General features: G+C 63.1%; 54 protein-coding genes (1 of these 54 only partly in view). 34 read left to right on the top strand and 20 right to left on the bottom strand.

The features are described from left to right. Nucleotides 1-114 precede the first annotated feature (114 nt). Entirely contained in the window at nucleotides 115-975 is an 861-nt protein-coding gene (locus DMO26_RS26870; protein WP_117195408.1) for an AraC family transcriptional regulator, read from the top strand. 100 nt (nucleotides 976-1,075) lie between these two features. Here the strand turns inward: DMO26_RS26870 and DMO26_RS26875 are convergent, their stop codons facing one another. Further along, nucleotides 1,076-2,128, bottom strand: coding sequence for a DUF2336 domain-containing protein (locus tag DMO26_RS26875; protein ID WP_117195500.1), 1,053 nt, complete (start codon nucleotides 2,126-2,128; stop codon nucleotides 1,076-1,078). A 686-nt stretch (nucleotides 2,129-2,814) separates the two neighbouring features. Here DMO26_RS26875 and DMO26_RS26880 point away from each other — a divergent pair. Next, on the top strand, nucleotides 2,815-2,994 hold the full coding sequence (locus DMO26_RS26880) for a hypothetical protein (RefSeq protein WP_117195409.1): 180 nt from the start codon (nucleotides 2,815-2,817) through the stop codon (nucleotides 2,992-2,994). A 12-nt stretch (nucleotides 2,995-3,006) separates the two neighbouring features. On the opposite strand, the gene DMO26_RS26885 is transcribed toward DMO26_RS26880, so the two are convergent. Next, on the bottom strand, nucleotides 3,007-3,585 hold the full coding sequence (locus DMO26_RS26885) for a DUF1254 domain-containing protein (RefSeq protein ID WP_117195410.1): 579 nt from the start codon (nucleotides 3,583-3,585) through the stop codon (nucleotides 3,007-3,009). Then, complete coding sequence (locus tag DMO26_RS26890) at nucleotides 3,578-4,165, bottom strand: DUF1214 domain-containing protein (protein WP_117195411.1); 588 nt, start codon at nucleotides 4,163-4,165, stop codon at nucleotides 3,578-3,580. The genes DMO26_RS26885 and DMO26_RS26890 overlap by 8 nt, the downstream gene beginning before the upstream one ends. 125 nt (nucleotides 4,166-4,290) lie before the next feature. Here DMO26_RS26890 and DMO26_RS26895 point away from each other — a divergent pair, with 125 nt between their 5' ends. Both DMO26_RS26895 and DMO26_RS26900 read left to right on the top strand, forming a co-directional pair. Further along, complete coding sequence (locus DMO26_RS26895; RefSeq protein WP_117195412.1) at nucleotides 4,291-4,575, top strand: type II toxin-antitoxin system RelE/ParE family toxin; 285 nt, start codon at nucleotides 4,291-4,293, stop codon at nucleotides 4,573-4,575. Continuing rightward, nucleotides 4,547-4,867: a HigA family addiction module antitoxin gene (locus DMO26_RS26900; RefSeq protein ID WP_117195413.1), complete on the top strand. Its 321-nt coding sequence runs from the start codon at nucleotides 4,547-4,549 to the stop codon at nucleotides 4,865-4,867. Before DMO26_RS26895 ends, DMO26_RS26900 begins: the two co-directional genes overlap by 29 nt. A gap of 5 nt (nucleotides 4,868-4,872) precedes the next feature. Here DMO26_RS26900 and DMO26_RS26905 read toward each other — a convergent pair whose 3' ends face one another. Then, on the bottom strand, nucleotides 4,873-7,116 hold the full coding sequence (locus tag DMO26_RS26905) for a transglycosylase domain-containing protein (protein WP_226951435.1): 2,244 nt from the start codon (nucleotides 7,114-7,116) through the stop codon (nucleotides 4,873-4,875). 190 nt (nucleotides 7,117-7,306) lie between these two features. Between DMO26_RS26905 and DMO26_RS26910 the strand changes: the two genes are divergently transcribed. From DMO26_RS26910 to DMO26_RS26950, 9 genes are all read left to right on the top strand, one after another. Further along, on the top strand, nucleotides 7,307-7,801 hold the full coding sequence (locus tag DMO26_RS26910; protein ID WP_117195501.1) for a YcgN family cysteine cluster protein: 495 nt from the start codon (nucleotides 7,307-7,309) through the stop codon (nucleotides 7,799-7,801). A gap of 109 nt (nucleotides 7,802-7,910) precedes the next feature. Further along, a complete protein-coding gene (locus tag DMO26_RS26915) occupies nucleotides 7,911-9,017 on the top strand; it encodes a helix-turn-helix transcriptional regulator (RefSeq protein ID WP_162895067.1) in 1,107 nt (368 codons plus the stop codon). 35 nt (nucleotides 9,018-9,052) lie between these two features. After that, the gene (gene relB, locus DMO26_RS26920; RefSeq protein ID WP_117195415.1) at nucleotides 9,053-9,277 is read left to right on the top strand and encodes a type II toxin-antitoxin system RelB family antitoxin; all 225 of its coding nucleotides are present in this window, start codon (nucleotides 9,053-9,055) and stop codon (nucleotides 9,275-9,277) included. Further along, nucleotides 9,261-9,533, top strand: coding sequence for a type II toxin-antitoxin system RelE family toxin (locus DMO26_RS26925; RefSeq protein WP_117195416.1), 273 nt, complete (start codon nucleotides 9,261-9,263; stop codon nucleotides 9,531-9,533). Before relB ends, DMO26_RS26925 begins: the two co-directional genes overlap by 17 nt. A 70-nt stretch (nucleotides 9,534-9,603) precedes the next feature. After that, nucleotides 9,604-12,117, top strand: a complete 2,514-nt coding sequence (locus DMO26_RS26930; protein WP_117195417.1) for a heavy metal translocating P-type ATPase — start codon at nucleotides 9,604-9,606, stop codon at nucleotides 12,115-12,117. After that, a complete protein-coding gene (gene cueR / locus DMO26_RS26935) occupies nucleotides 12,114-12,584 on the top strand; it encodes a Cu(I)-responsive transcriptional regulator (RefSeq protein WP_205421265.1) in 471 nt (156 codons plus the stop codon). The genes DMO26_RS26930 and cueR overlap by 4 nt, the downstream gene beginning before the upstream one ends. Before the next feature lie 115 nt (nucleotides 12,585-12,699). Next, nucleotides 12,700-12,900 carry a heavy-metal-associated domain-containing protein gene (locus DMO26_RS26940; RefSeq protein ID WP_117195418.1) on the top strand — a complete coding sequence of 67 codons (201 nt, stop codon included), beginning with the start codon at nucleotides 12,700-12,702 and terminating at the stop codon, nucleotides 12,898-12,900. A 596-nt stretch (nucleotides 12,901-13,496) separates the two neighbouring features. Beyond that, nucleotides 13,497-14,681 (top strand): DNA/RNA non-specific endonuclease, encoded by a 1,185-nt coding sequence (locus tag DMO26_RS26945; RefSeq protein ID WP_117195419.1) that lies wholly within the window; start codon nucleotides 13,497-13,499, stop codon nucleotides 14,679-14,681. After that, on the top strand, nucleotides 14,678-15,670 hold the full coding sequence (locus DMO26_RS26950; protein ID WP_117195420.1) for a hypothetical protein: 993 nt from the start codon (nucleotides 14,678-14,680) through the stop codon (nucleotides 15,668-15,670). The genes DMO26_RS26945 and DMO26_RS26950 overlap by 4 nt, the downstream gene beginning before the upstream one ends. A gap of 228 nt (nucleotides 15,671-15,898) precedes the next feature. On the opposite strand, the gene DMO26_RS26955 is transcribed toward DMO26_RS26950, so the two are convergent. Next, nucleotides 15,899-16,534, bottom strand: coding sequence for an outer membrane protein (locus DMO26_RS26955; protein WP_117195421.1), 636 nt, complete (start codon nucleotides 16,532-16,534; stop codon nucleotides 15,899-15,901). 261 nt (nucleotides 16,535-16,795) lie between these two features. Here DMO26_RS26955 and DMO26_RS26960 point away from each other — a divergent pair, with 261 nt between their 5' ends. The 3 genes from DMO26_RS26960 to DMO26_RS34550 all read left to right on the top strand — a co-directional run bounded on the left by DMO26_RS26960 (nucleotide 16,796) and on the right by DMO26_RS34550 (nucleotide 20,339). Then, nucleotides 16,796-18,133: an MFS transporter gene (locus DMO26_RS26960; protein ID WP_162895068.1), complete on the top strand. Its 1,338-nt coding sequence runs from the start codon at nucleotides 16,796-16,798 to the stop codon at nucleotides 18,131-18,133. A gap of 147 nt (nucleotides 18,134-18,280) precedes the next feature. Further along, on the top strand, nucleotides 18,281-19,741 hold the full coding sequence (locus DMO26_RS26965; protein WP_117195423.1) for a protein adenylyltransferase SelO: 1,461 nt from the start codon (nucleotides 18,281-18,283) through the stop codon (nucleotides 19,739-19,741). Between the two features lie 469 nt (nucleotides 19,742-20,210). Beyond that, nucleotides 20,211-20,339, top strand: a complete 129-nt coding sequence (locus DMO26_RS34550; RefSeq protein ID WP_404947090.1) for a hypothetical protein — start codon at nucleotides 20,211-20,213, stop codon at nucleotides 20,337-20,339. A 31-nt stretch (nucleotides 20,340-20,370) separates the two neighbouring features. On the opposite strand, the gene DMO26_RS26975 is transcribed toward DMO26_RS34550, so the two are convergent. Beyond that, nucleotides 20,371-21,255, bottom strand: a complete 885-nt coding sequence (locus tag DMO26_RS26975; protein WP_117195424.1) for a hypothetical protein — start codon at nucleotides 21,253-21,255, stop codon at nucleotides 20,371-20,373. 440 nt (nucleotides 21,256-21,695) lie between these two features. After that, the gene (locus DMO26_RS34835) at nucleotides 21,696-21,824 is read right to left on the bottom strand and encodes a hypothetical protein (protein WP_264319376.1); all 129 of its coding nucleotides are present in this window, start codon (nucleotides 21,822-21,824) and stop codon (nucleotides 21,696-21,698) included. A 242-nt stretch (nucleotides 21,825-22,066) separates the two neighbouring features. Between DMO26_RS34835 and DMO26_RS33880 the strand changes: the two genes are divergently transcribed. The 3 genes from DMO26_RS33880 (at nucleotide 22,067) to DMO26_RS26995 (ending at nucleotide 23,615) form a co-directional block, all read left to right on the top strand. Next, nucleotides 22,067-22,219: a hypothetical protein gene (locus tag DMO26_RS33880; protein WP_162895069.1), complete on the top strand. Its 153-nt coding sequence runs from the start codon at nucleotides 22,067-22,069 to the stop codon at nucleotides 22,217-22,219. Nucleotides 22,220-22,269: 50 nt separating this feature from the next. After that, nucleotides 22,270-22,587: a Dabb family protein gene (locus DMO26_RS26985; protein ID WP_117195425.1), complete on the top strand. Its 318-nt coding sequence runs from the start codon at nucleotides 22,270-22,272 to the stop codon at nucleotides 22,585-22,587. Between the two features lie 698 nt (nucleotides 22,588-23,285). Beyond that, nucleotides 23,286-23,615: a DUF6107 family protein gene (locus DMO26_RS26995; RefSeq protein ID WP_117195427.1), complete on the top strand. Its 330-nt coding sequence runs from the start codon at nucleotides 23,286-23,288 to the stop codon at nucleotides 23,613-23,615. 332 nt (nucleotides 23,616-23,947) lie between these two features. Here the strand turns inward: DMO26_RS26995 and DMO26_RS27005 are convergent, their stop codons facing one another. Then, nucleotides 23,948-24,286 carry a hypothetical protein gene (locus DMO26_RS27005; protein WP_117195429.1) on the bottom strand — a complete coding sequence of 113 codons (339 nt, stop codon included), beginning with the start codon at nucleotides 24,284-24,286 and terminating at the stop codon, nucleotides 23,948-23,950. Between the two features lie 162 nt (nucleotides 24,287-24,448). Then, nucleotides 24,449-25,696 (bottom strand): MFS transporter, encoded by a 1,248-nt coding sequence (locus tag DMO26_RS27010; RefSeq protein ID WP_117195430.1) that lies wholly within the window; start codon nucleotides 25,694-25,696, stop codon nucleotides 24,449-24,451. Between the two features lie 498 nt (nucleotides 25,697-26,194). On the opposite strand from DMO26_RS27010, the gene DMO26_RS27020 reads away from it, so the two are divergent. From DMO26_RS27020 to DMO26_RS27075, 12 genes are all read left to right on the top strand, one after another. Next, the gene (locus DMO26_RS27020) at nucleotides 26,195-26,461 is read left to right on the top strand and encodes a hypothetical protein (RefSeq protein WP_117195431.1); all 267 of its coding nucleotides are present in this window, start codon (nucleotides 26,195-26,197) and stop codon (nucleotides 26,459-26,461) included. Nucleotides 26,462-26,512: 51 nt separating this feature from the next. Continuing rightward, entirely contained in the window at nucleotides 26,513-27,184 is a 672-nt protein-coding gene (locus DMO26_RS27025; RefSeq protein ID WP_117195432.1) for a response regulator transcription factor, read from the top strand. A gap of 4 nt (nucleotides 27,185-27,188) precedes the next feature. Continuing rightward, nucleotides 27,189-28,604: an ATP-binding protein gene (locus tag DMO26_RS27030; protein WP_117195433.1), complete on the top strand. Its 1,416-nt coding sequence runs from the start codon at nucleotides 27,189-27,191 to the stop codon at nucleotides 28,602-28,604. A gap of 370 nt (nucleotides 28,605-28,974) precedes the next feature. After that, on the top strand, nucleotides 28,975-29,403 hold the full coding sequence (locus DMO26_RS27035; RefSeq protein ID WP_117195502.1) for a hypothetical protein: 429 nt from the start codon (nucleotides 28,975-28,977) through the stop codon (nucleotides 29,401-29,403). Nucleotides 29,404-29,551: 148 nt separating this feature from the next. Beyond that, entirely contained in the window at nucleotides 29,552-30,715 is a 1,164-nt protein-coding gene (gene ccmI / locus DMO26_RS27040; RefSeq protein WP_117195434.1) for a c-type cytochrome biogenesis protein CcmI, read from the top strand. Further along, nucleotides 30,712-31,191 carry a cytochrome c maturation protein CcmE gene (gene ccmE, locus DMO26_RS27045; protein WP_117195435.1) on the top strand — a complete coding sequence of 160 codons (480 nt, stop codon included), beginning with the start codon at nucleotides 30,712-30,714 and terminating at the stop codon, nucleotides 31,189-31,191. Before ccmI ends, ccmE begins: the two co-directional genes overlap by 4 nt. Continuing rightward, nucleotides 31,188-33,176, top strand: coding sequence for a heme lyase CcmF/NrfE family subunit (locus tag DMO26_RS27050; RefSeq protein ID WP_117195436.1), 1,989 nt, complete (start codon nucleotides 31,188-31,190; stop codon nucleotides 33,174-33,176). Before ccmE ends, DMO26_RS27050 begins: the two co-directional genes overlap by 4 nt. After that, on the top strand, nucleotides 33,176-33,661 hold the full coding sequence (locus tag DMO26_RS27055) for a cytochrome c-type biogenesis protein (RefSeq protein WP_117195437.1): 486 nt from the start codon (nucleotides 33,176-33,178) through the stop codon (nucleotides 33,659-33,661). The genes DMO26_RS27050 and DMO26_RS27055 overlap by 1 nt, the downstream gene beginning before the upstream one ends. 136 nt (nucleotides 33,662-33,797) lie before the next feature. Then, a complete protein-coding gene (locus DMO26_RS27060) occupies nucleotides 33,798-35,372 on the top strand; it encodes a Do family serine endopeptidase (protein WP_117195438.1) in 1,575 nt (524 codons plus the stop codon). Nucleotides 35,373-35,551: 179 nt separating this feature from the next. Further along, the gene (locus tag DMO26_RS27065) at nucleotides 35,552-36,229 is read left to right on the top strand and encodes a response regulator transcription factor (protein WP_162895075.1); all 678 of its coding nucleotides are present in this window, start codon (nucleotides 35,552-35,554) and stop codon (nucleotides 36,227-36,229) included. Nucleotides 36,230-36,256: 27 nt separating this feature from the next. After that, nucleotides 36,257-37,648 (top strand): sensor histidine kinase, encoded by a 1,392-nt coding sequence (locus tag DMO26_RS27070; RefSeq protein WP_162895076.1) that lies wholly within the window; start codon nucleotides 36,257-36,259, stop codon nucleotides 37,646-37,648. 33 nt (nucleotides 37,649-37,681) lie between these two features. Then, complete coding sequence (locus DMO26_RS27075; RefSeq protein WP_117195440.1) at nucleotides 37,682-40,633, top strand: bifunctional [glutamine synthetase] adenylyltransferase/[glutamine synthetase]-adenylyl-L-tyrosine phosphorylase; 2,952 nt, start codon at nucleotides 37,682-37,684, stop codon at nucleotides 40,631-40,633. Between the two features lie 4 nt (nucleotides 40,634-40,637). Here DMO26_RS27075 and DMO26_RS27080 read toward each other — a convergent pair whose 3' ends face one another. The 3 genes from DMO26_RS27080 to DMO26_RS27090 all read right to left on the bottom strand — a co-directional run bounded on the left by DMO26_RS27080 (nucleotide 40,638) and on the right by DMO26_RS27090 (nucleotide 45,170). Next, entirely contained in the window at nucleotides 40,638-41,069 is a 432-nt protein-coding gene (locus DMO26_RS27080) for an ester cyclase (RefSeq protein WP_117195441.1), read from the bottom strand. A gap of 89 nt (nucleotides 41,070-41,158) precedes the next feature. Then, the gene (locus tag DMO26_RS27085; protein WP_117195504.1) at nucleotides 41,159-43,501 is read right to left on the bottom strand and encodes a PAS domain-containing sensor histidine kinase; all 2,343 of its coding nucleotides are present in this window, start codon (nucleotides 43,499-43,501) and stop codon (nucleotides 41,159-41,161) included. 469 nt (nucleotides 43,502-43,970) lie between these two features. Beyond that, nucleotides 43,971-45,170, bottom strand: coding sequence for an MFS transporter (locus tag DMO26_RS27090; protein WP_117195442.1), 1,200 nt, complete (start codon nucleotides 45,168-45,170; stop codon nucleotides 43,971-43,973). Nucleotides 45,171-45,290: 120 nt separating this feature from the next. Between DMO26_RS27090 and DMO26_RS27095 the strand changes: the two genes are divergently transcribed. Then, nucleotides 45,291-45,842, top strand: coding sequence for a TetR/AcrR family transcriptional regulator (locus tag DMO26_RS27095; RefSeq protein ID WP_117195443.1), 552 nt, complete (start codon nucleotides 45,291-45,293; stop codon nucleotides 45,840-45,842). A gap of 14 nt (nucleotides 45,843-45,856) precedes the next feature. On the opposite strand, the gene DMO26_RS27100 is transcribed toward DMO26_RS27095, so the two are convergent. Next, nucleotides 45,857-46,321: a winged helix-turn-helix transcriptional regulator gene (locus tag DMO26_RS27100; RefSeq protein WP_117195444.1), complete on the bottom strand. Its 465-nt coding sequence runs from the start codon at nucleotides 46,319-46,321 to the stop codon at nucleotides 45,857-45,859. Between the two features lie 126 nt (nucleotides 46,322-46,447). Here DMO26_RS27100 and DMO26_RS27105 point away from each other — a divergent pair, with 126 nt between their 5' ends. Beyond that, entirely contained in the window at nucleotides 46,448-47,167 is a 720-nt protein-coding gene (locus tag DMO26_RS27105) for a hypothetical protein (RefSeq protein ID WP_117195445.1), read from the top strand. A 15-nt stretch (nucleotides 47,168-47,182) separates the two neighbouring features. Here the strand turns inward: DMO26_RS27105 and pepN are convergent, their stop codons facing one another. Next, nucleotides 47,183-49,831, bottom strand: a complete 2,649-nt coding sequence (gene pepN, locus DMO26_RS27110; RefSeq protein ID WP_117195446.1) for an aminopeptidase N — start codon at nucleotides 49,829-49,831, stop codon at nucleotides 47,183-47,185. A gap of 311 nt (nucleotides 49,832-50,142) precedes the next feature. Here pepN and DMO26_RS27115 point away from each other — a divergent pair, with 311 nt between their 5' ends. Further along, entirely contained in the window at nucleotides 50,143-51,081 is a 939-nt protein-coding gene (locus DMO26_RS27115; RefSeq protein ID WP_117195447.1) for a DMT family transporter, read from the top strand. A 70-nt stretch (nucleotides 51,082-51,151) separates the two neighbouring features. Here the strand turns inward: DMO26_RS27115 and DMO26_RS27120 are convergent, their stop codons facing one another. The 6 genes from DMO26_RS27120 to DMO26_RS27140 all read right to left on the bottom strand — a co-directional run. Then, nucleotides 51,152-51,787: a DUF2272 domain-containing protein gene (locus DMO26_RS27120; protein ID WP_117195448.1), complete on the bottom strand. Its 636-nt coding sequence runs from the start codon at nucleotides 51,785-51,787 to the stop codon at nucleotides 51,152-51,154. A 152-nt stretch (nucleotides 51,788-51,939) separates the two neighbouring features. Next, nucleotides 51,940-52,092, bottom strand: a complete 153-nt coding sequence (locus DMO26_RS33885) for a hypothetical protein (protein ID WP_162895070.1) — start codon at nucleotides 52,090-52,092, stop codon at nucleotides 51,940-51,942. A gap of 25 nt (nucleotides 52,093-52,117) precedes the next feature. Further along, nucleotides 52,118-52,309 carry a hypothetical protein gene (locus DMO26_RS27125; RefSeq protein WP_117195449.1) on the bottom strand — a complete coding sequence of 64 codons (192 nt, stop codon included), beginning with the start codon at nucleotides 52,307-52,309 and terminating at the stop codon, nucleotides 52,118-52,120. Between the two features lie 174 nt (nucleotides 52,310-52,483). Beyond that, nucleotides 52,484-53,383 (bottom strand): uracil-DNA glycosylase, encoded by a 900-nt coding sequence (locus DMO26_RS27130; protein WP_117195450.1) that lies wholly within the window; start codon nucleotides 53,381-53,383, stop codon nucleotides 52,484-52,486. A gap of 235 nt (nucleotides 53,384-53,618) precedes the next feature. After that, entirely contained in the window at nucleotides 53,619-54,911 is a 1,293-nt protein-coding gene (locus tag DMO26_RS27135; RefSeq protein WP_117195451.1) for an Hsp70 family protein, read from the bottom strand. Nucleotides 54,912-55,054: 143 nt separating this feature from the next. Further along, nucleotides 55,055-55,776 carry the 3' portion of a LysR family transcriptional regulator gene (locus DMO26_RS27140; RefSeq protein ID WP_117195452.1) on the bottom strand. 169 nt of this gene lie beyond the right edge of the window, so only the last 722 of its 891 coding nucleotides appear in the window; its start codon lies off the right edge, out of view; it ends in the stop codon at nucleotides 55,055-55,057.

Consider the following 55,776-nt stretch of genomic DNA (forward strand, 5'->3'; position numbering starts at 1 on the left):
CTCACCCTGCATCCCTCTCGACAATGCAGGATTCACCGAAATCTCAATCGTCATCTATTGCTCCTCTCAAAACAGAGGGGTCACTTCTTTATGCCGTCCGGGGGTCAATTGTGCATGTCGCCCGACATGCAGCGGGTGCTGGATCACATAGACCGGCATCTGGACGACGATCTGGACCTGGATGCGTTGAGCAGCGTCGCGGCCTATTCGAAATATCATTTCCACCGGCAGTTCACGGCGACCTTCGGGCTGTCCGTGCATCGTTATGTCCAGCTTGCGCGCATGAAGCGCGCTTCATACCGGCTGGCCTACGGGGATGCCCAAAGCATCACGGACATAGCGATGGATGCCGGTTACGATGCGCCGGACGCCTTCGCCCGCGCCTTTCGGCAACGGTTCGGGCGATCACCCTCGTCGTTTCGGAAATCTCCCGGCTGGGAGCCGTGGCTTGCCGCCCTCGGGCCTCTCGACAACGCAAGGAACAAGCTCATGCAGAAGACCTTTACGACTGACGACGTGACTATCCGCGACGTGCCCCCCACGCCGGTGGCGATCATCGAGCATCGGGGCGACCCGGCGACGCTCGGCGCCACCCTCCAGCGGTTCATCGCGTGGCGCAAGGCCGCCGGCCTGCACCCCAGGACAAGTCCGACCTTCAATGTCTGGCGTTCCGAGCGGCGTCCTGCGTCGCCTGCCGATTATAGCGTGGACCTTTGTGTCGGGACCGACCAACCGATCGAGGCGAACGGCGAAGAGATCAAAGCCGGCGAGGTCCCCGGCGGACGCTGCGCGGTGCTGCGCGTCGTCGGCAACACCGACAATCTGGAACCCGCCGCGCTCTACCTTTATCGCGACTGGCTTCCGGCCAGCGGTGAGGAAGCACGCGACTTCCCGCTCTATTGCCAGCGGCTGAGCTTCCTCCCGGAGGTGCCGGAGCATGAGACGGTGGCGGAACTGTTCTTGCCGCTGAAATAGCGCCCTCTGGCGGCCTGTCCCTTCCGGCTGCAGGAAGCGGACGGGCCGCGATCCACCCGATCTCAGTCTTCACGGTTCCCGGCCTGGATCGAAAAACGGCTCAGAGCGGCGCGCTCTGGCGCAGGCGATAGGGACCGGGCTGGCGCACACTCGCCGTGGTGCGGAGCGGCCGCAAGCCGTCTCGGGCATCTCCAGCCTGATTGTCCGCCTGCATCGGGTGCTGCTGCGGCTCGGCATAGGTATAGCTGTCGGCGCGGCGCCAGGCTTCGACCCGCTTGCCGCATTCGTCTTCGTCGAGCGCGTTCCAGAGGAGCTCGGCGCGGGTCATGCCGCCATGGGGAGTGCTCAGATGGTCGTAGAGCCGCTGCAGGATAAAGAGCGCGTCCTCCGCCGCCATCGCCAGTCCCTTCAGCGTGGTGGCGAGCTGCTGGCCGGAAATGTCGAGCATGATGCGCTCGGAAAGCCAGTGGCTGGCCGAAAGCGTATCGGCAAGCACGGTGGCGAACAGGCCGGTTTCGCGGTTGCGGGCGAAGCGCACCAGCAGCGCCTCCTGGATCGGCGACAGGTTGCGCAGGCCGAGCCGGTCTTCGGCCGGGCGGCTGACATGGCCGGCAAGCGCCTTGAGGCGCTGGCGCATCTGTTCCTCGCGGGCAAGGCGCTCGGCCTCGTCCACCATTTCCTGTGTCGGCCGCTCGCGGATCGGCTCGTCCGTCACCCGCGCCTCGCCGCGTCGGCCCGCGCGGTCGTGACGCAGGCCGACCAGCGCGTCGATGACGGTCGGTGACAGCGCTTCGCGCCGCACGATGGCGCGCGCATGCGCTTCTCCCTGCGTGCGGGCGATGGCGATCAGCGCGTCGTCGGTCAGGCAGGTCGAGGAGGTGAGGAAGGGGGCGGCGACCGTGATCGGCTGGCTGGCGATGAAATAGGCGACCGCCGGCGGCACGTTCTCGCATTGGGACAGGGCAGCGACGGCGTCCCGGCGGGCCGCTTCCGAGGAGGCGGAGAACAGCGGCGAGAAGAGTTCGGCAAACTGACGGAGTTCCGACCGCGACGGGTGCGGCAGGCTTTCGAAACTCGTCACGGTGGCCATCAGCACCACATCCTTCTTACGCATGGCCTGGGGCCTTTCAAGCTCTCGAAACTCGTTCGTCACAGGCAAACTCTTGATCCTACGCAATACAAATCCGAAAGGCGCTGCCCGCAGAGTGCCGCGAAGCGTTCAGGATCGCTGATCAGCTCACCCGGCGCGTCATCGTACCTTTCCTGGGAAACTCCCGGCGGCGTCGGCCCCATCACGCAGCTGTGAGAACAGCCGCCGGACGGGACGCCTTGGTTTAACCGGATGCTAACCCTTCGAGAGTTAACGGTCGGTGAAAACGGATCGTTTTGATACGCCTGTCATTTTTTGCAGTTCTATTGCGCCTGCCATTGACGGCCACGGCCGCCGGCGGTCCTGCCGGAGCCTGTGGAAACCGACGTGAACAAAATGACCGTGTCTGCGTTTTTGTTGCGGACAACAGAGAAGTACCAGTAGCAAGTGCTATATTAGCATTAGCACCTTGTTAATGCTGCTCTGGCTGAATTCATGCAGTAGCCGGCGAGTGTTGCCGGTTTTGAGTTCCGGATGGCCCATGCGTTCTCGGGGCCATCCATTTCCGGCCGGTTCAGGCGGAACCTGCCGTTCATGCCGAAATGTCCCTGCGCCTTCCCGACGAGGCGCACAGACGAGAAAGACGCGGATGCTCGGGTTATCCCGGGAAGCGTCGGCCCCTTCGAAAGTGGGCAGGGTGAGATCGGTCCGTCTTCATCCGTCTCGAATTCCTTAAAACGGAGACGAGCATGGCAGAGATCGTGGTATTGAACAGATGGCGCAGTGAACATGCGGCGCGCCGGCCGCAGATCAAGATCGGCGAGGTGAAGGAGGCAGGCCAGATTCTGCTGTTCACCGGCGTTCGTTACGAGCGTTTCGACGATCGGATGGACCGCAAGGCGGAAAACCACGCCGTCCGCGCCGAATAGCGGTCATCCCGCTCAGAACCGGCTTCTGGAGCGCCACTCGAAAGGCGCGCAGGTTGCCTGGGCCAGGAATTGCGACGCTACCTCGCTGTAACTCTGTTGCGGCGTCAGACTTCTCAAGACGACATATCCCTCCGCCTGTCTCGTCTCCACCAGGATCGATTGCGAAACCGCCCGCGGCAAGGCCTTGCGGAGCGCGGTGAGCTGCACCGGGGTCGCGATCACCACATCCAGGACGCCGCCGGCCGAGGTCCGGTCGTTGATGCTGAAGACCTCGTTGGAGGACGCATCGAAGACGGCCAGCGACCAGAAGGGGGCGCCGGGATTGGCGGCGGTCAGCCGCAGCGGTCCTTCGGAGACGTCGAAGGCGCAGACTGCCACGTCCATGAAGGGATCGTCCATTGCCAGCCCCGCCCGGTCCGGCGTCTCGCCGAGACGGTAGAAGCGGTGCATCTCGCCCTCGGCAAGCACCCGCGTATAGGCATCCTTCTCGCTGAATTCCGGCAGCAGCAGCACGATGACGAGATGCAGGAGCGCTGCGCCGATGACGCCGACGACGACGGCGAACAGGATCTGCAGCGCGAACCTAGGCATTGCCGCACCCGGTCTTTTCGATGCGCGGCATCGAGAGGTCGATTAGGCCGGAACTGCCGGCCGTCGGCGTGTCGAGCAGGGTGAGCGTCAGCCGGAACGGGCCGGCCGCCGGCGCCGCCAGCCAGTTGCCGGGCCTTGCCGTCGGGGAAATCGCGATATCGAAGGCACCCTCCTGATCGCGCAGCACGGTGCGGGAATTCAGTGCCGACGGCAGGTCGGCGCGGGACGAGGGCACGGCCGCCCCCGGTGTCGCGACGAACAGCGTCCAGAAACGGGCGGGCGGCGTGTGGCCCGTCAACCGATAGGAACAGTCGCCGGTGAGCCGCGCCCCGCTCTCGTCGACCGAGGCGGTGAAGACGAGGCCCTCGGCGCTCGCATAAAGCAGCTTTCCGGCATTCGCCCGATGGGATTTCGCGTAAGGATCGGCATCCGCGGTCTGGGCCCGCGGAAACGCCTCCCAGGCGCCGAGCTTGATCGCCCCGAACCCGATCGTCGCATCGAGCGCCACCAGCGTCGACCATATCCCGCCCCCAAAGGCGATCGTCAGAGCGATGGCGATGAGAAAGGGAACACGGAACAAGAGGGGCTCTTCGGGCTCTCGGGCAGATACATCAGAGGGTTAGCATTGATTGCGCCGAGGGGGAATGGGTGGAGATGAAACTCCCGGCATTGAATGCTATAACGTGATGCGTTATACTCCATTTCATGATCAGGGACTTTGCGGATCACGAAGTTGAGCGGATTTGGTCCGGCGTCCGGAGCCGCAAACTCCCATCGGACATTCAATCGGTTGCGTTGAGAAAACTGCGCCTGCTCAATCAGGCCCGTGTGCTGGCCGATCTCCGGGTTCCACCTGGTAACAGGCTGGAGAGTCTGAAGGGAGACCGCACAGGCCAGTTTTCGATCCGTATCAACGATCAGTGGCGCATTTGTTTCGTCTGGACTGAAGGAGGGCCTGCTCATGTCGAAATCGTCGACTACCATGAATGACAGCGACTGGTTGCCCAACCCGCACCCGGGGGAGATTCTCCTGGAAGAGTTTCTGAAGCCTATAGGCATCAGCCAGAATGGTCTTTCCCGTGCTATCGAGGTGCCGCCCCGGCGAATCAACGAGATCGTACTCGGCAAACGTTCGATCACGGCCGATACCGATCTACGGCTGGCGCGCTATTTCGGCATGTCTGAAGGATTTTTCCTGGGCCTGCAGGCCGATTACGACCTGATGCAGCGCCGCCGGGAAATCGGCGAAGAACTGAACCGCATCGCGCCGCGCGCGGCTTAGCCACTCTACCGCCGCAGTTCCGCGCTGGCCGGCTTCACCGTCGCGACCGGGTTGCGTGCCGGCGTTTCGCTCGTGGCGGCGGGAACGGTCGCTTCCGCCACCCTTGCCGGCGCCGAGGAGAGCGGGGCTGCGCTCTTCAGGCTGTCGGCGATCTGTTTGAGCAGGCGGGTGGATTCGGCCGAAAGCGAGCGGGGGCGGACGAGGGCCTGCAGCACCGTCGGTTCGCTGCCTTCCTTCTTCTTCGCGACTGGGCTTCCCTTGTGGTCGCCGGTCGGCAGCGGGTTCTGGATGCCGGGGATGGCTCTGAGCTCGATGCCCTGGTGGGCGTAGTCCATCACCGTCTTGAAGGCCATGGCCGGCAGCGAGCCGCCGGTCATGTTGTTCATCGACGTGAAGTCGTCGTTGCCGAACCACACGGCGGTCGTGTAATTGCCGGTGAAGCCGATGAACCAGGCGTCGCGATAGCTCTGCGACGTGCCGGTCTTGCCGCCGGTGACGATGCCGCCGTCCAGCGCCGCCTTGCGGGCCGTGCCGATGACGGGGATCTGCGTCAGGATGCGGTTCATCGACGACGTCGCCTTTTCCGACAGAACGCGCCTGGCCGGCGGTTCGTCCCGGTTGAAGTCGTAGAGCACGTCGCCGCCGTATCCGAGAACCTGTTCGATGCCGTGGCGGCGCGACTGCATTCCGCCCGCCGGCATGACGGCATAACCCGTCGCCTGGTCGAGTACGGTGACTTCCGAGGTGCCGAGCGGAATGGTCTTGTCCTTCCTGAGCGGCGTCTCGATGCCGAAGGCCTTGGCGGTCTGCACGATCACGTCGGTGCCGAGCACGTCCTTGGCAAGCCGCACCGGGACGGTGTTCAGCGACTGCGCCATGGCGGAAAGCAGCGTCACCTTGCCCTTGTAGGAGCGGCCGTAGTTCTGCGGCGACCAGCCGTTCCAGGTGATCGGCGCGTCCGAAATGGTCGATTCGGGCGTGTAGCCGTGCTCCATCGCGGCGGAATAGGTATAGAGCTTGAAGGACGAGCCCGGCTGGCGCAGTGCCTTGGTGGCGCGGTTGAACTGGCTTTCGCCGTAGTCGCGGCCGCCGACCATGGCGCGCACCGCCCCGCCGTTCTCGATCATCACCATGGCGCCCTGCTTGACCTTGTAGCTCTCGCCGTATTCGCGCAGGCTCGATTCCATCGCGGCTTCGGCGGCCTGCTGCAGGCCGGTGTCGATCGTGGTGCGCACGATGACGGAATGTTCCTTGATCTTGCCGGCGGCTGCGAGCCGCTGCACCTCGTCGAAGGCCCAGTCGAGGAAGAAGTCCGGCGCCTTGGCATCCGCCCGGTCGATGACGCTTGCGGGACTGCGCCTTGCGCCGATCACCTGGCCCTCGGTCATCAGGCCGCTCTGCACCAGGTTGGAGAGAACCTCGTTGGCGCGGGCGCGGGCGGCCGGCAGGTTGACATGCGGCGCGTATTTCGCCGGCGCCTTGAAGAGGCCGGCCAGCATGGCGCTCTCGGCGAGGTTTACCTCGGTGATGTTCTTGCCGAAATAGAACTGCGCCGCCGCCGCCGCCCCGAACGTGCCGGCGCCCATATAGGCGCGGTCGAGATAGAGCGACAGGATCTCCTTCTTGGAAAGGTTCGCCTCCAGCCACAGCGACAGGAAGGCCTCCTTGATCTTGCGCTCGATGGAGCGCTCGTTCGTCAGGAACAGGTTCTTGGCGAGTTGCTGGGTCAGCGTCGAACCGCCCTGCACGACGCCGCCGGCCTTGGCGTTCTCGCTCATGGCGCGGGCAAGGCCGAAGAAGTCGATGCCGAAATGATCGAAGAAGCGGCGGTCTTCGGTCGCCAGCACCGCCTTGATGAGATGATCCGGCAGCTGGTCGATCGGCACCGAGTCCTCGTGGATGATGCCGCGATGGCCGATCGTATTGCCGTAGCGGTCGAGGAAGGTGACGGCGAAATCGCCGCGATTGCGCCAGTCTTCGTGGGTTTCCTCGAAGGCCGGCTGGGCGAGCGCGAGCAGCAGCACGAAGCCGGCGGTGCCTAATGTCATCGCCTCGCCGGCGAGTTCGAAGCCGACGCGCTTCCAGCCGCGCACGCGAAAACGGCGGGAAAAGATGGTGATCTCCTCCCAGATTTCGCCGAGCCGGAAGCCGAGGTTCCAGACGGTGGAATCGATCCAGGAATCGATGCGCAGCAGAAGGTGGCGCCTGCTGCGCGGCCTTTCGTCAGGTGACTTTGGCTCGTCCTGCACCGGTAAAATCCCCGCCCTCTGGTGAGATGTGCTTGACGCCGTCCCGCGCAGGGATCAAGAGCATGAGCGTCTCAACCGTTATTCAGCAATAGCTGACAAATGGTGTATGCGCGATAGCGAAATCGCAACAGGGTAAAAGGGCGGCTGGAGCAATTTGTTCCATTTTGCCGCAAACGTGATTGCCGCAACCATGCCGATACCGAATGATCAGCCTTTCTGGAAGACCAAGCAGCTTGAAGAGCTGAACCAGGCGGAGTGGGAAAGCCTCTGTGACGGCTGCGGCCTGTGCTGTCTCAACAAGCTCGAGGACTGGGACACGGGCGAGGTGGCCTTCACCTCCGTCGCCTGTCGGCTGCTCGACGGCGAAAGCTGTCGGTGCAGGGATTACGACAACCGGCAGGCGACCGTGCCGGACTGCATCCAGCTGACGCCTGAGAGCGTGCGCGAGATCACCTGGCTGCCGCCCACCTGCGGCTACCGCCTCGTGCGCGACGGCGAGGACCTCTACTGGTGGCACCCGCTGGTCTCCGGCGATCCGGAGACCGTGCATCAGGCCGGCATTTCCGCCCGCGGCCGCACCGTCAGCGAAACCGAGGTCGAGGTGGAGGACTTCGAAGATTACCTGGTGGACTGGCCGCTCTCCGTGGGCACGCCTGTGGTAGACAAGAAGCAGTCCTCCACCTAAGTATTTAGCCGAATATACGCGGCCGCGATGAGCGATTATTCCTTGCATCGTGTCCGAGACTTTCGATGCAGGTATTCTCGATGGCAATGCGATGACGGCGGAAGGGACGTTGGCAGACCGCCTCTATGAGGCAGCTCTTGTTCCCGAATTGTGGACTGAGACCTGTGAGAGGCTGGCCCGGGAAGCCCGGTCCGATACCGCTACGATCTTCACGGTCGATACCCGTGGCAATCATCGTTATGTGACGACGCCGAACATTGCCGAAGGGTTCGCCCAGTTCGTGCAGAGCGAACACAGGCTGAACAATATCAGGCCGTTACGGGCCATGGAGCGCTTTCCCTTCTCCTTCGCCAGGGATATCGACCTTCTCAGCAGGGAGGAATTCGAAAAGGACGCCATCCGCCGCGATTTCATCATTCCCGGAGGAATGGAGTGGGAGGCCGGCTGGGCCTTCCAGGAGCCGACCGGGCATATCATCGTCATCACCCTGATGCGCGCCAACGGGCGGGACCATTTCAGCACCGATGAACTGGCCCGGCTCGATCTCCTGAAGCCCGACCTTGCGCGCGCCGCCTATATTTCGTCGAGGCTTGCTTTTAACGAAGCGCGGTCGATGACCGAGACCCTCTCGATCCTGGGGCTGCCGGCGGCGGTGATCGGCGACGACGGTCAGGCGATCGCCATGAACCGGGAGATGGAGGCCCTGTCGCCGCGCATCCGCACCGGCGCCGGCGACCGGCTGGTGTTGGAGGCCCCCGGCGCCAACGCCCTGCTGGACGAGGCGATCCTGCGCTATACGGCCGAGGCCGTCCCGGTCGTGCAATCGGTACCGCTGATGTCGCGCGACGCCGCGCCGGCGCTGATTCTGCATCTCCTGCCGGTGCGCCGCGCCGCCCGCGACATCTTTTCGAGATCCATGGCGATCCTCGCCGTCACGGCGGTCGGGCGGGTGGGGCCGCCGGACATGCGGGTGCTCTGCGGCCTTTTCGACCTGACGCCGGCCGAAGCGCGCGTGGCCCGCGGCATCGCCATGGCCCAGACACCGGAAACGACCGCCGCCGCCCTCGGCATCTCGCTCGAAACCGCCCGCTCGCACCTGAAGAGGATCATGCAGAAGACCGGCACCTCCCGCCAGGCGGAACTGGTGCTCCTCCTCTCCGGCCTCTCGGCGCCGACTTTCGGCGGCGGGGCTGGAGGTGGCGAAGAGCTTCCATGAGTGCTATATGTGTATAGCACTCATGGAGAATGATTATGCTTGCGCTTCGGCTGCCGCCCGACATAGAAGCCCGCCTCGATGACCTTGCACGGCTGACCGGCCGCAGCAAGAGTTACTATGCGCGCGAGGCTATCCTTGCTCATCTCGATGATCTTGAAGACATTTATCTTGCTCAGCAGCGGCTGGAAAGCCTGCGGCGGGGAGAGAGCGGTAGCGTGCCTTTGTCCGAGGTCATGAAACAGTATGGCATGGAGGATTGAATTCCAGCGCGATGCCGAACGCGATCTTTCCAAACTCGGTCACGAGAATGCGCAGAGGGTTTTGCGCTTTCTTCATGAACGCGTCGCGAGGCTCGAAAACCCTCGTTCGGTCGGTGAAGCCTTGAAAGGGCCGGATCTTAGCGAATTCTGGAAGTTCAGGGTCGGCGATGTCCGTATCATAGCCGACATTCAAGACGACATCGTGCAAATTCTTGTTGTCCGCATCGGCCATCGCCGTGAAATTTACCGTCGGTAAATCCGGAATTGACCTCTTGACCTTCCCATGATGGGAAGCTCCACATAGGGCGGGAAAGTGAGAAACCGCCATGAACCAGACCGTAAAACCGATCCGCAAGGCCGATCCGTTCACCATTCCCGTCGAGGGCATGACTTGCGCCTCCTGCGTGCGCCGCGTCGAAAACGCCGCCGCCAAGGTTGCCGGCGTCGACAGGAGCGCGGTGAATTTCGCGACCAGGAAGCTGACCGTCGAGTCGGCCGAGGGCTTTTCGCCGCAGGAACTCGAAAAGGCGATCCGCAAGGTGGGCTACGAAATCCCGCCCGGCGCCATGGATCATGCATTGCGCGAGGCGGGCATGCTGCCGCCGGCGATGCAGGCCGGGCATGAGCATCATCACGGCCAGGAAGCCGGTCATGCTCATGCGTCGCATGCCGATACGGCGGGACAGGGCGCAGGCCGTGTGCATGCGCCCCATGCCGGGCACCACACAGCCCACGACCACGCAGGCCAAGGCCATGCGGGCAATGATCCCGCAGGCCAGAACCATGCCGGCGGCCATGACCACATGCATATGCACAAGGGGGAGGAGGGGGCGCTGAAGCGCGATCTCGCCATCGCCTTCGTGCTGACCTTGCCGCTCTTCGCGCTGGAGATGGCGAGCCATATCTACGATCCGTTCCACCACTGGCTGATGGGCGTCGTCGACACGCAGAACCTTTATTACTTCTATTTCGTCCTGGCCACGGCGGTGATCTTCGGGCCGGGCTTCCGGTTCCTGCGGATCGGCCTGCCGGCGCTCCTGCGCGGGGTGCCGGAGATGAATTCGCTGGTCGCCATCGGCGTTCTGGCCGCCTATCTCTATTCGCTGGCGACGACCTTCGTCCCGGACCTGCTGCCGGAAAGCGCCCGCTTCGTCTATTACGAGGCGGCGACCGTCATCGTCACGCTGATCCTGTTCGGGCGGCTGCTCGAAGCCCGCGCCACCGGCCGCACCGGCGAGGCGATCGAAAAGCTCGCCAACCTGCAGGCGAAGACCGCGCGCGTCGAGCGGGACGGCAGGGTGGAGGATATTCCGGCCGGCGAAGTCGTGGTCGGCGATATCGTCGTCATCCGCCCCGGCGAGCGCATTCCTGTGGATGGCGCCGTTATCGACGGCTCCTCGAATGTCGACGAATCGATGATATCGGGCGAGCCGCTGCCGGTCGAAAAGGCCGTGGGCGCTACGGTCGTCGGCGGCACGATCAATCGGACGGGCTCCTTCCGCTTCCGTGCCGAGAAAGTCGGCCGCGACACTATGCTGGCCAGCATCATCCGCATGGTGGAGCAGGCGCAAGGCTCCAAGCTGCCGATCCAGACGCTGGTCGACCGGGTGACCGCCTGGTTTGTGCCGGCGGTGATCGTCCTTGCCGCGCTGACTTTTGCCGTCTGGTTCCTCGTCGGGCCGGACCCGGCCTTCACCCACGCGCTCGTCAACGCGGTTGCGGTGCTGATCATCGCCTGCCCCTGCGCCATGGGGCTTGCCGTTCCGACCTCGATCGTCGTCGGCGGCGGGCGGGCGGCGGAACTCGGCGTTCTCTTCCGCAAGGGCGAGGCGCTGCAGGAACTGCGCAACGTCTCGCTCGTCGTCCTCGACAAGACCGGAACGGTGACCAAGGGGCGGCCGGAACTGACGGATTTCGTGGCGGCCGAAGGTTTTGCCGGGGACGAGGTGCTGAAACTGGTGGCAAGCGTCGAGGCGCAGTCGGAACACCCGATCGCCGAAGCGATTGTCAAGGCGGCGGAAGCGAAGGACCTTGCGGTGCCGAAGGCGGAGAACTTCTCCTCTGTCACCGGCTACGGCATCGAGGCGGCCGTCGAGGGCCGCAGGATTGCCGTCGGGGCCGACCGGTTCTTGGAAAAACTCGGCCTTTCGGTGGAGGATTTCGCCGAAGCCGCCGCGCGCCTCGGCGACGAAGGGAAAACGCCGCTCTATGCCGCGGTCGACGGCAGGCTGGCTGCGGTGATCGCCGTCGCCGACCCGCTGAAACCCGGCAGCCGCGATGCAATCGAGGCATTGAAGGCGATGGGCATCGAAGTGGCCATGGTGACCGGCGACAATCGCCGCACCGCCGAAGCGATTGCCCGGGCTGCCGGCATCGGCAAGGTCGTCGCCGAGGTGCTGCCGGAAGGCAAGGTCAAGGCGATCCACGAGATGCGGACCGGCGGGCGGCAGAGCGGAAGGCTCGCCTTCGTCGGCGACGGCATCAACGACGCGCCGGCGCTTGCCGAGGCCGACATCGGCATCGCGATAGGCACCGGCACGGATGTGGCGATCGAAAGCGCCGACGTCGTCCTAGTCGGCGGAGAACTCGCGGGCGCGGTTTCCGCGATCGCCATGAGCCGGGCGACGATGACCAACATCCGGCAGAACCTGTTCTGGGCCTTCGGTTACAACGTGGCGCTGATCCCGGTCGCCGCCGGCGCGCTTTATCCCGCCTTCGGCTGGCTGCTGTCGCCGATGATCGCCGCCGGCGCCATGGCCTTGTCCAGCGTCTTCGTGCTCGGCAACGCGCTGAGGCTGAAGGCCGTCAGGATCGAAGCCCAGGGAGGACAGAGACGATGAACATAGGCCAGGCATCCGACGCATCCGGCGTTTCCGCCAAGATGATCCGCTATTACGAGGAGATCGGCCTGATCCGGCCGATGGGCCGCACCGGCAACAATTACCGGGTCTATGGCGAGGAGGAGGTGCATGTCCTGCGCTTCATCAAGCGGGCGCGCTCGCTCGGTTTTTCGCTCGAGGAGACCGAGACGCTCCTGAAACTCTGGCAGGACAAGAGCCGCGAGAGCGCCGCCGTGAAGGAGGTTGCGACCGCCCATATCGCCGATCTCGAACGGCGCATCGCCGAGATGCAGGGCATGGTGAAGACCTTGAAGCATCTGGCGCATTGCTGCGGCGGCGACCACCGCCCCAACTGCCCGATCCTCGATGATCTAGCCGGCGACAGCTCGGCACCCGGCGACAGCTCGGCATCCGGCGGCGATGCGCCATTGCCGGCGTCGCGCCGGAAGACAAAAAAGGTCGCCTGACCTGCCGTCGGCCGCCGAACGAGTAGGCCGACGATAATTTGCCTTTTGACCTTCCTCCTGCGGGAAGGATGAGAAACCATCCACCAACGTCAATATTCTCGTCGGAGATTCCTGAATGACAGCGACTTTCACCGTGCCGGACATGACCTGCGGCCATTGCGAAAAGACCCTGCGCGGCGCGCTTGCCGAAGCGTTGCCGGGTGCCGCCGTCTCGATCGATCTTGCCGTTCACAAGATCGTCGTCGAGGGCGATGCCGCCAAGGCCGAGGAGGCGATCCGCGAAGCCGGCTATTCGCCGGAGAGACTGGCGGGCTGAGGGGACCTGACCCTCGACCGGCCTGCGCGGCGATCGGGCGACCGGCCGCCGGATGCGTGATGGACGCGCGGAAAGCGCGGCGGCGGAACTGCCGTCCTCGGACGTCCGGCCATGAATGCCGTCCCCCGTTTGGAACTGGCGCCCCTTCCATCAACGCGGCCGTCCGCACCGGCCCGGCTCATGCCTGGGCGGGTGCGGATGCTTTTCGATCTTGTGATCGCGGCTGGTACCGCGCCTGCGACCCGGCGGATGGTGCGGACTTCCGATTCGAACCGTTCTTCGAAGGACCGGACGACCTCTTGTGGTTCCGGCGTTACTTGTTGCAGAAGAATTTGAGAGCAACCTATTGTAGAATTTCTTCGGTTATGCTTTATTTCTGTCGGGGTAATTTTCATAAAGCATTGCAGATCACGGAACATGTTGCGCGCCTGCGCTTCGGCTTGGGTGATGCGGTTCGCGGCTTGAATTTGCGACGGAGCAGGCATTCCGGTGCCTGAGTGGTATTGCGTATCGAATATCCGGGCCGCGGATATCGGGGGAGGCGATGTGCAAGGATATCGGGGCCGGCCGCACGGCCGCGCTGGGGACATAGACCCATGGATCGTACGGGCACTGCGCATCGGCTGACGGCATTGCGGAGCTTCCTCCTGGCGGCGGCGCCCGTCATGGTTGCGGTGGCGACGGCCGCAGCGGCGATTGCCAGCGCCCCCGGCAATACCCCGCCGCTGACTGGCGACCAGCTTGAGGGTCTCGCGGAGTGCACCGAAGCTCTGGAGACGAAGCATAATCCCGGCATTGTCGCGAGACAGGAAGGCCGCAAGCCCTATTGCTTCACCAAATATCTTAGCGATTTCGACACGCGCAAGGTGCTGGTGGCGCCGGATCGCCGGGTGTCCATGGGGGTGCCGCGCTGGGTGATCCAGCGCGTCGAACCGCTGCAGGGCGGCCAAGGGACGGCCGAGGCGTTCGCACGGCCAAGCTCGTGGTACACGATCCCGGCGCTCGCCGCCACGCAGCAGGCCCCTGAAGACGACAGCTACCGTTTTTCCAAGAAATTCCGCGAAGCGCACGGCAACTGGTACGAGCGGGGGCATCTCGCTCAGAAATATCTGTCCGAGCGGCCGCCGGAGGACGATCTCGTGGGGCGCAACCCCAAGCTTCCCGACGATGCCGGCTCCGGCTGGTTCACCCACAATCTCGCCAATGCCGTCCCGCAGCGGGCGCGGTTCAACAAGGGGCCGTGGCTGACGCTGGAATGTTATACCGGCGCCTGGGCCAATCGTTACGGTGGCGTCTGGATCGTCAGCGGACCGATCTTCCTGAACGGCCGCCCGACGGAATGGATGAAATCGGATCGCCACAAGGATGCGATACCGGTGGCCGTGCCCGACGCGCTGTTCAAGGTCGTGGTGCGGATCAAGCCGATGGAAGACGGGACGCCCGGCCCGGAGGACGGCGAGAAGCAAGCCCTGGCCTTCATCTATCCGCAGGATTCGCGCGAATACCGGGAAAAGAAGGCCTGGAACCCGGCCGGCTACCTCACTTCGCTGTCGCAGGTCAGGAGACTGACGGGCGTCGACATCCTGCAGGGACAGGGTGCGGCCTTCGCGGGCGGTCCGGAGGCTGTTCCCCTGAACGAGCGGCCGGCGGATGCCACACCCAGAGAGACGGGTGGCGCTTCTCCGGTCGATTCCCGCAACGCCATACCCCTTACAATCTGGCAGGTGGAGCGACGTGATTTCGATCCGTCCTGCCGCCGTTTTGCACCGGAGCAATCATGAACGAGGATGACGTCTTGCCCGAAAACGATGGGGTCCAGGAGCCCGGCGCGATCGCGGAGACACCGCCGAATCCGACCATTACGGTCAGCGAGAACCTGCGGCAGGAAGTGGCGGACGCGCTGGTCCTGCTCGATTTCGTGGTCTCGACCGGCTTCAAGTCGGTCGACGGAACGGCGCTTCCCACCGCAACGCTGACCGGTATCAAGATGTTCGCCGCGCTGATCACCCCTCGTGGCGACCAGAAGCCCGACAGCATGACCATCCCGTCCTCCGCCTGGGTGGAGTTCGAGCTGAACTACATGGCCCTGACGCTCTACACGGCGCCGGTCACCGTCGAAACCCTGCGCAATACCGCGCCCCGGCCGCTTGCCCGCCACTCCGATGCCCAGCGGTTCGCCCGCATCCTGTGGGGCTGGACGGGTGCCTTCGTGATCGGCATCATCATCATCGAATGGGCGCTTGACTGGTACGGTCCGGGCGTGGACGGCAATGCGGGTTATTTCAACACCGTGCTGCAGCTCGGTTCCATCGTCCAGCCCTATCTCTACGGGGGTCTCGGGGCCTGTGCCTATCTGCTGCGCTCGGCCCACACGTTCATCTATCAGCGGAGCTTCGATCTTCGTCGCGAGCCGGAATATTTCAACCGCATCCTGCTCGGATCGGTGTCCGGCGGCGCGATCATTCTCTTCATCGACACGATCACCACCGATTCGGAGGACACGGTCCAGCTCAGCTCGGCCGCTCTCGGCTTTATCGCCGGCTACAGCAACGACTTCCTCTTCAACACGATCGAGCGGGTGATGAACGCCATCCTGCCCAAGGTCGGCATAGCGACGGTTGCCCAACGCCAGCCGAGAGCCTCCCAGCCGATCGACATTGACGCAGGCGGGCTGACGCTCAAGGACCTGCTGGACCGTTACCAATCCGCCCAGGGCGCCGACCGCGATCTCTACAAGGGGCTGATCGACAAGCTCAGCAGCAAGCTTTGAGGACATCCGGCGCGGTGTCGTCCCTGAGAACCGGGTTCGGGTGGCGTGGCGGAAGCCGGTGGGTTCCTTGGGTCAGGATCGCATCCGCATGCCAAAACGTTCGGACGCCGTTGACCGGCTGCCGACGGAAAAAAACCGCCCGGAGCGGTGCTTCGGGCGGTCCTGCGAACGCGGCGGAGGAGATCGCCGCGCCGCAATCTCGGAGGGTGCCGCGATGCCCCGGATACGTCAGAATTTCACGGCGATGCCGACATTGATGACGTGCTGGTCGAAGTCGAAATCGGTGCCGCCAAGGCTTCCGTCGCCGAAATTGTTGTATCGATATTCGACGCGGCCGAAGACATTGTCCGTGAAGGCATAGTCGAGGCCGCCGCCGATCGTCCAGCCGTGCAGCGTGTCATCATCGTCGATTCCCGGACCGTCCACATTGGCGTTGGTGGCCGTCCAGCCGCCGGCCGCGAAGATCAGCGCCCGGTCGAAGGCGTAGCCGACCCGGCCGCGCACCGAACCGGAGAAGCCGGTATTGATGTCGATGCCGCCGGCATAGCTGTTCTCGTTCCAGTCATAGTTCACGTCACCCTCGACACCGGCGACGAAACCGTTCGAGAACTGCCAGTTGTAGCCGACGAAGCCGCCGAACCGGCCGCCGTCGAAATCGTCGGAGCCGCCGATAAAGGCCGCCGAATCGGCGTTGCCCCAGGCATAACCGCCGTGAAGACCGACATAGGGGCCGGCCCAGGTGAACACGGGCGCGGTTTCGACCGCCGCCGGCGCTGCGGGAACGGATTCCACCGCATCTGCGGCAAAAACGGCGGAAGAGGCGGTCATGGCGGCCGTCGCTGCAAGAATGAGAAGAGCCTTCATGGATATTCCCTCCGATATTGGTGAAAGGGAAATAGTGCAGTCGGCTTGCAAAGCTATGGCTAAAATACAACAGGATGCAAAAACTGGATGATTTTCATAATGCACTGAAATCAAAAGAATTTTATTAGGGTTCTTGCTCTTGACCTCAAGTGCGCTTGAGGTTGTAGCGTCCCGACATCGATAAAAGCGGGTAAGGGAAGCGGCGTGTACCAGGACAGGAACGGGGATTGGTCGAGCCTCATGAGAGGTCGGCAGGCGGGGATGCTGGGATTGATCTCGGCGGGTATCGGGCTGCATGCCTTCAACCAGTTCGCCATCGTCGCGGCCCTGCCGCCGGCGGCCGATGAAATCGGCGGCACGGGCTGGTTCAGCTGGGCCTATACGCTCTATTTCCTCGGCTCGATCGCCGGCGGGACGGGAGCTGCAGCACTCAGGGACCGGCTGGGAGCCCGCGTCGTGCTGCTGCTCTCGACACTCGTCTTTGCCGCGGGCGGGCTGCTCGCGTTTGCTGCGCCGGCTTTCGGCTGGATCGTCGCCGGTCGGCTTCTGCAGGGTATTGCCGACGGATTGATCGTGGCGATCTGCTACAGCCTCATTCCCGCCAATTTTTCGAGCGCGCTGATCGGCAAGGTGTTTGCCGTCGAGGCAATCGTCTGGGCGGTTGCCGCCCTTGCCGGGCCGCTTGCCGGCGGACTGCTGACGGAAGCCTTTTCCTGGCGGGCCGCCTTCCTCTCCGTCTCCCCTTTCGTGTTGCTGCTTGCGGTCTTTGCTGTGGCGGCGAAACCGAGGGTGACGGAAGCGGCGCCGGTGCCGCTGTCGCTGCCGACGATCGGGCTCTGCCTTGCCGCCTCCTTCGTCCTGTCGCTCTCTTCGGTCACGACCGAAGGCATTGTTCAGGCTGTGGCGATCGGAGCGGGCGCCGGGCTTTTCCTGCCGGCGCTGAAGCTCGACGGGCGGATCGGCCCGAAACTGTTTCCGGCCGGCGCCTTCGGATTGGGATCGGTGCTGGGGCGCGGCTTCTGGGTTCTGCTGCTGATGTCGGCGAGCCATTCCGTCGGCAGCGTCTATCTGGCGCTGATGATCCGCTCCGTCTTCGACTTCCGGCCGGCGGTGGTGGGCTATATCGTCGTCATCATGGCGCTGACCTGGAGCGTGGTCGCGGTCCTTGCGAGCCGGGTTTCGGCGGCGGTGAGGCGGGAGCGGTGGATGCAGGGGGGCCCGCTCTTCCAGTTCGTCGGCTTTCTCTGCCTCGGCGCGGCGTTTGCGACCGGATCGATGACCTTGCTGCTGGCGGGCCAGGTGGCGATCGGCACCGGCTTCGGGCTCGCCTGGGCGAATGTCAACCAAGCCGCGATGGAAGCGGCCGACCGTGCCGAACGGGACCTGACGAGCGCGCTTCTGCCGACGGTCTCAACCGCCGGATATGCGATCGGCGCCGGGATCTCCGGGATGATCGCCACCGCGACCGGGCTGGTAGAGGCGCTCGGGCGGGATGCCGGCGGCGGGCCGGCGCTGTGGCTCTACGGCACGGCGGCAGCCGGTGCGCTGGCGACCTTCCTGCTGGGGCTCGGCGTCCGGCTGCGGCAGCAGGAAGGCTGAAACGCCCGCAATGCCGAAACGCCCTATGCCGAAACGCCTGTCGCACTGAAACGCCCCCAAGGCTGAAACGAAAGCGTATTTTTCTTGTTCGGCAGGCGGGGTTCCCCATATTGGGGAAAAGCCCCGCCGAGGCGCAAGGAGACTTCCGTGTTCCAGTTCGACAATTCCTATGCCCGCCTGCCGGAGCGGTTTTTCGCCTCGGTCTATCCCGAGCCCGTCGAGGGGCCGAAGCTCCTGAAGTTCAACGAGGAACTGGCCCGCGAACTGGGCATCGAGGCGGATTTTTCGGACCCCGCGAGGCTGGCGGCGATCCTGGCCGGCAATGTCGTGCCGCCGGGCGCCATGCCGATCGCCATGGCCTATGCCGGCCACCAGTTCGGCAATTTCGTGCCGCAGCTCGGCGACGGCCGGGCGATCCTGCTCGGCGAGGTGGTGGACGGCCGCGGCACGCGCCGCGACATCCAGCTGAAGGGGGCGGGGCCGACGCCCTTTTCTCGGCGCGGCGACGGGCGGGCGGCGCTCGGGCCGGTGCTGCGTGAATATATCGTTTCCGAGGCGATGCATGCGCTCGGCGTACCCGCGACGCGGGCGCTGGCGGCGGTGGCGACCGGCGAGCCGGTCTATCGCGACCATGTGGAACAGGGGGCCGTCTTCGTGCGGGTGGCCGCAAGCCATGTGCGGGTCGGCACGTTCCAGTTCTTCGCCGCGCGGGGCGACAACGACGGGGTGAAGCTGCTCGCCGATTACGTGATCGGGCGGCACTATCCGGAACTCGCCGGGAGCGGAAACCCTTATCACCTGCTGCTGCGGGCGATGGCCCGGCGGCAGGCGGGGCTGATCGCGCAATGGATGGGCATCGGCTTCATCCACGGCGTGATGAACACCGACAACATGACGATCTCCGGCGAGACGATCGATTTCGGCCCCTGCGCCTTTCTCGATGAATATAATCCTATGAAAGTGTTTTCCTCGATCGACGAGATGGGGCGCTACGCCTATCGCAACCAGCCGGGCATCGGCCAATGGAACATCGCGCGGCTGGCGGAATGCCTGCTGCCGCTGCTCGACAGCGACGAGGACAAGGCGGTGGACATGGCGAACGCGGTGCTGAAGGAGTTCGGCGAACGGTTCCAGAAAGCCTGGCTCGGTGTGTTCCAGTCGAAGATCGGGCTTGCGCTCGAGGCGGACGGCGACGGCGAACTGGTGCAGGAATTGCTGGCGGCCATGCACGAGGGGGAGGCGGATTTCACGCTCGCCTTCCGGCGGCTGGCCGATGCCGCCGAAGGGCGCGACGACGGTTTTCTCGCCTGTTTCAAGGCGCCGGCCAGGCCCCGCGAATGGCTCGACCGGTGGCGCGAAAGGCTGGCGGAAGAGGCATTGTCCGCGGAGGCGAGGGCGGCCGCCATGCGGCGCTGCAACCCGGCCGTCATTCCCCGCAATCACCGCGTCGAAGAGGCGATCGCCTCGGCCAATTACGGAGATTTCAGCGTTTTCGAGCGGCTGCTGGAGGCACTGGAGAAACCCTTCGAGGAGCGGCCAGACTTTGCCGAGTTCATGACGCCGCCAACCCCCGAGGAACGCGTGATGCGGACGTTCTGCGGGACGTGACGGTTCGCAATTAGCAACTGCCACCAACTCGTAGCCGGGGCTCAACACTTCGGGCTGAAACCGCCCATATCATCATTCCTCGCGGCATCGGCTGTGCGTGTTGGCCGAGAAATGCTATAGTCATTCCGTTCATAGGTCGCGCGAAGTGTCTGAGCTGGCCGACTACCGTTCAAGAGTTTGTTGAGTTCAGCGGTACGGGATCTGGATAGCCCGACTTTTTCAGCAAACCGCGGCCATCGGTCCACGGCCATTCGCACTTGCTCTATAACATCCTTGGCATCTTGATCCGAGATCGAAGCTCCTCTGGCGACCGCCAAGAGGTGAGGCATTCCAGAAATCATACAAGGCCTTCTGCGTCATCCGCTGGCCGAGACGGAGGGACGGCCGACCTGCGCCCGCTGCTCGCGCGACCTGCTGGGAGATCCGGCGTCAGCGCTTCAAGTGCAAGGCCTGCCGCCGCGAATTCTCGATGACCACCGGGACGGTCTTCGCCTTCCGCAAGATGAGCTTCCAGGACATCCCGGCGGCCCTCTGGTTCTCGGTGAACGGCGTCAAGGGTAAGAGCGCCCTAGTGATCCAATGCGCTCAAGCCCCATAGAGTCTGGTGGCAGTTGCTACCGCGTGACGGTTCACCCGATCGCCGTCACCTCCGCGCCCTGCGAGCGGAGATCGTCGAAAATGCCGTAAGGGTCGGACATGAGGCCGACCGGCATGATGACGAAGGCGCTTGTCCCCTCCGGCAGTCTGGTTATGCGTTCGACGAAAAGCGCGTGCAGCCGGTCGATATCCATGAAATCGGTCGGGGTCAGGATGCCCTTCGCGGTGATTTCGGCGCCGAGACGGGCAAGCTCCCCGCTTTTCCGTTGCTTGTAGAGCGTGTCCATATGGGCGCCGATCGGGCCGATGCGCCGGCGCAGGTCGAGAAGATGGGTGATTGCGACAGCGCCGACAGAATTGACCGTTTCGGCATCCAGCGGCTTCTGCGCCGCCTTGATTTCCTCATCCGAGGCGAGCGTCTTGACGTCGCGGCCTGCGGCGACCGCGTAATTAGCGAGCGCATAACCGATGCTCGGCTCCTCGGGCGAATAGCCCTGCTGGCCTTCGCCGAGCAGCAGGATGCTTGCCGCAAAACCGGGGATCTTCTCGATGTCGTCCTTCGCCGGCGAAGTGGTGAGGATGGCCGCAAGATCCTCCCGATAGGGCGGCGGCAGGGTGGGAAGGACCGGTTTCAGCTCGCTATTCCGGAACGTGGTGTTCGCGAGGGTGAGGCTCGGGTTCATGTCGATCAGGACCCGTTTCGTCGCGTCGATCAGCTTTTTCCCTTCCGCGGTCATTTCGGGGAGGAAAGTGGCGCGGGTGCGGGCGTAACCGAAGAAAATCAGGTCCCGCGCCGGCAGGCGCGCGCGCCAGAAAACCGCATGTTCCAGATCCGCGGCGAAGGCGGGACGGAGAGTGGGCAGGCCGGCCAGGGACAGGAGGCTGAGGGTCGCGAACCGGCGTCGGGTGATCTGCATTACGGCCTCCCATATGCCGTCAGGCCCCTGCCGCGACAGCGCCAACATGATCGCCCTCTCAACTGCGGCGGGAGAGATTTGTTCCGGCGGCCGGAAGGCGGATGGATCGGGAAATGCATCCAAATAGGAAAATAATCCTTGACGGCGTGACGATGGTTTGGTAAGGTTCTGTCATCGTCGAAGCATTGCGCCGATGGGCGTGCCGCGCTCCACAAGCAGGGCTGGGTGGCGCATGCGGGGCGGCTTGCGGACGTGGGGGGTCAGATGTGCGATTTCGGCTCGGACGGACCGTCGTCAGGCCGTTCGCCCGACCGCCTGGGCGCTTGGTCTGGACGCTGACGGCACTGATGCTGGACGGGGAAGGCGAGCCGCGCGTGCGCGGGCGTCTACAGTGTTTCCTGGCGCCGGAGCCGGCGCGGCTCGCGAGGTTCAGGAAGATGTCAGCGCTGGTTTGCCGGCTGCGGCGGTGCGCTGTCGCGGATCTGTTTCCACTCGGATTCCAGACGTTCGGCGACATGCTGGGGGATCGGCTTGGAAGGGGTTACCTTGACCGGCTGCTGCATCATCATGATCTCCTTGTTTATTAGAAGGCCGACATGAACGTCGCGCGCTGCCGTTGGTTCCACATCGTTGCGGCAAAGTAAATCGGTCTCTAAGGGCTTAAAACGATTTAGTTTTTCTAAACCGATTGAAAGATCGGGATAAATTCCGGAACTGGTGAAGCGGTAACGTTACTGCGGCCGCGGATGGGCTTGGTCTCCTCATGCGGGGATGGGGCCCTGCCCATTCGGCCTGGCCGGGGAGGTTGCGGATGCAACCGCAAGCGTTGGGTCCGGATATGATCGAATTGCCGAACCTGCGGGCATTATGGCCATTAACCGCGACGTCTTCTTTGAAATTCTCGGATGCGGCTGACCATCGGCCGGCGGCCGGCGATTTTGTCGCGCCGCAGCATGAAGATTGAAGCGCGCTGTCGTGCGTGATAGCGAGGCCTGCTCATCGCGCGGAGGTCTCATGATACGCCATATCGTATTTTTCACGGCGAAGCCCGAGAACATTGACAGGGTGCGGGCCGGGCTTTCCCTGCTGACCGAAAACCCGCATGCAGCGGTGCTGGAGATCGGCACCAACATGAAGACCGACCTGTTCGGCAACGAGGTCGACTTTGTCGTCTACGGCGAATTCGAGGACGAGGCGGCGCTTGCCGCCTACAAGGCGCATCCGGTCTATCGGCAATCGATCAACATCGTCCGGCCAGTCCGAGAGATGCGGATCGCTGCCGACTACGATTGTACGACGGCAGCGAAAACTGTCTTCCCGCTCGTTCGGTGACCGGCGGCCTTAGCGGCCCGCACGGGCGAAGACGCTGCTGTCGGGCAGACCTATCGCCGCGAAAGGATATACAGACAATGAAATCTGTGTCCCACCTTCCGTAATTGCCGCGCGAGAGCGAAAGGCCGTGACCGCAGAAGCCCGTGGCCGAGAAGCGAAAAACCGTGCGGCGCGTGACATTGCGCTGGCGCCCGGTGTGCCAACCGATGCTGAGGCATTCTTGCGACAAGATTTATACCAATTACTGAGAAGCGCCTCCGTCTTCTATTGCCTCACAATACTGTCGTTGATCGCCCGTACCTCCGCGAGTTTTTCCGTTTGGCTCTCGAATGCACATGGGGAGGGGATCAACCGCGAGGCGGACTTTGACAGGATCGCGGGACTGGCTGCGTAGCGCGAGGAGCTTTCGGCGCGGGTCGGGAGGGCGACGTTCCCGAGCGCCGAGGAGAAACGCCAGAAGGTCGATTACTGAAAATTTCATGCGGTTGGGTGCTTGTCGGGCGGGCCAGCGAAGACTTGAAGTAACTTCGGAAGTCGCTTGTTCAACTTGCGAACGAAAGACCGCAAGCGATTCTGAAGCCTGGCGGAAATTGCCTTTGACGATCCCGGACGAGGCATAAGGAAAGGTATCAGCGGCCGGTTGGATCCGGCCGCGCCCCGTCGGATTATGCGTACATTCTAATCAAGGAAGATTAACAATGTTTGATCTTAGCAACGATCCGGGAGTGCTTTTCGGCGTTTGGGCGGCGAAGGTCGCCGGTGCCACAGCGGGGGCCGGTGTTTCGCTGATCTATTTCCTTCCGAAAAGCCGGCGCGAGGCTGCGAGCCGGTTCCTGACCGGCTTGAGCTGCGGACTGGTCTTCGGCGGCCCGACCGGCCTTTGGCTCGTTGAGCGGCTAGGCATCGGCGGCGAGCTTTCAGGGCCCGAAGTGATGCTGACAGGCTCCGCCGCGGCGAGCCTTTGCGCCTGGTCGGTGCTCGGCGTGTTGGCGCGGGTGGCGGAGAGATACGGAAGGCGGGGCGGGTAGGCTTGCTCCTCGTCCAGCCGCGTGCGCGCGCTGAACGACGGGGCGAGGCAAATGGCTCAACGCGGGCAGGAGTTGGGATGAAGGGCCTAAATCCAGGATATTGCTGGGGACAATACCAATCGAACGCCTACTGCCGGCCGTGACCAACGATGCGCCCCAATGGGCGCAAATTCACCACTTTGGAACTCACGGGCGTTACCGGCGACGGGACCATTTCCGGGTATGCCAGCATCTTCGGCAAGATTGATATCGACCAGAACAGGATCGGGGAACGTGGAGCAAAAAGGATGGCTCGGGCCGACAAAGCGCGACCCGACGCAGAATTCAACTCGTCATGATGGCGAGCTAAACCCACGCTTTCTTGAAAATGGTACCAGCTTGCCGCCCTGGCCCTCGTCAGTTCGCTTTTCTTTGCGCAGCAGTTGCGGTGAGACATTCCATTGCCGGGCGTTGTCGCCGTGCACTGTCACCGTTTTGCGGTTGCGACGAATGACAATTCCGGCCTGCGTTTGGCCGTTATTATCTTCGAACATCACACGCTCGCCGATCGCCAGTTCAAGCAAGGCATGCGTCGTCTTCAACTGATGCAGAAAGCGGAGACGATCGACGACCGCATCGTGCAATTCGATCAGCTCGGCTTCATTCAAGACGTCAAGGTCGATCCCGTGCATCTTAAGCCCTCCATTCCCGACGATCGTCGCCCCAAAATTCGATCAATGCAACGCGGACCAACAGCTACCCACAACATCATTGGCCCATTGAATCGCGGTGCCGCCACTCATTTTGCCCCACCTGCCGGTCAAGCACCGGCGGGACCGAAGGTCAGGTCTTTGCTAACCGAGATGCGGTTTCGGCGATGAAGGAATCGTCGTCCGGGCATGTGCCGTCCTGACCAGCGCAACCAGCATTAAGACCAACGCGAGCGAAATCGCCGACAGCACGGCACCGGTGGCAAGGGCTGCGGTGGCACCGAGGCGGTCGAGGATGGCCGTGAAGATAACCGGAGCGGCGGCATTCGCAAGATTCTGCGGCAGCGACAGGCGCGCCGACTGCAGACCGAATTCCCGTGCCGAGAAGAGCGACAACGGTAGGAGCGCGCGCGCCACCGCAAGCACGCCGGTGCCGAAACTGTAAAGCAGGATGAAGACCACCAGCAGCGAGGTGGATGATGTGACCAGGAGCACGACGAGGAAGCTGACCAGCGTCATGCTGGTGCCGACCACGGAGGTGACGAGCGCGTTGCCGCGCCGCCCGAGGACCATGTCAACGAAGCGGGCGGAAACGCCGATCGCGCCGCGCGCCGAACCGAGCTGTAGGGCAAGTGCCGGCGAGGCGCCCGCCGCCCGCAGCAGCGCCAGCAGTGATGGCGCCAGACCGAAACTGACGAAAGAACTGATCGCGGTTGCGGCTGCGACGAGGAAAAAGGCCTTACGCCGCTCAGGCTCAGTGAACGCCACAGGCGCGGTTTCGGCCGCCGCGGCATGTTCTTGGTTTTCCGCCGGTTTAGGCAGTCCGAAGAGATAGAGCGGCAGGCAGACGAAGATCTGCAGGGCGGCGCACAGGATGAAGGTTAGGCGCCAGCCGACGAGGTCGTTCACCGCGGCAAGGACCGGCCAAAAGACGGTAGCCGAAAGCCCGGTAAACAGCATGAGGATGGCGATGACGCGCTTGCCGCCAAGTCCTTCCCGCTCGACGACGGCGGTATAGGCCGGCGCCGACAGGCCAAGCGCCCCGCCGACGCCGATGACGACCCAGGCGAGCCCGTAGACGAAGAGTTCTTGCGCGGCAGAAAGCAGCAACAGCCCGGCTGCAAAGATGACCGAGGCGACCGCCATGACGTTTGCCGCGCCGTGGCGGGCCAGCAGGCGGCCTGTCGCCGGACCGGCAAGCGCGCTCACCAGCATCATGATCGACAGGCCGGAAAAGATCACCTCGTTGGCGAGGCCGAGATCGGGTGCGATGACGCGGCCCATGACGCCGAGCATGTCGAAGCTCGTGCCCCAGGAAATAATCTGCGTAACCGCCAGAACGGCGATCGTCCGCGCCGAGCGCGCTGGAAATTGGCGGAGAGGATTCGGCATCGCGAGAACGGCAAAAGAGTGCGGGGTGTCGCGGGTCTAGCATCCGGGCCCGCATCGCGGAAGCGGCGATCGGAATTTATAAGGATTTGAAAATGGTGGCGCAGAAGGGCAAGGACCTTCCCTGAACGTCAACAACAGCGGCGCGTTCGCGATCCTCACGGGGAGGTCGAACATAGGCGGTATGAAAGGGGGTTGGTAAAGGTTGAAGACGGTCTGGGGCGCTTATCGCCCTTGATGCATCGGTAACGCAGGTGGCGGGGATAGAGAGTGCCGAGGTAAGCGATCTCGCAGAGCTTGCGGTGACATTGGCGGGTGCGGCGGGCGGACTTCTGGCTATCTACGGCCGGATCGTCGCAGAGGTTGGAATCAGGGGAAAATAGCCACCTGAAGGAAAGCGTTACTGACCATTCATTTGCCATTCAGCAGCCTTTGGCTACATAATCCATCACATGCTTTGGACATGAATTCTGTTTTGTCTTGTGAGTGGAAACCGTAATCATGGCGCGACTGCCGATCATCGCGATAGTGGCCGCCGGCCTCGCCGGATCAACCGGCCTGCTGCCGGAACAGGCTCCCGCGCGTGATTATCTCGTCCTCGTGGCCGGCGATTGCGGATCGGCGGCGTCTCGCGTCGTGCGGGAAACCGGCGGCCAGCTTCTTTCCGCTCAACCCTCATCCGATGGCCAGACCTGCGTCGTGACGGTGCTCGTGCAGGGAGATGGCAGCCAGAGGCCGCGCAAGGTGACCGTCAGGGTTCCGATGTAGGCGCGACGGTGGACAGATTCCCGGCCGGCATATGATTTGGAGGGGCGGTGCATGCGCATTCTGGTGGTCGAAGACGACGTCAATCTCAACCGGCAGCTTTCCGATGCCTTGAAGGAGGCAGGCTATGTGGTCGATCAGGCCTTCGACGGCGAGGAAGGTCATTTTCTCGGCGATACCGAACCCTATGACGCCGTGATCCTCGATATCGGCCTGCCGGTCATGGACGGTATCACAGTCGTGGAGAAGTGGCGCGCCGAAGGCAAGGGCATGCCGGTGCTGATGCTGACCGCGCGTGACCGCTGGAGCGACAAGGTGGCGGGCATCGATGCCGGCGCCGACGACTATGTCGCGAAGCCTTTCCATGTGGAGGAGGTGCTTGCCCGGGTGCGGGCGCTGATCCGGCGTGCGGCAGGCCATTCCTCCTCGGAGATCGTCTGCGGTCCGGTGAGGCTCGACACCAAGGCGTCGAAGGCGAGTGTCGACGGCGTGCAGCTGAAGCTGACCTCGCATGAGTTCCGGCTGCTTTCCTACCTGATGCACCATATGGGTCAGGTCGTCTCTCGCACCGAGCTTGTGGAGCATATGTATGATCAGGATTTCGACCGGGATTCCAATACGATCGAAGTTTTCGTGGGCCGGCTTCGCAAGAAGCTCGGAGTGGATCTCATCGAGACGGTCCGTGGCCTCGGATACCGGATGCAAGCCCCAACCAACGCGCGATAGGTCCATGCGGCTGAGGTTGGGCGGACCGAGATCGCTGACCGCAAGGGTGCTGCTTCTGGCGACGCTCTGGTCGGCGCTGGCGCTGGTGGTGATCTCCATCGTCATCTCGCAGCTCTACCGCCAATCCGCCGAGCGCGCCTTTACCGACCTTCTGCGCGCCCAACTCTACAACGTCATCAACTCGATCACGATCGGCGACGACAACCAGTTGTCCGGCAGTCCGCAGCTCGGCGACCTGCGTTTCTCGCAGCCCGAGACCGGCTGGTACTGGATCATCGAGCCGCTCGGCACGTTCGCGGCGCGGCCGCTGTCGTCGTCGTCGCTCGGGACCTCGAACATCAGCGTACCCTCGATCCTGGCGGTGCCTTTCAACAATCGCTACGAGCGCTTCTATCCGGCGATCGATGCGTTCGGAAACCAGGTCCTGGTTTCCGAAACGGAAGTCGTGCTGGACGGCGAGGGCAGGGCGGCGCGTTTCCGCGTCTCGGGCAATCTCTCGGTCGTGGAGGAGGACATCCAGACCTTCTCCCGCAGCCTCTATATCGCGCTCGGCGTCTTCGGCCTCGGCAGCCTGGTGGTGAACGGTCTAGCTATTCTCTACGGCCTGCAGCCGCTCGACGGGGCGCGGCGGGCACTCGAAAAGGTCAGGCGTGGCGAGGCCGAGCGGCTGGAAGGGGAATTCCCTCGCGAGATCATGCCGCTTGCCAACGACATCAATGCGCTGATTGAAAGCAACCGCCGAATCGTCGAGCGGGCCCGCATGCAGGTCGGCAACCTCGCTCATTCCCTGAAGACCCCGATCGCCGTTCTGCTCAACGAATCGCGGGCGATCGAAAAAGTGCCTTCCGACCTGGTGCGATCGCAGGCCGAAGGCATGCAGTCGCAAGTGCAATCCTATCTAAACCGGGCGCGGATCGCCGCCCAGCGGGAATCACTTCTAGCCCGCACCGAGGTGGAGCCGGTTCTGGAGCGACTGGTGCGCGTCATGCGGCGACTGAACCCGGACAAGGAATTCCATCTTTCCGTTTTCCCCCCCGGCGTCACCCTTGCCATGGAACAGCAGGACGTCGAGGAAACGATCGGCAATCTTCTGGAAAACGCCGCACGTTTCTGCGAGACCGGTGTCTGGATCACCGCCACCCCGACGTCAGGCCCGCAGACGGGAGAAGATACGGCCCGCCGCCATTGGGTCGAGATGGCGGTCGAGGACGACGGACCGGGTTTGGAGCCCGAACAGATCCGCGAGGCATTGAAGCGCGGCCGTCGGCTCGACGAAAGCAAGCCGGGTGCCGGGCTTGGCCTCTCGATCGTGCGCGAGATCACCGGCGAATATCAGGGCGCGCTGGAGCTGACGCGCGGGATGCGCGGCGGGTTGAGGGCGCAGCTTCTGCTGCCGGGATTGACGAAGGACGCGGCCTGAGAGGCCGTCCGCAGGCTGCCTCGAAAGCGCGCCGTCATTTTTTCAGCATTGCCCCCGTCCCGTTTCAGTTCCCCCGCATCTCCGTGGCGCAAAAAACACCGTACACCTTGCGCGAGATGTTTTTGGGCGGCGGCAGGTGTGGCCCGGAGGCAACATTGCCGCAATCCGTGCCGAGACTTATGGACGGATGGATCGCCTGCTATATCTTGTCGGCAGAGAAATCGCTGATGTTGCCCTGTGCGGACAAGAGGACCGAACGATCGCCGGATTTTTGCGTTTTGCCAGCAATGCCATAATGATGCCATGTCGGGACGGAAGCAGTTCCGGCTACGATTCCCGAACTGAACGAGCCAATCCGGTTTCTGACACGATGCGATCCCTGATCCGAAATCTTGTTTCGTTGCTTGTCGTTGCCGGTCTTCTGGCCGGCTGTGGAACCTCCTCGAACAGTACGGGCGGATCAAGAGGCCTGCTTTCCCCGCGGCCTTCGCCCTCCGCATCCTATATTTCAGCGCTTCAGGGCGGTATCGTAGGCCGCACCGGCGTAACGCTTTCGGCGAGCGACCGGTCGCGCGCTCTGGAGGCCGAATACCGTGCCCTCGAAGAAGCCAGGGGCGGCCAGGCGGTAAGCTGGAAGGGCGACGATGCGAATGGCCAGGTAGTTGCCAACGCGCCCTATCAGGTCGGAACCCAGAACTGCCGCCAATACCGCCACATGGTGACGATAGACGGCAAGGATGTGACGGCGCGCGGCGCAGCCTGCCGCAATTCCGACGGCACCTGGACGCCTCTCACGTGACTTTGCCTGCGGCCCTTTGACGTGGGTCATGGCTGCGGCCCCCGTCAGGGTCCATATCGACTGCGCACTCTTGCGGCGAATCGCCTCAAATTCGCGTCAACGAAGCCTCGATGATTGGAAAGCGCGGGCCATTGCAGTATTGGGACCTATGATTTTATGGATCGTACTTGCGCTCTTGACAGCGGCCGTTGCGGCCGTCCTCGTCGCACCGTTTGCCCGCGGCGGCAAATCTCGTTATGCCGACCGCGCCGGCGAGGTAGCCGTCTATCGTGACCAGTTGAAGGAACTGGAGCGGGATAGCGCTCAAGGCCTCATCGATGCGCAGCAGGCTGAATACGCCCGCGCCGAGATCGGCCGGCGGCTGCTTGCCGCAGCAGGGGCGGGCAGCCAGGCGCAAGATGCTGTCAAGACGCAGGGACACGGGCTTTTCACGGCCGTCATCACGATCGTGCCGCCGGCGATAGGACTCTGTCTTTACCTGATGCTTGGAAGCCCGGGGCTTCCCGACCAGCCGCTCGAGGCTCGCCTTGCCAATCCCGGCAACAATGTCGCGCTTCTCGTCGCCAAAGCCGAGCGGCATCTGGCGCAGAACCCGAACGACGGCGCCGGCTGGGATCTGCTCGCACCGATTTATTTCCGTTCGATGCGGCTCGGCGATGCCGAGATGGCCTATCGCAACGCGATCCGCATCCTGGGGCCAAACCCTGTCAGGCTGGCCGGGCTCGGCGAGACGCTGGTGGCGGAAAACGATGGGATCGTCACCGAAAACGCGCGTCTGGCCTTTGAAGAGGCGGCGAAGCTCGATCCCGCCAATCCGCGCTCGCGCTTTTACGTCGGCCTCGGCCACGAACAGGCGGGCAGGGCGGCGGAGGCGCGTGCCATCTTCGAAAGGATCGCCCGGGAATCTCCCGCCGACGCACCCTGGATGGACCTCGTCAACCAGCACATCGCCAAGAACGGCGGAACCGTCGCGGCCCCGCCTGCGAGCGGAACGGCCAGCGCGCCGAACGCCCTGGGCAACCCGAGCCGCGAAGACATGGCGGCGGCTGAAAACATGTCGCAGGGCGACCGACGGGCGATGATCCGCGGCATGGTCGACAGCTTGGCCGCAAAGCTCAAGGAAGATCCGAACAATCTCGAAGGCTGGCTGCGGCTGGTGCGTTCCTATGCGGTGCTCGGTGAAAAGCAAAAGGCGGCGGAAGCACTGAAGAGCGGCCTGAAACAGTTTCCCTCATCCGGCGAACTGGTGGCGCTGGGGAACGAGATCGGTCTTGCCGTGGAAGGGGTTACGCCCTCAGGAGTTATGCGATGACGCGCAAACAGAAACGGCTTGCGGTGATCGCCGGCGGCATGGGCTTCATCTTCATCGCCGTGCTGCTGGTGATGTTCGCGTTCAGCCAGTCGGTCGCTTATTTCTTCATGCCGGCAGATCTTGCCAAGGCCGACGTCAAGCCGGGGACGCGCATCCGGCTCGGCGGACTGGTGGCGGAAGGCTCGGTGAAGCGCGGCCAGGGCTCCACCGTCAGCTTCACGGTGACGGACGGCACCGGCGATGTGCCGGTGACCTATACGGGCATCCTGCCGGACCTGTTCCGCGAAGGGCAGGGGGTGGTGACCGAGGGCGCGTTCGACGCCGTGTCGCACAGTTTCGTGGCCGACAGCGTGCTTGCCAAACATGACGAGAACTACATGCCGAAGGAAGTCGCCGACCGCCTGAAGAAGGACGGCACCTGGAACGACGGCAAAAGCAACGAGGCCAAGGGAGCGAGCACGGGGGCGACGAAATGATTATCGAGATCGGCCACTATGCCCTCGTCCTGGCGCTTGCGACCTCGCTGATCGTTTCGATCCTGCCGGTGATCGGCGCGCGGCGCGGCGATGCCTCGATGATGGCGCTGGCGCCCACCGGTGCGCTGGTGATGTTTGCACTGGTGGCCCTTTCCTTCGGTGTGCTGACCTGGGCCTATGTGGTTTCGGATTTCTCGGTCATGAACGTCTGGGAAAATTCCCATTCGCTGATGCCGCTGATCTACAAATATTCCGGCGTCTGGGGCAATCATGAAGGGTCCATGCTGCTCTGGCTGCTGATCCTCGTTTTCTTCAGCGCTCTGGTGGCCGTGTTCGGGCGCAACCTTCCGGACACGTTGAGGGCCAACGTGCTGGCCGTCCAATCCTGGATCTCGGCTGCCTTCCTTCTCTTCATCCTGCTGACCTCCAACCCCTTCCTGCGGCTCGACCCGGCGCCGGCCGAGGGGCAGGATCTCAATCCGGTGCTGCAGGATTTTGGCCTCGCGGTTCATCCGCCGCTTCTCTATCTCGGCTACGTCGGGTTTTCCGTCTGTTTCTCGTTCGCGGTCGCGGCGCTGATCGAAGGGCGCATCGATGCCGCCTGGGCGCGCTGGGTGCGGCCCTGGACGCTCGCCGCCTGGACATTCCTGACTGCCGGCATAGCTATGGGCTCCTACTGGGCCTATTACGAGCTCGGCTGGGGCGGCTGGTGGTTCTGGGACCCGGTGGAGAACGCCTCCTTTATGCCCTGGCTTGCCGGCACGGCGCTCCTGCATTCGGCGCTCGTGATGGAAAAGCGCGAGGCGCTCAAGATCTGGACCGTGCTTCTGGCGATCATGACATTCTCGCTGTCGCTGCTCGGCACCTTCCTGGTTCGCTCCGGCGTGCTGACCTCTGTGCATTCCTTCGCGACCGATCCGACCCGTGGCATCTTCATTCTCTCCATCCTCGCGGTCTTCATCGGCGGTGCGTTTGCGCTCTTCGCCTGGCGCGCGCCGATGCTGAAGGCGGGCGGGCTGTTTGCGCCGATCTCGCGCGAGGGATCGCTGGTGCTGAACAACCTTATCCTGACGGTCGCGACCGCCACGGTCCTCACAGGTACGCTCTATCCGCTGATCCTCGAAACGCTGACCGGCGAGAAAATCTCCGTGGGCGCGCCTTTCTTCAACATGACCTTCGGCCTGTTGATGCTGCCGCTTCTGGTTGCCGTGCCGTTCGGGCCGATGCTGGCCTGGAAGCGCGGCGATCTGCCGGGCGCCCTGCAGCGGCTCTATGTCGTTGCCGGCCTTTCGCTTTTTGCGGGACTTGCCTTCTTCTATGTTCAGAACGGCGGACCGGTGATGGCGATCTTCGGTCTGATGCTCGGCTTCTGGGGCATGATCGGCGCAATCGCGGATCTGTGGTACCGCGGCAATTTCGGCAAGCTGAAATTCTCCGTCGCGATGCGCCGGCTGGCCGGCCTGCCGCGCTCCGCCTTCGGCACGGCGATCGCCCATTTCGGCCTCGGGGTGACTGTGCTCGGGATTTTCGCGGCGACCAGCTTCGGAACCGAGACGGTGGTGGAGATGAAGCCCGGTGCATCCGTCGATGTCGGCGGCTATTCCATGACTTTCGACGGCATGCGCGATGCGGTGGGCCCGAACTATACCGAGAGCCGCGGGCATTTCGCGGTGCGCCGGGGCGGTGTTGAGGTCGCCGACATCTGGTCTTCCAAGCGGCTCTATACGGCGCGGCGCATGCCGACGACGGAAGCCGGCATCCTGACCTTCGGACTGAGCCAGCTCTATGTGTCGCTCGGCGATCCGATGGAAGATGGAGGCATCGTCGTGCGCATCTGGTGGAAACCTTTCATCCTCTGCATCTGGGGCGGCTGCCTGATCATGATGGCCGGCGGCTTCGTATCACTCTCGGATCGCCGGCTGAGGGTCGGCGCGCCGAGCCGGAGGGCGAAGGCGGCAAAGCCGGTGCTGGAGGCGGCGGAGTGATGGGGAGAGGTTCTTCGTCGCAGCATGGGTGGGTTGCTCTCGTCTTCGCGCTGCTTCTTGCCTTCGTTCTGCCCCTCCCTGCCTTTGCCGTGAACCCCGACGAAGTGCTTCCCAATCCCGCTCTCGAACAGCGGGCCCGAAACCTCTCCGCGCAGCTGCGCTGCATGGTCTGCCAGAATCAGTCGATCGACGACTCCAACGCAGAGCTGGCGCGGGATCTGCGCGTATTGGTGCGCGAACGGTTGACGAACGGTGACACGGATCAGCAGGTCATCGACTATGTCGTGTCGCGCTACGGCGAATTCGTGCTCCTGAACCCGCGGTTCGGCGCCAAGACGGCGATTCTCTGGGCGACGCCGCTTCTGCTGCTCCTGGTCGGCGGCATTGCCATCCTGGTCTTCGTTCGCACACGGCCAAGCCAAAAACCGCTTGCCGCACTCACGCCGGAAGAGCAGGCCCGTATCGATGAGCTTCTGAAGAAATAGCAATCGGCCGAACATTACCAAGATTTCATTCGTCCGCCACGTGCAGTTAACCTCCGGGCGCCTATATCTTTCGTCATCCACCGCACGCCGGCCCTCCGGCAACACAAATGACGAAGAGAAGAAGGTAACCCTCAAGATGCGCAATATCGGACGTCCCTCTCTGAAGACCGTGCTGAAGACCACTACCGTTGCTGGTCTGGCCGCGGTCATGCTTTCGAGCGGCATCCCGGCTCAGGTCGTGCAGTCCTATGCTGCACCGGTGAGCGTCACCGCACCCCAGGCCCCGAGCTTCGCCGATGTCGTCTCCGCCGTTTCCCCCGCAGTCGTTTCCGTCCGCGTCCAGTCCGATGCCCAGCCGGTATCCGACGACAACAGCAATTTCTCCTTCAATTTCGGCGGCCGCGGCTTCGACCAGCTTCCGGACGATCATCCGCTGAAGCGGTTCTTCCGTGAATTCGGCGGCCAGATGCCCGGACAGGGCGACCGCAACCAGGATCGCGCCGACCGCAACGGCCCGCGCAACCGCGACAATCCCAACCGTCCGCACCGCCTGCGCCCGGCCGCGCAGGGCTCCGGCTTCTTCATTTCCGAAGATGGTTACGTCGTCACCAACAATCACGTGGTTTCCGACGGTTCGGCCTATACGGTCGTAATGAACGACGGTACCGAGCTCGAAGCCAAGCTGATCGGCAAGGACAGCCGCACCGATCTCGCCGTGCTGAAGGTCGATGCCACCAGCCGCAAGTTCACCTATGTGAGCTTCGCAGACGACTCGAAGGTTCGCGTCGGTGACTGGGTCGTCGCCGTCGGCAATCCTTTCGGCCTCGGCGGCACCGTCACCGCAGGCATCGTTTCCGCCCGCGGCCGTGATATCGGTTCGGGCCCCTATGATGACTACATCCAGGTCGACGCGGCCGTGAACCGTGGCAACTCGGGTGGCCCGACCTTCAACCTTTCCGGCGAAGTCGTCGGCATCAACACCGCAATCTTCTCGCCGTCGGGCGGCAATGTCGGCATCGCCTTCGCGATCCCGGCTTCCACCGCCAAGGACGTGATTGCCGACCTGATGAAGGACGGCAAGGTCGAGCGCGGCTGGCTTGGCGTGCAGATCCAGCCGGTCAATCAGGATATCGCCGACTCGCTCGGCTTGAAGGAGCCGACCGGTGCGCTCGTCGTCGCGCCGCAGGAAGGTTCGCCGGGCCAGAAGGCCGGTATCAAGGAAGGCGACGTCATCACCGCCGTCAACGGCCAGTCAATCAAGGACGCCCGCGATCTGTCGCGCCGGATCGCCAATTTCGGCCCGAATGCCAAGGTCGACATCGCACTCTGGCGCGACGGCAAATCCCAGAACGTCTCCGTGACGCTCGGCAATCTGCAGAGCGACGAGGCCGCCAAGGCGACGCCGGAACAGCCGGATGCGCCGGCTCCTTCCAGCGAAAAGGCGCTTGCCAGCCTCGGCATCACGGTTGCGCCTGCCGGTGACGGTTCGGGCCTTTCGGTGACGGATGTGGATCCGGATTCGGAAGCCGCCGCCCGTGGCCTGAAAACCGGCGAAAAGATCATCTCGGTCAACAACCGCAAGGTCTCCAGTGCCGCCGATGTCGGCAAGGTCATCGAACAGGCCCGCAAGGACGGCCGCACCCGCGCGCTGTTCCAGGTTGAGGGTAACGGCAACAGCCGTTTCGTCGCCCTGCCGATCAACGAAGGCTGATTTCGGCACCAACCCACTGGTCGCGGATAAGGGAGGGCGCCGCCGGACACGGCCGGCGCCCTCTCTTTGAGAAGCCCTTACCGAACGAGGGATGGAAGATGGAAACGAGTGTCCGCTATTCTGCCGCAGCCGCCAATTCCGATAGTGCAAAAAGTGCGGCGGGCGCTATTGTTCCGCACATGAAGATTCTGGTGATCGAAGACGACCTCGAGGCAGCCGCCTACATGACCAAGGCCTTTCGCGAGGCGGGCATCGTGGTCGATCACGCGAGTGACGGCGAAAGCGGCCTCTTCATGGGCACGGAAAACGCCTATGACGTGATGGTCATCGACCGCATGCTGCCGCGCCGCGATGGTCTTTCGGTCATCAGCGAACTGAGGAAGCGCGGTGTCAACGCGCCCGTCCTGATCCTTTCCGCGCTCGGCCAGGTGGACGACCGCGTCACGGGCCTGCGCGCCGGCGGCGACGATTACCTGCCGAAGCCTTACGCCTTTTCCGAACTGCTCGCCCGCGTCGAAGTGCTCGGCCGCCGCAAGGGCGCGCCGGAACAGGACATGGTCTACCGCGTCGGGGACCTGGAACTCGACCGTCTCTCCCACGAAGTGAGGCGCGCCGGCAAGGAAGTCCTCTTGCAGCCGCGCGAGTTCCGCCTGCTCGAATATCTCATGAAGAATGCCGGCCAGGTGGTGACCCGCACCATGCTGCTCGAAAACGTCTGGGACTATCACTTCGACCCGCAGACCAATGTCATCGACGTGCATGTCTCGCGGCTGCGTTCGAAGATCGAGAAGGACTTCGACAGGCCGCTTCTGAAGACCATCCGCGGCGCCGGCTACATGATCAAGGACGAGGGGTAATCGTCGTTGATCCAGCGCGCCCGCCTGATGTTCCGCTCGACAGCCGTGCGGCTGTCGGCGCTGTATATCCTGCTCTTTGCGCTCTGCGCCGCCTTCCTCGTCTTCTATGTGACGGCCATGTCCGAGCGCCTGCTGGCGCAGCAGACGCGCCAATCGCTGCAGGAAGAGGTGATGGACGTGCAGCGCGCCTACGAGCGCGGCGGCGTCAACCTGCTTCTGCGGATGATGGAGCGCCGCGCCCGTCAGCCGGGCGCCAACCTCTACGTCATCGCCGGACCGAATGGCGAAATGCTGGCGGGCAACGTCGCTTCCGTGCAGCCGGGGGTGCTGGACGAACAGGGCTGGACGGGCCTTCCTTTCTCCTATGAGCCTTATTCGGAAGTGGAACGTCCGGGCCGCCACCTCGCGGTCGGCAACGTTCTGCGGCTGGACAATGGTTTGCGCGTGATGGTCGGTCGCGACCTCGGCGATCCGGGCCGTTTCCGCGGCATCGTCCGCCGCGCGCTGATGGTGGCGTTGACGATCATGGGCGTCGGTGCGCTGGTGATCTGGTTCGGGATAGGCCGCAATGCCCTGAAGCGCATCGACCGCATGTCGGCGGCGAGCCAGAAGATCATGGCCGGCGACCTGTCGCAGCGCCTTCCGATCGGGAAATCGGGTGATGAGTTCGACCGCCTGTCGGATTCGTTGAATGCCATGCTCGGCCGCATCGAGAAGCTGAATGAGGGGCTGCGGCAGGTCTCCGACAATATTGCCCACGATTTAAAGACGCCGCTGACCAGACTGCGCAACAAGGCGGCGGATGCGCTTGCCGAAAATCGCGAGGATGTGCGACGGGCGGCGCTTGAAGGCATCATCGGCGAATCGGACCAGCTTATCCGCACCTTCAACGCACTTTTGATGATCTCCCGCGTCGAGGCAGGATCGATCGCCGCGGAAATGTCGGAAGTCGATCTTTCCGCGATCTCCGCCGACAGCGCCGAACTTTACGAACCGGTGGCCGAGGAGGCGGGCCTGAGCCTTTCGACCGAGCTGGAGCCGGGTCTGATCGTCAACGGCAACCGCGAACTCATCGGCCAGGCGATCTTCAACCTTCTCGACAACGCGATCAAATATTCCGCCGGGGGAAAGGGAGAACCGAAGATCTGTGTGAAACTGGCCAGACGGGACGGCGCCTTCCGGCTGTCCGTCTGCGATAACGGCCCCGGCGTGCCGGCAGACCGGCGCGACGACGTGCTGAAGCGGTTCGTGCGGCTCGACGAAAGCCGTTCGAAGCCGGGGACTGGCCTTGGCCTCTCGCTTGTCGAGGCGGTGATGGAACTGCATGGCGGCTCGCTCGAACTTTCCGACACGCATGCGGGCAATGCCGAAGCGCCCGGCCTCACCGTGACCATGGTCTTTCCGGCGCCGAAGCCCTAATTGGGTGGCAGGGATGAATCATGGGAGGTTTGAGTGCCGGAAACCGGAAAGCGGCTCGACGCGGTAAAGGCGGAAGTCATCCGTCCTCTCAACCAGACGGAAACCAAGGCCGCGTTGAGTGCGCTGAAAGATATCGGCAAGGCCGAACCGGCGGTCGCCGCGCTTCTCGCCGGTGAAGGCACGCTCAAGGATTTCATCGTCGCGGCCTTCACATTGTCACCCTATTTGCGCGAGACGGCGGTGACTTTTCCGGCGCTGCTGAAGACGGCGATCGCCGAACCGCTGGAGCCGACGCTTGGCCATCTGGTGGAAACCGCCCGCAACGCGTGGCAACCGAAGGACGGCAAAGCGCCTTCCGAAAACGAGGTGATGACGGCGCTGCGGGCCGCCAAGCGGGGGGTGAGTTTCCTCGTGGCGCTCGCCGACCTGGGGCGCATCTTTTCGGCGCGGGATACGACCCGTTGGCTGAGCGCCATGGCGGATGCCGCGACCGCCGCGACGATCGATCATCTGCTGCTCGCCGGTCATGAAAGCGGCAAACTGAAACTTGTCGAAACGGCCGAGCCCAGCAAGGGTTCCGGCCTCATCGTGCTCGGCATGGGCAAGCTCGGCGGCCGGGAGCTCAACTATTCGTCCGACATCGATATCGTCGTTTTTTACGATCCGGAGGCCGGCATTCTGGCCGACCCGCTCGATGCTTCGGAGATCTACGGCCGGATGATGCGGCGGTTGATCCGCATCCTGCAGGAGCGCACGGCGGACGGTTATGTCTTCCGCACCGATCTGCGCCTGCGGCCCGATCCGGGCTCGACGCCGCTTGCCGTCTCGCTCGATGCTGCGCTGATCTATTACGAAGGCAGGGGGCAGAACTGGGAGCGGGCGGCCTTCATCAAGGCCCGGCCGGTTGCCGGCGATATCGCCGCCGGCGAAAATTTCATGCGGCTGCTCGCCCCTTTCGTCTTCCGCAAATATCTGGACTATGCGGCGATCGCCGACATTCATTCGATCAAGCGGCAGATCCATGTCCACAAGGGGCATGGCGCGATCGCCGTGAAAGGCCATGACGTCAAGCTCGGCCGCGGCGGCATCCGCGAGATCGAGTTCTTCGCTCAGACCCAGCAGCTGATCGCCGGGGGGCGCATGCCGCCGATCCGGGCGCGGGAGACGGAGGCAGCCCTCGCAGCCCTTGCCGAAGCGAAATGGATCACGCCCGAGATCGCCGCCGAACTCACCGAATGCTACTGGTTTCTCCGCGATGTCGAGCATCGCATCCAGATGGTGCGCGATGAGCAGACCCATAACCTGCCGGAGACCGAGGCGGAGCTGAAACGCATTGCCTTCATGCTGGGTTTTGCCGATGTGGCCGGCTTTTCAGCGAAGCTGGAAGAGGTGCTGCGCACGGTCGAAAAGCGTTATGCGCGGCTGTTCGAGCAGGAGGCGAAGCTTTCGGGGGGCGACGGTAATCTGGTCTTCACCGGCCAGCAGGATGATCCCGGCACGCTGAAGACGCTCGCCGCCCTCGGTTTCGAGCGGCCGGCCGACATTTCCCGCGTCATCCGCACCTGGCATTACGGCCGCTACCGCGCGACGCAATCGGTCGAGGCGCGCGAGCGGCTGACGGAACTGATGCCCGCGCTCCTGAAGGCGTTCGGCGAGAGCAAGCGGGCCGACGAGGCATTGCTGCGCTTCGACCACTTCCTCAAAGGCCTGCCGGCCGGCATTCAGCTCTTTTCGCTGATCGGCAACAACCCGCCGCTTCTCGCCTTGCTCGTGACCATCATGGCCTCGGCGCCACGGCTTGCCGATATCATTGCCTCAAAGCCGCATGTCTTCGATGGCATGCTCGATCCCGGCCTGATGGCGGAACTGCCCACCCGCGACTACCTCTCCTATCGGCTTTCGACTTTCCTGACCGGCGCGAGGGCCTATGAAGAACTTCTCGACCGGCTGCGCATCTTCGCCGCCGAGCAGCGTTTCCTGATCGGCATCAGGCTTCTGACGGGAGCGATCTCCGGCGTGCAGGCGGCGCGCGCCTTCACCCATCTCGCCGACTTGCTGATCGAGGCGGCGCTCAAGGCGGTGCTGAAGGAAATCGAAAACGCGCACGGCGCCTATCCGGGTGGTCGCGTGGCGGTGATGGGCATGGGCAAGCTCGGCAGTTTCGAGCTGACGGCCGGTTCCGATGTCGATCTCATCCTGCTCTACGACTATGACGGCGAGGCGATCGAAAGCGTTGGGCCGAAGCCGCTCGATTCGGCCCGTTATTTCACCCGTATAACCCAGCGGCTGATCGCGGCCCTTTCGGCGCCGATGGCGGAAGGGGTGATCTTCGAAGTGGATCTCCGTCTGCGGCCGTCCGGCAACAAGGGGCCGGTCGCCACCCGCATCAACGCCTTCGGCAAATACCAGCGCGAGGAGGCCTGGACATGGGAGCATATGGCGCTGACCCGGGCGCGCCTCGTCTGCGGCGAACAAAGCCTCGTCGATGAAGCAGGCGCGATCATCGGCGACGTGCTTGCTGCAAAGGCGGATGTTGCCAGGGTCGCAGCCGATGTCGCCGAGATGCGTGAGTTGATCGAGAAGGAAAAGCCGCCGGGCGACATCTGGGACTTCAAGCTGATCCCGGGCGGGCTGATCGACATAGAATTCATCGCCCAATACCTGCGCCTCGTTGCGCCGGCCAAGGGCGTGGTGCTCGACACCTACGGGTTCTCGACAGCCGAGGCGCTGAAGGCGCTCGGCGAGAAGCTGATGAAGCCGGACGATCTGGACACGTGCCTCGAGGCCCTGCGCCTGTTCACCGAACTCTCCCAGATCATCCGGCTATGCGTCGATGGTCCGTTCGACGCACAGAATGCACCGGCCGGTCTGGTGGAGCGCGTCTGCCGGGCCGGAGGCTGCCCGGACCTGAGGACGCTGGAGGCGGAGGTGAAGCGGCTGTCGACCGCGGTGCGGGAGGTGTTTCGCCGGACGGTCGGGACGTGACCGTCTAGGCGTGGGACTGCAACTGTCTGTAGATCCCAAGCCGGTCGGTGACCTGCCAATGTCCCGTGAGGCGATCATCGGCATCGAAATGATAGACCGTTGCTCCTGACATGGTGATCGTTCTGCCCGATGCGGGAAAACCAGGAATATCGCCGCGATGGGTGGCGCTCCAGAGCCAGGTGACGGCTATGCCCTGATCGTTCTCGAACCATTGTTGGACGTCGAATTTCTGATCGGGGAAGGGCGCCCGCGAAATCCGGACACGCTCTTTGAACCGGTCGAGGTCGAGGGTGCGTCCGTCCCAGGGATCGCCGGGATCGTGTCGGATGGTGTACTGCCGAGCCAGAAACCGGTCGCATTGATCGATCTCTCCCGCTGACCATACCCTGTCCAGGAATTCCTGCAGGAGTGACATGCGAGGGCTGATCGATCCCATGACGTTACCTGTTTATGTGTCCCGTGCTTGCTGCCGCATATCGGGTGAAGTGACTATGGTATCGCCTTGATATACCGGCCAGGATCGCCTCAGGCGACCCTTTTGCGCATCACCGGCATCACCAGGTCCGGAATGTGCAGCGAGACGACTGTGCCTTCGCCGACGCGGGATTTGATACGCATCTTGCCGCCGTGCAGCGCGATCAGCGAGCGGGAGATGGCGAGCCCGAGGCCGGAGCCGCCCTTGCTCTTGGCATATTGGCTCTGAACCTGTTCGAAGGGCTGGCCGATCTTGGAGAGCGATTCCTTCGGGATGCCGATGCCGGTATCGGCGATGGTCAGCACCACGCCCTTTTCCAGCCGGCGCGCGCGCAATTCGATCCTGCCGCCCTCGTTGGTGAATTTCACGGCATTGGAGAGCAGGTTGAGCATGACCTGCTTCAGCGCCCGGCGGTCGCCCACCATGTCGAGCCCGTCGCAGAGACGCTGGCGGATGGCGATCGCCTTGTCTTCCGCCGCGATCGACGTCAGTCTGAGGCTTTCCTCGATCAGCGGCTTGAGGTCCACCGGCTCGCACTGGATGCGCATGTGGCCCGCTTCGATCTTCGACATGTCGAGAATGTCGTTGATGACGTTGAGCAGATGTTTGCCGCTGTCGTGGATATCCCGGCAATATTCCGAATATTTCGGCGAGCCGAGCGGACCGAACATGCCGTTCATGAGGATTTCCGAGAAGCCGAGGATGGCGTTGAGCGGCGTCCTCAACTCGTGCGACATGTTGGCGAGAAATTCCGATTTCGCCTGATTGGCGGCTTCGGCCCGCTCCTTTTCCGCTTGATAATTGGCGTTGGCGATCGACAGTTCCGATTTCTGCCGCTCCAGCTTCTTCTGCGAGGAGGAGAGGTCGCCGATCGTCGCCATCAGCCGGCGTTCGGATTCGCGCAGGCGTTCCTGGTGGCGCTTGAGGAGCGTGATGTCGGTGCCGACCGAGACCATGCCGCCGTCGCGCGTGCGGCGTTCGTTGATCTGCAGCCAGCGCTCGTCGGCAAGCTGCACCTCTGTGGTGCGGGAAAGGCCGCTGATGTCGGGGTCCGCGACGCGCCGCTCGATGACCGGCCGGGCCGCCGCAAGGTTCACCGCGGCGCGTTCGGTGCCGGGCACCAGGACGCTGTCAGGCAACCCGTATGCCTGCTGGAAATGCGTGTTGCACATAACAAGCCGGTCGTTCTTGTCCCACAGCACGAAGGCTTCCGATGTGCATTCGATCGCGTCGGCTAGCCGCTGGTCGGCTTCCGCGTAACGCTGGGCGAGACGGTGCTGTTCGGTGACGTCCATGGCGATGCCGATGACATGGGTACGGCCAGCCGCCGTCTTCACCACCTGCGCACGGGCGCGCATCCACACATAGTGGCCGGCGGCGTGCCGCATGCGGAATACCTGATCGACCTGTTTGGCGTTGCCGCGGCTGATCGTCCTGGCAAGCGCATAGATGTTGTCGTCGGTCGGGTGCATCATCCTTGCTGCATCCGAAAACGAGATGACGTTGCCGGCCGGCGGCAGGCCGAGCATCTCGTACATCGAGCCGGACCAGAAGAGGCGGCGGTTGGTGACGTCGAAATCCCAAAGCCCGCAGCGGCCACGTGACAGCGCTGTTTCGATGCGCAGGTTGGATTCGACGAACGTGTCGTCGGCATCGCGGGCGCGCTTCACCTGCATGTAATAGGCATAGAGAATGACGAGCAGAATGGCTGAAATGCCGGTGAAGATGGTGACGTTGAGCGAAACTTCGTGACGCCAGAAGAGATTGATGTTTTCCAGCGAATGCGCCGCGACGATCAGCGCGCCGTCGCTGCCGACCGGCTGGATGGCGGCATAGTGCGGGATCTCATCGAAATAGGTTTCGATCACGCTGCTGTTGTCGCCGAACCGGCGGAGCGCGGCCATTTCCGGCAGGACGGAGGTGAGGCGCTGTCCCACAAAGCGGGAAACCTTGCCCCAGCCGCCGAAGACGCGCCCGCTTTCATCGACCAGCAGAATGAAAGCGCCGTCCTCCACGCGCTCCTTCGGGAGAATGGTGTTCAGCTGTGTTTCTGCAACACCGCGATCGGCGCTGGAAAACGTACCGGCATTTCCGGAAAACGCCGCCCGTGCCGCGGAGGCCATCAGGGCGGTCGATTGCTGCGCCGCATCTTCCATGCGGCCGTGCTCCGACATGATCCCGAGGATTCGCGAGGCGGCGACGACGGCAAGAAACGCGATGATGAGGATCGGTATGGAGCGCTTGAGCACCAGTTCCACGCGCGGCACCTGCCGCGCTATGGGTTTCAGGGAAAGCCGCGCCTCTTCGGGGAGGGAGCGCCCCAGGCCAACGAAGCTCGGAATTTTGAAACGCAACCGCCCCTCGGCCGCGGTTACCCGCTGCACGTCCGTCATCGTCTTCATGTAGTCCCTCGTGGTGATTCGAGGCGCCGCTCGCCCGAATCTGACTTAATGAATCATTAGTGATTCTTCGTGTCCAGAGGGTTGCTAATGTTTTTTTAACGGTTTGATTCGATTGCGAATCGGGCAGCAATCATGCCCATCGGCCTGTTTCGGCGATGCAACCATCCGCTCCCAAAGGTGGCAAATCACCCGCGCAAGGCAAGGACTCTGGCCCTGTGATAGGCGTTAAGGACAAGCGCATCGCGGACCAGGGACATATCCCTCATGAGACCCCTCTCTCAATACGCAAAGCAACTGACGGCATAGGTGCGGCCGCCGTTTCGAGCGGTGACAGTGTCGCACCGCGGGGTTCTGCCGCCATGTTATTTGTCAATATGCGGAGCGGTTCTTCTGGTCGAAAAGGGCTGCCGGCGGGGAACCGGAGTCCCCACCGTCCGCGCGGGCGAGAGCGGCCTTCGCGTCAGACGGCCGGGCTTTCGACGAGGCTGGTGCGCGTGGCGGCGATCGAAATCATCGCCAGCAGGATGACGACGGCGCCGTAGAGATAGGCGGTCATCGAGAGCCCGAGCACTGGCGCGGCAAGCCCGGCAACGATCGCGGGAATTGCAAATGCGAGATAGCTTTCCACCAGAAAGGCGGAGAGAAGTTCGGCCCGTTCGTGGCCCTCGGCGAGCGGCAGGACGATCTTCAGGATGTTCGAAAAAATCGATCCGAGGCCAAGACCTGCGACGGCCGTGCCGAGGAAAAGAAGTAGGACCGTCTGTTCCTCCACGCCGGCAAGCGTGATCAGGACGCCGATGATCAGCCCCGCCGTCGCTGCGGACAGAACACGCTGCGGCGCAAACGCGCGGAAGGCGAAGACCGAGACCGTGGCGCTCAGCATTGAGGTTGCGACGACCGCTCCGCCGATGAAGGGCGAGGTGATGCCGGTGGTGACCGCAACCAGAGACGGCATCAGCGAGAGATAAAAGCCGGCGAGCGCCCAGCCGGCGACATTGACCGGCGTGACCCTGATGAGTGGCCCGCGGGCACGGCGCGGCACGCTGATACGCGGCCGCATGGCGGCAAGCGCTCCGGGCCGTCTGGCGGCGGTTTCGGGCATGAAGGCGAGCGCGATGATGCCGGCGAGGGTCGCCACGAGCAGGACCGCATAGGTGAGGAATGTCGGCGCGGGTGCGAAAGCGACGAGCGTACCGCAAAGCAGCGTGCCGATCATCAGGCCGAGGAAGGCGGTGATGCTGTTGAGGATTGGCCCGTGCCGCTTGTTTGTGTCGAGGATCGTGGCGCCGAATGTCGGAAAGGCGATGCCGGTGGCAAAGCCCTGGACGATACGTCCCGCCATCAGCATGGGGCCGGAGTCGGCGAAGATGAAGATCACCAGCGCGGCGGCGTTGATGGCAAGGGCGGCGAGGATCAGCGGTCGGCGCCCGACATAGTCGGAAAGCCCGCCGAGCGTCAGAAGTACGGCGAGCAGGGCGAAGGCGTAGGAGCCGAAGATCAGCGTGATCATCGCCGACGGGAGGTGGAAGAGCTCCTGATAGAGGTGATAGAGCGGGGTCGGCGCGCTGCTGCAAACTGAAATCAGCACTGCAAACACGAAGCTGTAGACCGTCATCCGGTGGGCAGACGGAGATGTGGCAGTGGGGAGGATGCTGTTCATAGGGCTCACCTAAACGCAAATTTTTAGCGTTAGCGGCATGTAGTTGCATTCCCGCACTAATGCAATATCTTTGCATTAAAGAGATATTATTTTCCGGCAGGACGCCGGCAAGGAGAAAAAATGGCCAGGGAGATGTTGCGGCAGGGCGGGAGGAGCGCCCGCATTCAGGCCGAAGTGCATCGCACGGTGCAGGAGCTTTTGAAAAGCATGGACCGCAGCGAGATCACTGTGCCGATGATCGCCGAGAAGGCAGGTGTCACGCCGTCGACGATCTACCGCCGCTGGGGCGATCTATCGGAACTTCTGGCGGACGTAGCCGTCGCCCGCATGCGGCCGATCGCCGATCCGGAGGACACGGGCGCGATGGCCTCCGATCTGGAGGCCTTCATCCTGCAATATGTGGAGGAAATGTCTTCAAGGGTGGGGCGCGCGCTGCTGGCCGACGTACTCGGAAGCCTGGAAAGCGATGCTCCTGTCAAATGCTGCCAATACACCTATCACCATCTGGAAACGCTGCGAGAAAGGGCCTTAGCGCGAGGCGAAACGCCCTTCGACATCGACAACGCAATCGACTTCGTCGTCGCACCGATCGTCTATCATATCCTGTTCGGCGACCGCGAGCTTGCGCCCGACTATTGCCGGGCGCTGGTCTCGCGTTTTTTTGTGAAGTGATCCCGCCGAGGCCGCTACGCATCCGCTGACGACAGCCTGGATGCGAGGCGGAAATCACGCGGACCCAAAAGGCGTCCGTCGGCCGCCTTAACCTGCAGCGCCTTGATCGGCGCGCCGTCGATCGTGTCCACCATTTCGGTATCCATCTCACCCGGTTCGAAACAGTTTTCCTCTCCCCACTGCCACAAAGCGACAAGCACAGTATAGAGCTTCTCGCCTTTCGGCGTCAGGACGTAGCGAGGGCTCGAGAGGGAATCCGGATGGGCTTCGATGGCAAAAATCCCTTGCTGGACGAGCTTTTTCAGTCTTGCCGATAGGATGTTCTTGGCAAGACCGAGATTCTTATGGAATTCGCCGAAACGCTGATACCCGCGGAATGCATCCCGGACGATCAGAAGCGTCCACCAGTCCCCAACGACCTGGAGACTGCGTGCGATGCCGCAATTGGCTCCTTCCAGATTGATTTTCCTTCCCTTCATCCGGCGTTCTCCGAGATATGAGGATGACATGCAACCAAGGTTGCAAATTTAAACCGAATGAGATTACATGTCGATGGGTTTCAAAATTAAACCGAAGGCTGTCTGCTGTTGAAGGAGAAGACGGACATGAGCGATTTGCTGGAACTTGCCGTTGCGGCGCATGGCGGTTGGGACCGTTGGCGCGAGGTCAAGAAGCTGACGGCCCGGATTTCCGTCGCCGGAACGATGTGGCATCTCAAGGGTTGGGCGGGTGTCTTTTCGGACGTCGCCGTTTCGATCGATCCGCATCGCCAACATGCCGAGTTTTGGCCGTTCATCAAGGCGGGCCATCACAGCGAATATGAGCCTGCCCGGACGGCCATCCTCGGTGATCGGTGTGAGGTGCTCCAAGCGCGGGAGCAGCCGCGGCTGGCTTTCCAGGGGCACGTGATCCAGACCCCCTGGGATGCACAGCACCTGGCCTATTTTTCGGGATATGCGATGTGGACGTATCTGACGACGCCGTTCCTCTTCGGGCTGCCCGGTTTCATTGTCGAGGAAATAGAGCCCTGGGACGAACACGCGGAAATCTGGCGACGGCTGAAGGTGACCTTCCCGCCGAGTGTCGCCAGCCATTCCACCGAACAGATCTTTTATTTTGATGCAGGCGGAAATCTGCGCCGGCACGACTACAGCGTCGAGATCATGGGCGGGACGTCCAGCGCCAACTATGCGACCGAGCCCAGGACCTTCGGCGGCCTCGTCTTCCCCACCAAACGCCGCGTTTATTCCATCGGTCCGGACAACCGGCCCATCCTAGACCGCGTTGCAGTCGCCATCGACATCAACGGAATCGATGTAGAATAGCCGGAGGCCCCAGGGTCACCCCTTCAGCATGCGCTCGACGATATCGCGCACGTCGGTCGAGAGCGCTTCTGCTCGTTCGATCGTCGAAAGAGCCGAGCGGGCATGATCGGCGCGCTGCGTCTCCAGCGACCGCCAGGACCGCATCGAGGTGAGGATGCGGGCTGCAAGCTGCGGGTTCTTGGGATCGATCGAGAGAATCTGTTCGGCCAGGAAGCGGTAGCCCTCGCCGTCGGCACGGTTGAAGCCGGTCGGGTTGGCAAAGGCGAAGGTGCCGATCAGCGAGCGGACGCGGTTCGGATTGGTGGCGACGAAACGTGCGTTCTCCATCAGCGCCTTGACGCGGGCGAGCGCGCCGACCCCCGGAATGGTCGCCTGGATCGAGAACCACTTGTCGATGACCAGCGCATTGCCGTCGAACCGCTTCAGGAACGTGTCGAGCGCCCCGGTGGCTTCGACCGAATCCGGGAAGCGATGCGCCAGCAGCGTCAGCGCCTGCGCCAGGTCGGTCATGTTGTCGGCCGCCGCGAAGGCTTCCGCTGCACGGGCGGGCGTTCCCTCCGCATAGCTCAGGTAGGTGAGGGCGCTGTTGCGCAAGGCCCGCTTGCCGGCGCTTGCCGCATCCGGCGTATAGGGACCTGCGACTTTCATCTCCTCGAAGAGCGCCAGGAATGTCTTTTCTCCGGCCTTGGCGATCGCCGCAAGGATGGCATTCCGTCCTGCATGGATCGCATCGGGGTCGTTGTTGGAGCCGAGCTCGCGGGCGATGTCGGCTTCGCTCGGCAGCGTCAGCGCCTGGGCGCGAAAAGCGGGCTCCAACGCTTCATTGGCAGCCGCTTCGAGAAGGGCCGAGATCAGGGCAGGATCACAGGTGATTTCCTTGCCTTCACGTGCATCGCGGGCCGCCTGCATGAGGTTCGGGATCGCAAGGTCGGTGAGCGCCTGCCAGCGGGCGAAGAGATCCGTGTCGTGGCGGGCGATATGGGCAAGATCGGCCGGTGTCTGGTCGAGATGCAGGTTGATCGGCGCCGAGAAGGAGCGGTTGAGCGACAGGACCGGACGGGACGAGATGCCCGAGAAGGTGAATGTCTGCTTGCGCTCGGTCAGATGCAGCACGTCGCCGGTCACTTCCCCGCCCTTGACCGCGGTCGGTGCGGCGGGCGAGCCGTTGTCGAGGATCAGCGAGAAGGAGAGCGGAATGTGCATAGGCTCCTTGGCCGACTGGCCGGGCGTTGCCGGGATCATCTGTTCCAGCGACAGCGTGAACGTGCCGTTTGCCTGATCGTAGTCGCTCGAAACGGTGACGAGCGGCGTGCCGGCCTGGTGGTACCAGAGCGAAAATTGCGTGAGGTCACGACCACTTGCATCTTCGAAGCACTTGACGAAGTCCTCGACCGTCGCGGCCTGCCCGTCATGACGCTCGAAATAGAGATCCATCCCCGCCTTGAAATCCTTCGCGCCGAGCAGCGTGGCGATCATGCGGGTGACTTCGGAACCCTTTTCGTAGACGGTCGTCGTGTAGAAATTGTTGATCTCGCGGTATTTCGTCGGGCGGACGGGATGCGCGAGCGGCCCGCCATCCTCCGGGAACTGTTCCGATTTCAGGTGCCGCACCTCAGCGATGCGCTTCACCGGGCGGGAGCGCTGGTCGGCCGAGAATTCATGGTCGCGATAGACGGTCAGGCCTTCCTTGAGGCAGAGCTGGAACCAGTCGCGGCAGGTGATGCGGTTGCCGGTCCAGTTATGGAAATATTCGTGGGCGATGATCGCCTCGATATTCGCATAGTCCTGATCGGTCGCCGTTTCCGGATCGGCGAGCACGTATTTGTCGTTGAAGATATTGAGACCCTTGTTCTCCATCGCCCCCATGTTGAAGTCGGAGACGGCGACGATCATGAAGATGTCGAGGTCATATTCGCGGCCGAACCGCTCCTCGTCCCACTTCATCGAGCGCTTCAGCGCGTCCATCGCGTAAGCCGCGCGGGCTTCCTTGCCGTGCTCCACATAGATCTTCAGCGCCACTTCGCGTTCGGACATGGTGACGAACGTGTCTTCCACGACGCCGAGATCGCCGGCGACCAGCGCGAAGAGGTAGCTCGGCTTCGGATGCGGATCGAACCAGGCGGCAAATGCGCGGCCTTCGTCATATCCGGCGCCGCCGAGGAAGTTGCCGTTCGACAGCATGACCGGGTTGGCGGCCTTGTCGCCGATGATGGTGACCGTATAAGGCGCCAGCACGTCCGGCCGGTCGGGGAAATAGGTGATGCGGCGAAAGCCTTCCGCCTCGCACTGGGTGCAGTAGACCCCGTTGGTGCGGTAAAGACCCATCAGCTGCGTATTGGCTTCCGGGTTGATATAGGTGGTGACGGTAATCTCGAAAGGCGTCTCCGCCGGTAGGTCGCGGATCGTCAGCTTTTCCGGCGTGACCTCGTATTGGCTGGTTGGCACCTCGTTCTGGTCGAACAGCAGGCCTGAAAGCGTCAGTTCGTCACCGTCGAGCACCAGCGGCGCCGACGGATCGACGCCTTCGCGCCGATGGAATATGAGCCGGGCATCCACCTTGGTATTGGTGGGATCGAGCTCGAAGGTCAGATCGACGCGTTCCAGGACGAAATCTGTCGGGCGGTAATCTGCCAGATGAACGATCTGGCCCGTATCTGTTCGCATGTTGCTTCCTGAAACCGGCTCTTCGAATGGGCATTGGGAGCGCTCGCATTGCTGCCTGAAAGCCCTCCACCGTTGCCGCGGGGATAATTGCACGCAATGCTAAACGATTGTTGAAACTTTGGCTAAATTAAACCTCATTTTGTTCTTGTATATTTCGCGAAACTTTTCCGCGGGTCACCGATATTGATCGACCTATCACCAGTTTTGATCCCGCTCACAGCACTTTTCCGTTACTGTGCCGACAAACTGAATCCTCCCCTCCCATGTTAGGCTTCGTTTCGAATGCAGCCTGAGATTCCAATGAGTTGTTGATGGCTGCCGATGCCCTGAATCCCCTGCGGGGGATCCTGTTCAAGGTCACCTCCGTGGTGGTCTTCGTGATGATGCAGACCTGCATCAAATCCGCAGGCCCCGACATCCCGGCCGGCCAGATTACCTTCTACCGCTCCGCCTTCGCCATCGTGCCGATCATCATCTATCTGGCCTATCTCGGCGAACTCAACGGCGCCTTCCGCACCGCAAGCCCGTTCGGGCACCTGAAGCGCGGCTTTCTCGGCATCATGTCGATGATGTTCGGCTTCTACGGTCTCGTCCACCTGCCGATGCCGGATGCGATCGCGATCGGTTATTCCTCGCCGCTGCTTGCGGTGGTCTTCGCCGCCATCTTCCTCAAGGAAACGGTGCGCATCTACCGCTGGACCGCCGTCGTGGTCGGCATGATCGGCGTGGTGATCATCTCCTGGCCGAAACTCACGATGTTCGAAGAAGGCGGCATGGGGTCGGAACAGGCCATGGGGGCGGCCGCCGTCATCATGTCGGCCGTGCTCGCCGGTTTTGCGATGATCCAGACGAGACAACTGGTGCGCACCGAAAAGACCGCGACGATCGTCATGTATTTCTCTTTGAGCGGTGCCGTCTTTTCTTTGGCAAGCCTGCCCTTCGGTTGGGCCAGCTTGGACCTTGCGGAAGCGCTGTACCTGATCGGCGCCGGCATCTGCGGCGGGGTCGGCCAGATCCTGCTGACCGAAAGCTATCGCCACGCCGACGTCTCGACGGTCGCGCCGTTCGAATATACCTCGATCCTGCTCGGGATCGGCATCGCCTATGTGCTATTTGCGGATGTGCCGACACCGCCCATGCTGATCGGCACGGCGATCACGGTTTCGGCGGGGATATTCATCATCTACCGGGAGCACCAGCTCGGGCTGGAGCGGAAGGCGGCGCGCAAGGCCTCGCCGCCGGGGGCGTGAGCCATGATGGCAAGGTTGGCCCGCCACGCTGGAGCCTGTGTGACGAGAAGTCGTATCTATCGCCGGACCATCACAACAGACATTCCAGGATGGCGATCCAGGGCACTTCGCGCTGGGCGCTGTTCAACCTGTCGCGCAGATAGCCGGTGTCGGTTAGCCTCAGCTTCTTCTGGTCGACGTTGTTGGTGATGTTGCCACCGATCGTGATGGCGTGCGTGCTGGTGATATCGATGACGATGTCGCCGTGCGAAGGGTAGAAGCTGTCCGCTTCATAGACCAGCGTCGCCTGGTCATAGTCGTAGGCATTAGCATATTCGCGGCCCGCGACGATGATATCGCCGACCTGGGGTTTGTATTGGTCAGTCCGGCGGGCGGCGTAACCGAAATTGCCGATCACCCCGTTGGCCTGGTCCATGGCCTTTTTCACGTAGTGGCAATGGGCTTCCGTGTAGAGAAATTTGTTTCCCGCTCCGGCGTCCTTTACTCTGGAGCAGACGAACGCCGAGGACCATGCCGGACGGACGCCCCTGACGATAGTCCTGCCGTCGAGGTTATTGTTGCCGATGGCCTGCCAGTATTGCTTGACGAAGAGATAGTAGTCTTTGCTGTGCTGGGGTCGTCCCCAAGTTTCCCGCCCGGCCCCGTTGTCCCATCGGGCATATTCGGCCTTGCAGGTATTCACCAGATCGGTCGTAAATTGCGTCATTGCCTCCCCCGTGAAGTGATAACCATCGCGCGCTTTTATTGAGGGCGCAATTTATGGGGGAGTCAAGTGATGGTTGTGATAGGCCTGTCAAAAACCCACCGGTAGCATCATGCCGCCGGCGGAATCGCTTTTGATCGAGGATCTTCGGGTCGTTAAAGCGGGATGGCGGCGGTGGCCGGGTTCGCCTTTTCGGCGGCGTTGCGCGCAGCGCCGGCGTGGCTGAATTCACGCGAGGCATTCACGGCGGTGCCGATGTGATGCAGGCTTTCCCGCAGGGTACGGATCGGGTGGAGGAGGGCCGTCATGGCAGCTTCCTTTGTTCTGTGACGCTCAGCGCTCGCGGAAATCGGCGAAGACGGCAGCCGGACGGGTGATGCCCATCGGGCGCGCCATGGCGCGGGACGTCATCTGCTCGTTGGTGGCCGAGCCGAAACGGTGATAGCCCTGCGTGGCACGCGGCGCGAGGCCGGCGGCGCGAAGGGTTTCGAAGCCCGAATGGATCGGGCGGAAGCGGGTCGTCATTGCCTTGGTTCCTTAAACCTAGAATTCCTCCCAAGACACGCCATTAATATTGCAGCGCAGCATCGATTCTGCAATGCAGCGGAACGCCGCGCTGCCATGCGCTAAATGCATGGCATTTTTCATATTTTCGTAACTTTGTGCTAAATCGGCACAAGCCGCTCAAAATCTGGGCGCTCAATGGCTCGAAATACGGCTTTTGAAGGCCAGCAGGTCCTGCCAGGCCAGCGCCTTGTTGGCGGGGGCGGCCAGCAGTTCCTGGGGATGCAGGGTGGCGATCGCCGAACTATTGATCCCTGCGACCGAAATGTCACGCCACTGGCCGCGCAGCGAATGGATCGTGCCCGCGCCCAGGAAGAATCGCGCCGGAAAGTTGCCGAGCAGCAGCATGAGCCTGGGTTCGGCAAGCGCGACCTGCCGCTCCAGGAAGGGCCGGCAGATGTCGAGTTCGGCATCCGAGGGCATGCGGTTTCCCGGCGGCCGCCAGGGAATGATGTTGGTCAGCAGCACCGCCTCGCGCGACAACCCGATTGCGCCGAGCATCCTGTCGAGAAGCTGGCCCTGCCGGCCGGAAAAGGGAATGCCGTCGCGGTCGTCGTCGGCATTCGGCATCGGCCCGATCACCATGATGCCGAAGGCCGGATTGCCGCTCGCGAAAACGGTGGAACGGGCGCCGTTCTTCAGGTTGCAGCCGTTGAAGGCTTCGAGCGCCGTCTTCAGTTCGGGAAGCGACCGGGCGCTTTCCGCCGCGAATCGCGCCGCTGCGACCGCTTCGCCATCCGGCACGGCGACGTTGGCGGGAGGTGCGGACGGCGCCGGGGCAGTGCGGTTCCGTGCCGGACTACCACCATCCGATGGGGCCGCTTCTCTCGGTCGTGTGGATTCGCTCTGCTGCGCCGGCTGCTGCTGCCGCGCACTCGCCGGCATGCGCGCTTCCGCCTGTGCGGCCTTCTGCGCCGCGAACTGCGCAAACCGATCCACAGGCTCTTCCTCGACAAGCCATTCGACGCCCGAATCCGCATAGAAATGCAGGAGGGCGGTCAGCGCCAGTGCGTCGAGATTTTGGGCAGCGTTCATGGACTCGCTTTTACAGCATGTCGGCCGAAAGTGGGAATCTGTTTGATGGTGAGATGATGTCGGACGAGGAATTCGGAGCACAATCCCCTCACTTGCGGTTTCCAACACTTAGATAACGGTGCAGCACCCGCGGCACCCTACCTCTCCCCTCTGTGGGAGAGGTTATCAAATCATGATCTTAGCTTCAGCTAAGTCATGGATTTTGTGGGTGAGGGGATCACCCGCTTTTCTCATTTCACGCCGCCCACTGTTGCACGTCGTCGCTCTCGCCGATCAGCGCCAGCCCATGCGCGATCGACAGCAGTTCGCCGCCGCTCTCGATCTTGCCCGCATCAAATCGGCGGGTGAAGATGCGCCGCACCGCCGGCACGAAGGATGTGCCGCCGGTCAGGAAAACCTTGTCCACCGCTTCCGGCGGCGTGCTGGTCTTTTCCAGCACTTCGTTCAGCGCCCCTTCGATCTGGGCGAGATCCTCGGCGATCCAGCTTTCGAAATCCGCACGTTTGACCGTCTTGCGGCCAGCCTTGCCGAGCGGCGCGAAGTTGAATTCAGTCTCGTCGGCGCCTGACAGCGCCATCTTGGTGGCCGAGATCGCCTGGTAGAGCGGGTAACCTTCGTCATGTTCGACGAGATCGATGAAGAGTTCCAGCTTTTCCGGATCGAGCGCCGAGCGGACGAGCGATTTGAGGTCCGCGAATTCGCGGCTGGTCTTGAAGATCGACAGCTGGTTCCAGCGGCTGAAATTGGTGTAATAGCCGGCCGGCACTTCCAGCACCTTGTCGAAGCTCTTGAAGAACGTGCCCTTGCCGATCTCCGGCGCCACGAGGTTCTCGATCATCCGTGCGTCAAAATGATCGCCGGCGATGCCGACGCCGGAATGGCCGATCGGGAAGGCCATCAGCTTGCCGGCCCTGCGCTCGAAGCGGATCAGCGAATAGTCGGTCGTGCCGCCGCCGAAGTCGGCGACGAGAACGGTCGCATCGCTCTTCAGCGTCTGGGCGAAATAATAGGCGGCCGCCACCGGCTCGTAGACATAGTGGATTTCCGGAAAGCCGAGCCGCGTCAGTGCCGCGTTGTAGCGCTCGGTGGCGAGCTTCGCGTCCGGGTTGGCGCCGGCGAAATGCACCGGCCGGCCGGCGATCAGCCGCGAGACGTCGCTCGGCCAGTTGCCGTCCGCATAGGTCTTCAACCGCCTGAGGAAGATCTCCATCAGGTCTTCGAAGACGTGCCGGCGGGCGAAGATCAGCGTGCCCTGGAAGAGCGCGCTTGCCGCAAAGGTTTTGATCGACTGCAGAAAACGACAGTCGCCGGGATTGTCGATGAACTGGCGGATCGCTGCCTGTCCCGCCTCCACCTTCAGCGCCTGCGCCCCCATGACCGGGTCCTTCATGAAGGACAGCGCGGTGCGCATCGTATCCGTCTCGCCGGCGCTGCTGGTGAAATGCATGGAATGCGTGGCAGCACCCCCGTCCGCCAGCGCCAGAACCGTATTCGTCGTGCCGAAATCAAGCCCGAGCGCCCGTGCCATGGCCGTGCTCCTTATATCCACCGAAGATCATTGAACCGGAACCGACAGGCCCCGAACGCGAAAAGGGCGCCTTGTCTTGCGCCCGGATTTTTTGAGAGGGCGCGTGATCGCACAAGGGAAGGCGGATGGCAAGCCCGGAAACCTCAGTTTTCCGCCTGTCGCCGCGTCTCCGCCGCCTGTTCGGCGAGCCAGTTGCGGAACATTTCCATGGCGGGCGTCACGGGGCGGGATTTCAGGCGGATCAGCCAGTAACTGCCCTTGGAAATATAGATGTCGAACGGCTGCTCCAGCGCGCCGGCGGCGAGCTGGCGGGAAAACATCAAGGGCGGAGCAAGCGCCACGCCGGCACCCTGGATCGCCGCCTCGATCATCAGCACCGAACTGTCGAACACCATGCCCCGGAGCGGCGGGGAGGGGATGCCCGCCGCCTCGAACCAGCTTGGCCATTCGTCGGCGCGATAGGAGCGGAGCAGCGTCTGGTGTGCCACGTCCTCCGGGCTTTTGAGCTGCCCGGCGATCGAGGGGATGCAGAGAACGGAAAGCGGCGCCTCGAACAGCGCCTCCGCTGCGATATCGTGCCAGGCGCCATTGCCGAATTTGATCGTGTAGTCGAGCCCTTCGGCGGCGATATCGACGCGGTTGTTGTTGGTGGAAAGGCGCAGATCCACGAACGGATATTTCTCCCGGAAATCGTGAAGCCGCGGCAAAAGCCAGCCGACCGCCAGCGTGCCGACCGCGCCGAGCTTCAGCACCTCGCGCACATGTCCGCCTTCGAACCGTTCCAGCATGTCGGCCATGCGGTCGAAGCTCTCCTGCAGCGAGGGCAGCAGCGCCAGCCCTTCCTCGGTGATCATCAGCCCGCGCG

The sequence above is a fragment of the Rhizobium terrae genome, from assembly GCF_003425685.1.
GTDB classification, from domain to species: domain Bacteria; phylum Pseudomonadota; class Alphaproteobacteria; order Rhizobiales; family Rhizobiaceae; genus Neorhizobium; species Neorhizobium terrae.

What these genes read in the sequence shown, in the direction of transcription:
- DMO26_RS26870 (WP_117195408.1), top strand. Translation starts at nt 115, where the DNA reads ATGTCGCCCGACATGCAGCGGGTGCTGGATCACATAGACCGGCATCTG.
- DMO26_RS26880 (WP_117195409.1), top strand. Translation starts at nt 2,815, where the DNA reads ATGGCAGAGATCGTGGTATTGAACAGATGGCGCAGTGAACATGCGGCG.
- DMO26_RS26885 (WP_117195410.1), bottom strand. Translation starts at nt 3,585, where the DNA reads ATGCCTAGGTTCGCGCTGCAGATCCTGTTCGCCGTCGTCGTCGGCGTC.
- DMO26_RS26895 (WP_117195412.1), top strand. Translation starts at nt 4,291, where the DNA reads ATGATCAGGGACTTTGCGGATCACGAAGTTGAGCGGATTTGGTCCGGC.
- DMO26_RS26900 (WP_117195413.1), top strand. Translation starts at nt 4,547, where the DNA reads ATGTCGAAATCGTCGACTACCATGAATGACAGCGACTGGTTGCCCAAC.
- DMO26_RS26910 (WP_117195501.1), top strand. Translation starts at nt 7,307, where the DNA reads ATGCCGATACCGAATGATCAGCCTTTCTGGAAGACCAAGCAGCTTGAA.
- relB (WP_117195415.1), top strand. Translation starts at nt 9,053, where the DNA reads ATGCTTGCGCTTCGGCTGCCGCCCGACATAGAAGCCCGCCTCGATGAC.
- DMO26_RS26925 (WP_117195416.1), top strand. Translation starts at nt 9,261, where the DNA reads ATGGCATGGAGGATTGAATTCCAGCGCGATGCCGAACGCGATCTTTCC.
- DMO26_RS26930 (WP_117195417.1), top strand. Translation starts at nt 9,604, where the DNA reads ATGAACCAGACCGTAAAACCGATCCGCAAGGCCGATCCGTTCACCATT.
- cueR (WP_205421265.1), top strand. Translation starts at nt 12,114, where the DNA reads ATGAACATAGGCCAGGCATCCGACGCATCCGGCGTTTCCGCCAAGATG.
- DMO26_RS26940 (WP_117195418.1), top strand. Translation starts at nt 12,700, where the DNA reads ATGACAGCGACTTTCACCGTGCCGGACATGACCTGCGGCCATTGCGAA.
- DMO26_RS26945 (WP_117195419.1), top strand. Translation starts at nt 13,497, where the DNA reads ATGGATCGTACGGGCACTGCGCATCGGCTGACGGCATTGCGGAGCTTC.
- DMO26_RS26950 (WP_117195420.1), top strand. Translation starts at nt 14,678, where the DNA reads ATGAACGAGGATGACGTCTTGCCCGAAAACGATGGGGTCCAGGAGCCC.
- DMO26_RS26955 (WP_117195421.1), bottom strand. Translation starts at nt 16,534, where the DNA reads ATGAAGGCTCTTCTCATTCTTGCAGCGACGGCCGCCATGACCGCCTCT.
- DMO26_RS26960 (WP_162895068.1), top strand. Translation starts at nt 16,796, where the DNA reads ATGCTGGGATTGATCTCGGCGGGTATCGGGCTGCATGCCTTCAACCAG.
- DMO26_RS34550 (WP_404947090.1), top strand. Translation starts at nt 20,211, where the DNA reads ATGACCACCGGGACGGTCTTCGCCTTCCGCAAGATGAGCTTCCAGGAC.
- DMO26_RS26975 (WP_117195424.1), bottom strand. Translation starts at nt 21,255, where the DNA reads ATGCAGATCACCCGACGCCGGTTCGCGACCCTCAGCCTCCTGTCCCTG.
- DMO26_RS34835 (WP_264319376.1), bottom strand. Translation starts at nt 21,824, where the DNA reads ATGATGATGCAGCAGCCGGTCAAGGTAACCCCTTCCAAGCCGATCCCC.
- DMO26_RS33880 (WP_162895069.1), top strand. Translation starts at nt 22,067, where the DNA reads ATGCAACCGCAAGCGTTGGGTCCGGATATGATCGAATTGCCGAACCTG.
- DMO26_RS26985 (WP_117195425.1), top strand. Translation starts at nt 22,270, where the DNA reads ATGATACGCCATATCGTATTTTTCACGGCGAAGCCCGAGAACATTGAC.
- DMO26_RS26995 (WP_117195427.1), top strand. Translation starts at nt 23,286, where the DNA reads ATGTTTGATCTTAGCAACGATCCGGGAGTGCTTTTCGGCGTTTGGGCG.
- DMO26_RS27005 (WP_117195429.1), bottom strand. Translation starts at nt 24,286, where the DNA reads ATGCACGGGATCGACCTTGACGTCTTGAATGAAGCCGAGCTGATCGAA.
- DMO26_RS27010 (WP_117195430.1), bottom strand. Translation starts at nt 25,696, where the DNA reads ATGCCGAATCCTCTCCGCCAATTTCCAGCGCGCTCGGCGCGGACGATC.
- DMO26_RS27020 (WP_117195431.1), top strand. Translation starts at nt 26,195, where the DNA reads ATGGCGCGACTGCCGATCATCGCGATAGTGGCCGCCGGCCTCGCCGGA.
- DMO26_RS27025 (WP_117195432.1), top strand. Translation starts at nt 26,513, where the DNA reads ATGCGCATTCTGGTGGTCGAAGACGACGTCAATCTCAACCGGCAGCTT.
- DMO26_RS27030 (WP_117195433.1), top strand. Translation starts at nt 27,189, where the DNA reads ATGCGGCTGAGGTTGGGCGGACCGAGATCGCTGACCGCAAGGGTGCTG.
- DMO26_RS27035 (WP_117195502.1), top strand. Translation starts at nt 28,975, where the DNA reads ATGCGATCCCTGATCCGAAATCTTGTTTCGTTGCTTGTCGTTGCCGGT.
- ccmI (WP_117195434.1), top strand. Translation starts at nt 29,552, where the DNA reads ATGATTTTATGGATCGTACTTGCGCTCTTGACAGCGGCCGTTGCGGCC.
- ccmE (WP_117195435.1), top strand. Translation starts at nt 30,712, where the DNA reads ATGACGCGCAAACAGAAACGGCTTGCGGTGATCGCCGGCGGCATGGGC.
- DMO26_RS27050 (WP_117195436.1), top strand. Translation starts at nt 31,188, where the DNA reads ATGATTATCGAGATCGGCCACTATGCCCTCGTCCTGGCGCTTGCGACC.
- DMO26_RS27055 (WP_117195437.1), top strand. Translation starts at nt 33,176, where the DNA reads ATGGGGAGAGGTTCTTCGTCGCAGCATGGGTGGGTTGCTCTCGTCTTC.
- DMO26_RS27060 (WP_117195438.1), top strand. Translation starts at nt 33,798, where the DNA reads ATGCGCAATATCGGACGTCCCTCTCTGAAGACCGTGCTGAAGACCACT.
- DMO26_RS27065 (WP_162895075.1), top strand. Translation starts at nt 35,552, where the DNA reads ATGAAGATTCTGGTGATCGAAGACGACCTCGAGGCAGCCGCCTACATG.
- DMO26_RS27070 (WP_162895076.1), top strand. Translation starts at nt 36,257, where the DNA reads ATGTTCCGCTCGACAGCCGTGCGGCTGTCGGCGCTGTATATCCTGCTC.
- DMO26_RS27080 (WP_117195441.1), bottom strand. Translation starts at nt 41,069, where the DNA reads ATGGGATCGATCAGCCCTCGCATGTCACTCCTGCAGGAATTCCTGGAC.
- DMO26_RS27085 (WP_117195504.1), bottom strand. Translation starts at nt 43,501, where the DNA reads ATGACGGACGTGCAGCGGGTAACCGCGGCCGAGGGGCGGTTGCGTTTC.
- DMO26_RS27090 (WP_117195442.1), bottom strand. Translation starts at nt 45,170, where the DNA reads ATGAACAGCATCCTCCCCACTGCCACATCTCCGTCTGCCCACCGGATG.
- DMO26_RS27095 (WP_117195443.1), top strand. Translation starts at nt 45,291, where the DNA reads ATGGCCAGGGAGATGTTGCGGCAGGGCGGGAGGAGCGCCCGCATTCAG.
- DMO26_RS27100 (WP_117195444.1), bottom strand. Translation starts at nt 46,321, where the DNA reads ATGAAGGGAAGGAAAATCAATCTGGAAGGAGCCAATTGCGGCATCGCA.
- DMO26_RS27105 (WP_117195445.1), top strand. Translation starts at nt 46,448, where the DNA reads ATGAGCGATTTGCTGGAACTTGCCGTTGCGGCGCATGGCGGTTGGGAC.
- pepN (WP_117195446.1), bottom strand. Translation starts at nt 49,831, where the DNA reads ATGCGAACAGATACGGGCCAGATCGTTCATCTGGCAGATTACCGCCCG.
- DMO26_RS27115 (WP_117195447.1), top strand. Translation starts at nt 50,143, where the DNA reads ATGGCTGCCGATGCCCTGAATCCCCTGCGGGGGATCCTGTTCAAGGTC.
- DMO26_RS27120 (WP_117195448.1), bottom strand. Translation starts at nt 51,787, where the DNA reads ATGACGCAATTTACGACCGATCTGGTGAATACCTGCAAGGCCGAATAT.
- DMO26_RS33885 (WP_162895070.1), bottom strand. Translation starts at nt 52,092, where the DNA reads ATGACGGCCCTCCTCCACCCGATCCGTACCCTGCGGGAAAGCCTGCAT.
- DMO26_RS27125 (WP_117195449.1), bottom strand. Translation starts at nt 52,309, where the DNA reads ATGACGACCCGCTTCCGCCCGATCCATTCGGGCTTCGAAACCCTTCGC.
- DMO26_RS27130 (WP_117195450.1), bottom strand. Translation starts at nt 53,383, where the DNA reads ATGAACGCTGCCCAAAATCTCGACGCACTGGCGCTGACCGCCCTCCTG.
- DMO26_RS27135 (WP_117195451.1), bottom strand. Translation starts at nt 54,911, where the DNA reads ATGGCACGGGCGCTCGGGCTTGATTTCGGCACGACGAATACGGTTCTG.